General features: G+C 55.4%; 36 protein-coding genes and 1 tRNA gene. 15 read left to right on the top strand and 22 right to left on the bottom strand.

The window, feature by feature from the left end:
- Positions 1–176: 176 nt before the first annotated feature.
- A complete protein-coding gene (gene preA / locus LIO98_RS09655) occupies positions 177–1400 on the top strand; it encodes an NAD-dependent dihydropyrimidine dehydrogenase subunit PreA (protein ID WP_291956181.1) in 1224 nt (407 codons plus the stop codon).
- A gap of 546 nt (positions 1401–1946) precedes the next feature.
- Here the strand turns inward: preA and LIO98_RS09650 are convergent.
- The 7 genes from LIO98_RS09650 to LIO98_RS09620 all read right to left on the bottom strand — a co-directional run bounded on the left by LIO98_RS09650 (position 1947) and on the right by LIO98_RS09620 (position 7041).
- Entirely contained in the window at positions 1947–2291 is a 345-nt protein-coding gene (locus LIO98_RS09650) for a hypothetical protein (protein ID WP_291956179.1), read from the bottom strand.
- Positions 2292–2564: 273 nt separating this feature from the next.
- Positions 2565–3179, bottom strand: coding sequence for a hypothetical protein (locus tag LIO98_RS09645; protein WP_291956177.1), 615 nt, complete (start codon positions 3177–3179; stop codon positions 2565–2567).
- Positions 3180–3292: 113 nt separating this feature from the next.
- Positions 3293–3580 carry a hypothetical protein gene (locus LIO98_RS09640; protein ID WP_291956175.1) on the bottom strand — a complete coding sequence of 96 codons (288 nt, stop codon included), beginning with the start codon at positions 3578–3580 and terminating at the stop codon, positions 3293–3295.
- A gap of 6 nt (positions 3581–3586) precedes the next feature.
- Positions 3587–3787, bottom strand: coding sequence for a hypothetical protein (locus tag LIO98_RS09635; protein ID WP_291956173.1), 201 nt, complete (start codon positions 3785–3787; stop codon positions 3587–3589).
- Positions 3788–4362: 575 nt separating this feature from the next.
- Positions 4363–5166, bottom strand: coding sequence for an NAD(P)-binding domain-containing protein (locus tag LIO98_RS09630; protein ID WP_291956171.1), 804 nt, complete (start codon positions 5164–5166; stop codon positions 4363–4365).
- Positions 5167–5294: 128 nt separating this feature from the next.
- Positions 5295–6488: an ornithine--oxo-acid transaminase gene (rocD, locus tag LIO98_RS09625; protein WP_291956169.1), complete on the bottom strand. Its 1194-nt coding sequence runs from the start codon at positions 6486–6488 to the stop codon at positions 5295–5297.
- A 247-nt stretch (positions 6489–6735) separates the two neighbouring features.
- Entirely contained in the window at positions 6736–7041 is a 306-nt protein-coding gene (locus LIO98_RS09620) for a hypothetical protein (protein ID WP_291956166.1), read from the bottom strand.
- Positions 7042–7196: 155 nt separating this feature from the next.
- Between LIO98_RS09620 and LIO98_RS09615 the strand changes: the two genes are divergently transcribed.
- Positions 7197–8687, top strand: coding sequence for a GntR family transcriptional regulator (locus LIO98_RS09615; protein ID WP_291956164.1), 1491 nt, complete (start codon positions 7197–7199; stop codon positions 8685–8687).
- A 21-nt stretch (positions 8688–8708) separates the two neighbouring features.
- Here the strand turns inward: LIO98_RS09615 and LIO98_RS09610 are convergent, their stop codons facing one another.
- On the bottom strand, positions 8709–9992 hold the full coding sequence (locus LIO98_RS09610; protein WP_291956163.1) for an ATP-binding protein: 1284 nt from the start codon (positions 9990–9992) through the stop codon (positions 8709–8711).
- 2 nt (positions 9993–9994) lie between these two features.
- Entirely contained in the window at positions 9995–11887 is a 1893-nt protein-coding gene (gene typA / locus LIO98_RS09605; protein ID WP_291956161.1) for a translational GTPase TypA, read from the bottom strand.
- Positions 11888–12235: 348 nt separating this feature from the next.
- Here typA and tdh point away from each other — a divergent pair, with 348 nt between their 5' ends.
- A complete protein-coding gene (gene tdh / locus LIO98_RS09600) occupies positions 12236–13267 on the top strand; it encodes an L-threonine 3-dehydrogenase (RefSeq protein ID WP_363304231.1) in 1032 nt (343 codons plus the stop codon).
- Between the two features lie 69 nt (positions 13268–13336).
- Positions 13337–14524, top strand: a complete 1188-nt coding sequence (locus LIO98_RS09595; RefSeq protein WP_291956157.1) for a glycine C-acetyltransferase — start codon at positions 13337–13339, stop codon at positions 14522–14524.
- Positions 14525–14601: 77 nt separating this feature from the next.
- Here LIO98_RS09595 and LIO98_RS09590 read toward each other — a convergent pair whose 3' ends face one another.
- The 5 genes from LIO98_RS09590 to LIO98_RS09570 form a co-directional block, all read right to left on the bottom strand.
- Positions 14602–16062: a potassium/proton antiporter gene (locus LIO98_RS09590; RefSeq protein ID WP_291956154.1), complete on the bottom strand. Its 1461-nt coding sequence runs from the start codon at positions 16060–16062 to the stop codon at positions 14602–14604.
- A 201-nt stretch (positions 16063–16263) separates the two neighbouring features.
- Entirely contained in the window at positions 16264–17403 is a 1140-nt protein-coding gene (locus LIO98_RS09585; protein WP_291956152.1) for an ABC transporter substrate-binding protein, read from the bottom strand.
- A 344-nt stretch (positions 17404–17747) separates the two neighbouring features.
- Positions 17748–19115, bottom strand: coding sequence for an MATE family efflux transporter (locus LIO98_RS09580; protein ID WP_291956149.1), 1368 nt, complete (start codon positions 19113–19115; stop codon positions 17748–17750).
- A 512-nt stretch (positions 19116–19627) separates the two neighbouring features.
- Positions 19628–19714, bottom strand: a tRNA-Leu gene (locus tag LIO98_RS09575).
- A gap of 159 nt (positions 19715–19873) precedes the next feature.
- On the bottom strand, positions 19874–20599 hold the full coding sequence (locus tag LIO98_RS09570; protein WP_291956146.1) for a phosphoadenosine phosphosulfate reductase family protein: 726 nt from the start codon (positions 20597–20599) through the stop codon (positions 19874–19876).
- Between the two features lie 307 nt (positions 20600–20906).
- Here LIO98_RS09570 and LIO98_RS09565 point away from each other — a divergent pair, with 307 nt between their 5' ends.
- A complete protein-coding gene (locus tag LIO98_RS09565) occupies positions 20907–21443 on the top strand; it encodes a DUF2703 domain-containing protein (RefSeq protein ID WP_291956143.1) in 537 nt (178 codons plus the stop codon).
- Positions 21444–21447: 4 nt separating this feature from the next.
- A complete protein-coding gene (locus tag LIO98_RS09560; RefSeq protein WP_291956140.1) occupies positions 21448–21954 on the top strand; it encodes a cob(I)yrinic acid a,c-diamide adenosyltransferase in 507 nt (168 codons plus the stop codon).
- Positions 21955–22056: 102 nt separating this feature from the next.
- Here the strand turns inward: LIO98_RS09560 and LIO98_RS09555 are convergent, their stop codons facing one another.
- The 3 genes from LIO98_RS09555 to LIO98_RS09545 form a co-directional block, all read right to left on the bottom strand.
- Positions 22057–23373, bottom strand: a complete 1317-nt coding sequence (locus LIO98_RS09555) for a replication-associated recombination protein A (RefSeq protein WP_291956137.1) — start codon at positions 23371–23373, stop codon at positions 22057–22059.
- A 2-nt stretch (positions 23374–23375) separates the two neighbouring features.
- A complete protein-coding gene (locus tag LIO98_RS09550) occupies positions 23376–24308 on the bottom strand; it encodes an HAD family phosphatase (protein ID WP_291956133.1) in 933 nt (310 codons plus the stop codon).
- Positions 24309–24915: 607 nt separating this feature from the next.
- Positions 24916–25467 carry an ATP-binding protein gene (locus LIO98_RS09545; protein WP_291956131.1) on the bottom strand — a complete coding sequence of 184 codons (552 nt, stop codon included), beginning with the start codon at positions 25465–25467 and terminating at the stop codon, positions 24916–24918.
- Positions 25468–25591: 124 nt separating this feature from the next.
- Between LIO98_RS09545 and glgP the strand changes: the two genes are divergently transcribed.
- From glgP to glgC, 3 genes are all read left to right on the top strand, one after another.
- Positions 25592–28849 carry an alpha-glucan family phosphorylase gene (gene glgP / locus LIO98_RS15435; RefSeq protein WP_363304227.1) on the top strand — a complete coding sequence of 1086 codons (3258 nt, stop codon included), beginning with the start codon at positions 25592–25594 and terminating at the stop codon, positions 28847–28849.
- A 1-nt stretch (position 28850) separates the two neighbouring features.
- Positions 28851–30332 carry a glycogen/starch synthase gene (locus LIO98_RS09530; RefSeq protein ID WP_291956127.1) on the top strand — a complete coding sequence of 494 codons (1482 nt, stop codon included), beginning with the start codon at positions 28851–28853 and terminating at the stop codon, positions 30330–30332.
- Positions 30333–30436: 104 nt separating this feature from the next.
- Complete coding sequence (glgC, locus tag LIO98_RS09525) at positions 30437–31738, top strand: glucose-1-phosphate adenylyltransferase (RefSeq protein ID WP_291956124.1); 1302 nt, start codon at positions 30437–30439, stop codon at positions 31736–31738.
- Between the two features lie 85 nt (positions 31739–31823).
- Here the strand turns inward: glgC and LIO98_RS09520 are convergent, their stop codons facing one another.
- Entirely contained in the window at positions 31824–32492 is a 669-nt protein-coding gene (locus tag LIO98_RS09520; protein ID WP_291956121.1) for a CDGSH iron-sulfur domain-containing protein, read from the bottom strand.
- A gap of 186 nt (positions 32493–32678) precedes the next feature.
- Complete coding sequence (locus tag LIO98_RS09515; protein WP_291956118.1) at positions 32679–32954, bottom strand: hypothetical protein; 276 nt, start codon at positions 32952–32954, stop codon at positions 32679–32681.
- Between the two features lie 162 nt (positions 32955–33116).
- On the opposite strand from LIO98_RS09515, the gene LIO98_RS09510 reads away from it, so the two are divergent.
- From LIO98_RS09510 to LIO98_RS09485, 6 genes are all read left to right on the top strand, one after another.
- Entirely contained in the window at positions 33117–33575 is a 459-nt protein-coding gene (locus tag LIO98_RS09510) for an Rrf2 family transcriptional regulator (protein ID WP_291956114.1), read from the top strand.
- A 20-nt stretch (positions 33576–33595) separates the two neighbouring features.
- Complete coding sequence (gene nifS, locus LIO98_RS09505; protein ID WP_291956111.1) at positions 33596–34774, top strand: cysteine desulfurase NifS; 1179 nt, start codon at positions 33596–33598, stop codon at positions 34772–34774.
- A gap of 21 nt (positions 34775–34795) precedes the next feature.
- Positions 34796–35290 carry an iron-sulfur cluster assembly scaffold protein gene (locus tag LIO98_RS09500; protein WP_291956108.1) on the top strand — a complete coding sequence of 165 codons (495 nt, stop codon included), beginning with the start codon at positions 34796–34798 and terminating at the stop codon, positions 35288–35290.
- Positions 35280–35720 carry an MOSC domain-containing protein gene (locus LIO98_RS09495; RefSeq protein ID WP_206153312.1) on the top strand — a complete coding sequence of 147 codons (441 nt, stop codon included), beginning with the start codon at positions 35280–35282 and terminating at the stop codon, positions 35718–35720. The genes LIO98_RS09500 and LIO98_RS09495 overlap by 11 nt, the downstream gene beginning before the upstream one ends.
- A gap of 54 nt (positions 35721–35774) precedes the next feature.
- Positions 35775–37820 carry a heavy metal translocating P-type ATPase gene (locus LIO98_RS09490; RefSeq protein ID WP_291956099.1) on the top strand — a complete coding sequence of 682 codons (2046 nt, stop codon included), beginning with the start codon at positions 35775–35777 and terminating at the stop codon, positions 37818–37820.
- Between the two features lie 102 nt (positions 37821–37922).
- Positions 37923–38351, top strand: a complete 429-nt coding sequence (locus tag LIO98_RS09485) for a TOBE domain-containing protein (protein ID WP_291956096.1) — start codon at positions 37923–37925, stop codon at positions 38349–38351.
- 106 nt (positions 38352–38457) lie between these two features.
- On the opposite strand, the gene LIO98_RS09480 is transcribed toward LIO98_RS09485, so the two are convergent.
- The 3 genes from LIO98_RS09480 to LIO98_RS09470 all read right to left on the bottom strand — a co-directional run.
- Positions 38458–40062 (bottom strand): diguanylate cyclase, encoded by a 1605-nt coding sequence (locus tag LIO98_RS09480; RefSeq protein ID WP_291956093.1) that lies wholly within the window; start codon positions 40060–40062, stop codon positions 38458–38460.
- 68 nt (positions 40063–40130) lie between these two features.
- Positions 40131–42299, bottom strand: a complete 2169-nt coding sequence (locus LIO98_RS09475; protein ID WP_291956090.1) for an EAL domain-containing protein — start codon at positions 42297–42299, stop codon at positions 40131–40133.
- 87 nt (positions 42300–42386) lie between these two features.
- Positions 42387–42572: hypothetical protein (locus LIO98_RS09470; protein ID WP_291956087.1), on the bottom strand; the 186-nt coding region annotated here is incomplete at its 5' end.

Here is a 42572-nt window from a genome sequence, read left to right as displayed (position 1 = left end):
TACGAAGATGAGACGCCTTGCCTATGGCGTCTCATCTTTGTTGTCGAATATTCTTTAACCGCAGGAGGCCCATTTTAACCTCACGATTTCCGCAGCCGACGCTATAATACTACGCATGTGTTATATTTTATCTGCCGTAAACAGATGGACCAATATGCAATATGGAGGACTGATCTATGAGAGAAAATCTTCGCACAAACTTCCTCGGCATCGAAATGCCCAATCCCTTTATGCTGGCCTCTGCGCCTCCCGCGCGCGACCGTGAGATGATAGACCGCGCGTTTCAGGCAGGCTGGGGAGGCGCGGTGATCAAGACGCTAACCCAATACACCGGCACGGAGGGGGACGAGATCAGAGACGTCTCTCCGCGTATCTTCCCCGTCCGCGGTATGGGCGGCGAGTTCAAAAACGCGGTATTCGGATATATGAACATTGAATTAACCTCGCAGAAGACGAACGAAGAATCCTGCGAAGACATCTCCTTTTTAAAAAAACGCTGGCCTGACCGTGCTGTCATCGCGAGCATCCTTTACGGGCACGCGCCAATAAAAGAAAAATGGCAGCGAGCGGCGGCCGACTGCGAACTTGCGGGAGCGGACGCCATCGAGCTGAACTTCTCCTGCCCCCACGGATGCAGCGAGATCGGCAGCGGCGTGAGCATCGGCGGCAACCCGGCGAAGATCAAAGAGATACTCGGCTGGGTGAAAGAGGCGACAAAGCTGCCGCTCATCACAAAGCTCACAGTACTTTCGGACATCGTCTACGCCGCGGCGCTCTCGGAGGAGTATGGCGCGGATGCGGTCTGCGCTATAAACACCGTCAGCTCAATGCCAGGAATAGACCTTGAGAATTTCCGCCCGCGCCTGAACGTCGGCGGCGTAGGCACCGCAGGCGGACTCTCGGGACACATGATAAAGCTGATCGCGCTGCGCTCGGTGCTGGAGATCGCGCGCGTCGTGAAGATACCGATATCCGGCAGCGGCGGGATCTACGACTGGCATGACGCCGCCGAGTTCATCCTCGCGGGAGCCTCGACGCTGCAGATTTGTTCGGCGGTCATGGAACACGGCTACGACATCATCGGCGGTCTGTGCAGCGGACTATCCGCCTACATGGAACGCATGGGATTTGAAGATATCGAGGCCTTTCGCGGCAAAGCCCTCGGCAGTATCGTCCACCATGCCGACATCGACAGGGGACGCCTCTTCAAGCCCAGTCTCAACCTCATGAAGTGCAGCTGCTGCGGCCGGTGCGCCGTCAGCTGCCGCGACGCGGGCTATCAGGCGATCTCGCTCTCACGCGGCGGCATATCTATAGATATGGACAAATGCACGGGCTGCGGCCTCTGCTACGGACTCTGCCCCAACGAGGCGTTGACGCCTGTCGGAGTCCGCGTTTAAGCGCCGCCGATTGGTGGAGGTCAAGTGAGCCGCGGCAGTAAACGCCGCGCTCACTTATTTTTGACGGTATTCAGCAGTTTTTTGACATTGTCATATAATCTGTCAAGGTCGTCAAAGACGGTCAGGACGCCGTAAAGATCGTAACACCGCCGGCAAACGCGCCAAACTTTAAGAAATCCGCGCTGACGCGGCTTATCTCCAACGCTTTCGCCCGCCCGCCTCAGCGCGGAACGACAAGGCTCTTCATATTCCTTCGCAGCCTCATTATCCGGCGAATGATGGAAAAGAACGCCGATACTATCAGCGGTTCGAGAAACTTTAATATCAAAAGTAACGCAAGCGGAACACGGTAGTCCGCGGTTTTAATCCACCCCTCCAGCCAACAGCAGGACCGCGGCGATATAAAGCAGCGCCACAGCCGCAAACAGGCAAAGAACGATCTTTACCGCCCCTCAGTTTTGCACAACGGGCAGTTTAGAGGCCAGCGCCAACGATATGATAAGCAACAAGGCTGCCGTCCAGAGCAGCATCAATTATCCCTTCGCGTTATTCAAACCAGGACCGCGCCGCCTTGAAGCTGATTATGGCCCAGCTTTTTTTGCCGCCGTATTTCCACAGCCTGGCCAGGGCATCGAATCCGTGCTTCGGCGCTCCCCACTCGTCTTCGGCGCAGCAGACCTCGCCAGTCATTCTCAGGCTGCCGGAGTCCTCCAGATAGACCTCCTTTACCCGCGCATGATATACGGCCTCGCCGTCCGCGCCGTCAAAGTGATAGAGCTTTCCGTCGTAGCCATAGGACAGCCCGTTAGCGGAGACGGCCTTGTGCTCTTTGAATTTAAGACCGAAATACCTTTCAACACTCTCCGCGACATATCTTCCATCGACGGTCATCCCTCCGAATAGGCAGCCCTCTCTCTTGCAGGGAACGATACGGCTACGGTAATTGTTTCCGTAGTTATGTCAGATGCCAAAGCTGATAAGCTCCGCGCGGCTCAGCTTCGCCGTCTCAAAATCCATCATGCCCAGCGCCGTAAAATTGGAAAGAAATACGTCCATCTGTTTTAGCTCCTCCGGCTTGACATCCAGCCTCGTCTGGGCGGCTATTGCCGGAGCCGATATAACTAGAATGAGGATAAGCAGAGCTGCCGCCGCAAAGCGTCGCCGTCACTCAGAGTCATCTCCGCCCTCACCCATGTCTTCGTACCAGGATTTCGCCACCTTAAAGCTCAGGATAGCCCAGGTATCTTTTCCATTATATTTCCATGGTTTAACCAACGCGGTGAAGCCATACCGCTCTTCACTCTGTCCGTCCGGATAGTAGACCTCTCCGGCCATCCGGAGCCTTCCCGAGGCGTCACGGCACACCGTCTTCACGCGCGCGTGGACCGCCGCATCGCCGTCGGCGCCGTGAAGATAGTAGAACCTGCCGTCGTAGTAATAGGAATGATAACCGTCGTCAACAGCGCCGTGTTCCTTAAAATCAAGGGCGAAATATCTTTTGATGCTCTCGGAGACGTATTTACCTTCGATAAGCAGATCGCCGTACTCTCTATCTCTATCTTTGGCCGGCTGGATACGGGTGTGGTAATTATTTATATAATTATGCCAAATCCCGAAATGGATGAGATCGGCGCGTTTCAGCTTCGCCGTCTCAAAATCCATCATGCCCAGTTCGGTGAAATTACTCAAAAAGGTGCTCATGCTTTTTAGTTCGGCGGGCTTGATATTAAGCTTCGTCTCGGCGGCAAACGACGGGAAGGTCATGACAAGAACCGCCAATACGGCTGAGAGAGACGCCACGAACGCTTTTATGTTTTTCCCAATCTCATTCACCTCATATCCTACGGACCGGCGGCGTCCGCGCAAAAGCAGGCCGCCGCATGAGTCTTTATCTATTTCTTCTGCCTCGCGTATCTGCCGTTCGGGTCAACGCCCAGCTCCGCTCCGCTTCCATCTTTGAAGCCTTCCGCAGCCTTCAGTTCGATCTCATTCCCCTCAAGAGTCAGGGTGAAGAGTTTCTCTTCTCCGCCTCTGTCGGCGACCGCCATCGTCCTGCCCATAAGCCTGCCAAGACACTCGCCCAATTCCGCGGCGGAATGAGGGCTCTTATCAGGCCTCACCGTCAGCGATATGGCATAGACTTTCTTCTCATCGTCTTGCTGAATGGCAAGCGACGCCACTAAACCTTAGCCTTTCAGCCGGTAGAGCCCCTGCGCGCCCGCGGGGTTTTTCATCAGCCACTGCCACAGCAGCACGCGTTCGATATTTCCGAAACAGCCGTAGTAGGCGGTGGCGTATGCTTCGGCCTCGGCGGCGCCGTTCTTTATCATCTCCGCGTGCCGCGCCGGCATGGCGGCGAGCGGCGTCGTAAAGGCAACTATCAGCACTACGGGGCAGAAGGAGAGCCAATCTTTTTACGGATATCATCTCCATTTTCCTGCCATCTATAACAAACAGAATTTAACGTCGGGTGCTGACCTGTAAATAAAACCCCATTTTTTCCAGCTTGAACTTGCCCTTAGATTCTTTTATCTTCCGCAAAGAGGCCGCAAATACCATCCCAGGCTTTTGCTGGCGGCTCACCGAAACAAGTATACCACAGCACATGCGCCGGCTGCGGCAATCTCTCCCTAATATACTCACGGACTGCGGTCGTCTTGCCAAAGCCGGAGGGGGCCTCTACCATAATCAGCGGCGAGAAAAGGATAGCGGATAAACTCGCCAGAAGGCGCTCAGGGAAAAAGTAGCTGTCTCCGTACCTGTAGCTGGCTGTCCTTTTTTATCTTCCGGCATATGATTTCTCCACGTTAAAAATATTACTGTATTTTATCTGTTTTTGAAGATAGGACGGCATGAGTAAATAACTCATCCACCGTCTCCGGCACCCAATTCTTTTCTTTATATATCGCACTGTCAGCGCTGAAAATCGGCCGGCCCGCCTTCTGGACAGCGATGCCCCGCCTTAGTCCCTGCTTTTACCCATTGAATTATAGCGTACATAGAGCGCGTCTAGGGTCTTCGACCAGGGGGAGTAGGCGTCGCCCTCGCGGAGCAGCCGCAGGCCGAGTTCGTTTACGCCGCCGGGGGTCGAGTTGTCGACCAGGAAGGCTTCTATATCCTCCCCGCAGTCGGTGCGCATGAAAGAGGAGAGCGCCTCGTTCATATAACCGGCATAGTCGAGCGCCGTGCGGAACGAAAGTCCCCTTGCAATACCCCACTTTACATATTCGGCGATCAGCGCGTAATAGGGGACCATCATGCCCGTCACAGGCCCCAGCACCTCCAGCTCGCTCTCCGCCTGTACTTCGACGATAGCGCCGAGCGTCGCCAGCAGCTCGCGGCAGACCGGGTCTTTGCCGTAAAAGAGCACCGGCCCCATCCGTCTCGCGGCAAAGGGCAGCGGGATCGCGCGCACCGCGCTCATCGCGGGAGCGTAGAGATCAAGGGAATCCGCCAGCTTCACGCCTCCGGTGATATGGACGACACGGTGTTCTGGCTTGAATTTAATAGCTTCTGCCACAGCTTTATGCTGCTGCGGAAGCACCGCAATAAATACGACATCCGAGAAGTCGGCTACCTCCTGATTGGAGCCGGATATCGTTATCCTGTCAGGAAAAAGCGCCTTAAGCGTCTCGGCCTTATCCCTGTTTTTATGCACCGAGAGAACGATCTTCCCCGTAAATTCCGGCGCGGAGCAAAGCCCACGCACGATAAAAGAGGTTATGCCGCCGGTGCCGATAAATCCAAGTGTCAAAGCTGCCGTCATAAAAATCCACCGTCCGTTGATTAAAATTGGTAACTAATTGTAGCACCCGCGGCGGACAAAACAAAGGACCTCCATAAAGGAGGTCCTTTGCCGACATTTTATACAGGATATATAGTCGCTTACTGTCGCTATTTCGCGAATGCCTTTTTGATGCCCTCTACGGCCTTGTCGATCTGCTCGTAGGTGATGACGATCGGCGGCGCGAAGCGGATCGTGCGCTCGTGGGTCTCCTTCGCCAGTACGCCGTTGGCGATGAGCTTCTTCACATAGGCGGCCGCGGGGACGGAGAATTCAACGCCGATGAGGAGGCCGGAGCCGCGGACGTCGATGATCTCGGGGTTGTCTATCTCGCGGAGCTTCTGCATGAAGTAGTTGCCCTTCTCTTCGGCCTGCTTTGAATAATCGTCTCTTACGAGTATCTCCATCGCCTTTATTGAAACCGCGCAGGCTAAGGGGTTGCCACCGAAGGTCGAGCCGTGGGTCCCGGGGGTGAATACGCCAAGGACGTCCCTGTTGGCCGCGACCGCCGATATCGGCATTACGCCGCCGCCAAGAGCCTTGCCGAGGATGAAGATGTCGGGCTCGACATCCTCAAAGTTGCAGGCAAACATTCTTCCGGTGCGCGCGAAGCCCGTCTGAACCTCGTCGGCGATAAAGAGGATATTGTGCTTCGTGCAGATATCGCGCACTTCCTTAAGGTAACCCTTGGGAGGCGTGATGATCCCCGCCTCTCCCTGTATAGGCTCCGCCATGAAAGCAACTGTGTTGGGCGTGATCGCCTCTTCCAGGGCCTTGGCGTCGCCGTATTTGATTATCTTGAAGCCTTCGCAGTATGGTCCGTAGTTGATACGCGCGTCTGGGTCGGTGGAGAAACTTACGATGGCGATCGTGCGTCCGTGGAAGTTGTTCTCGCAGACGATAATCTCCTGCTTGCCGTTTTCGACGCCCTTGACCTCTGCCCCCCAGCGGCGGACGGTCTTAAGAGCCGTCTCAACGGCCTCAGCGCCGGTATTCATGGGGAGGATCATCTCTTTACCCGTCAGTTCGCAGAGTTTTTCATAGAAATCACAGAGAACGGCGTTGTGGAAGGCGCGTGAGGTAAGCGTCACCTTGTCGAGCTGATCTTTTGCGGCGGCCACGATCTCGGGATGACGGTGCCCGAAATTAAGGGCCGAGTAGGCCGAGAGCATATCAAAATACTCGCGTCCCTCGGGGTCGCGTACGATTACGCCCTCTCCCTCAACGATGACGACGTCTTTGGGGTGATAGTTGTGCGCGCCGAGTTTGTTTGTCTTGTCGATAATCTGCTGTGTGCTGAGCATTTCTTTTCCTCCTCATGATTATTGAACCGCTAGGGTTTATTTGTTTATTTTTAATCTTGATGAGATAAGTTTAACATCTTTTCTGAACTTTGAAAAGAGGCAAACTTCTACTTTTACTCAGATATATCAGCGTTATCAACTATTATTTTTAAAATAATCAGTAATAACCGAAACTAAAAATATAAACTTTGACCCAGTCTATAGTTCATATTTTATTATGCTTACGAATAGCACGCCAACGGCGCTTTCAGGTACGTATCCGGCAGATATGCAGCGTGCTTTCTTTAGTCCGGAAATCAGCGATGCTCTCTATCTCATAAAAATTATTGTTATAGGCAAGATACCACACGGGGTTAAAAAAAGAAAAGAACTTTCGTACCATCAGCGAGCGTCCCTTCTTCTTAAGAGCCTCCGCTCCAAGCTCATTTACAGAAAGCACGTCGCCGTTGCCGTTGATAACAATGAGGGGCTGCTTTGAAGCTGCCGCAAGTTTTTTTACTGACTCAAGGATATCTGAATGATTGTTTGTTTTTATTTTCAACGTATTTATCATGATTCGATATTCCCCCATTACTACTATTTTTTTTCCAGTAATTTTGCTAATCCATTTTTTCAAACACAATACTTAATTTACAAATACAGCTATTATATTATCATACATATCTATTTTTTATCAAGTATAGCTATTTATAATTTTTCAAAACTGTTATGGTAAACTATGTATACGACGAAAGAAGGGGCGATATGAGCGACACCCAAGGACTGTATAGGCTAATTTACAGATTTTACCGCGCGCAGATCGAAAGCGGTCAATATCAAAAGGGAGAACCGCTGCCCTCGGCACTGGAGATAGCGGAGACATTCGACGTTTCTTTTAGTACGGCAAGGAAAGCGCTGCAGTCCTTGAAAAGTGAAGGTTATATAGAGCTCTCGCCCGGCAGGACGGCCACCGTCTGCTGGGACGGGCAATGCGGCGCCAATAAATGCGAACTTTATGACCGTATTAGCGGCGTCATCGATATGTATGATGGGATGAGTTATTTTCTCCCCCCCATTCTGGCGCGCGGCGCGCGCTATGTTGACTCAGAAGGGTTAGAGAAGCTGGACCTCATCATCGCGGAGATCGCAAATAACAATTCGGGGGGTATCTTCGAATTTACCGTCTTTTTCATCAAACAGCTCGGCAATCCCGTGCTGCTGCACCTTTTTTGTGAGCTAGACAATTTTGTCTTTGCCGCGTTTTCGGGAGGCGACCGGCACTTTCATATTATGAACCGCGAGCATCCGTGGACGGAACACCTGCCGTTAAAGCTCTTTTACGATATTGCCGCGGCGGTAGACTCGGCGGACCGGGAGAGGTGCGCCGCACTGTTCCAAAAACTTGCCGCGTCATACGGGGATGATATGAACGCATATCTCAATTCCGTCGGACGGGAAAACGCGACCGGCAAGATACCGTTTCGCTGGCAGGTCTATGTGGAGCAGGAGCAGTATCTCTATTCGGCCGCCGTCGATCTGCTTTACAGGATCAATACGGGAAAGTTCCCCGGCCGCTGGCTGCCGCCGATACCCGATCTTGCGGCATCTCTTGGCGTATCCGAGATAACGGTGCGACGGACGATCAAGCTTTTGAACGGCATCGGCGTTACAGAGACGATAAATAGAAAGGGCACGAGGATATACGGGGTAGAAAGGGCGCGCCATACCGTAAAGGTCGACGTCGGCATGTTTAAGAACCGGTTTATCTTCGGCCTCCAGCTCCTGCATATCCTGGCGCTCACAATAGAAAATGTCTCCTATGAGGCCTTTCTCTTCTTCTCAGAGGAGGATATAAACGGGATCTCAGAGGCCATCGAGGAGGACGCCAAACGCGGCAGGGAGTTTCTGACCTTGGGCGTGACGATCAACATTATCTGCAAAACTTCAAAGAATACCGTGATAAGGGAAATTTATTCTCAGATCGCCGGACGGCTGGTATGGCTCTATCCACTGAGGCTGATTGAGTTTAAGGATCTTGATATTTATGATTTTCCGCAAAGCTCCGCGAGTATGCAGAAAAGCCTGCGCGAGGGACGGCGGCGGGATTTTTCACGCCATCTCTCGGAGGTCATGACCGCTACCTTCTTCGCGGCGCAGTCGGCGCTGCTTCAGCTTGGAATAACAGAGGCAGCCGAACTGCGGCTGCCCCCCAACGACTGATATAGAACAACTTCAAAAAATCTATTTTTGCCCCGCGAGAAATTCCACGTACTGGCGCGCGCTCCGGCCAGAGAAGCCTCCGTGTTTCAGCTCCCAGCGGATCGCGCCCAGCTCTAATTCTTCGTCGTTCACCTTCACGCCGTATTCCCCGGCGAGGCTGCGGACGATGTGCAGATATTCCTTCTGTTCAGGTGAAAAATAGCGTATAAGCAGACCAAAGCGGTCGACGAGGGACATCTTTTCCTGCATCGTCTCCGACTCGTGCATATCGTCGTCTTTGTCAAGGCGGTCGCCCCAGGTCTCTTTCATCAGGTGGCGGCGGTTTGAGGTGGCGTAGATAAGGACGTTATCCGGACGCTTTTCGATGCCGCCTTCGATAAAGGCTTTGAGGAATTTATATTCGACCTCAAACTGCTCAAAAGAGAGGTCGTCCATGAAGAGGATGAATTTATAGTTGCGCTGTTTGATCTCCTCAAGGACCGTCTCAAGGTCGTTTATCTGGTGTTTGTAGACCTCGATCATGCGCAGGCCGCGCGGCGCGTACTCGTTGAGCAGCGCCTTTATCGTCGAGGATTTGCCTGTCCCTCCCTCTCCGTAGAGCAGCACATTGTTCGCAGGGCGGCCATCGAGGAAGGCCAGGGTGTTGTCAACAACGGCCTTTTTCTGCTCATCATAGCCGATAAGGTCGGATAGCCTGATATCTTCCAGCGGTATCGCGGGAACGATTTCCCGCGCGTGCGCATCCCAGCGGAAGCCGCCGTAAAGGCCGAATTTGCCGACGCCATGCTCGCGGTAGAAGGACACGGCCGCCTCATAGAGCCCGGCGGGCGAGTCCGCCGCCGCCATCGCCGCGGCGAGTTCGCCGATGACGGCTCCCGCGGCGCGCCCAAAGGAGACGGGCCCCGCCGGCAAAGGCACGAAACCGTCAAGCAGGCCGACAGCGCCGAGACGAAGCTCATCCTCAAGCGCCCTCAGGTCATAGCGCAGATAGCCAAATAGAGTCTCAAAATCACGCATCGCAAATTCACGCATCGTGCCGCAGAGCGGCCCGTGGCGTTCATGCGCGAGCGAGAATGGATTTTCGTTTTCCGCAACTAGCATCGCAAGCCACGTCTGCCAGAGGTTCCCGGCGATACCGGCTCTCTCCGCCGCGGCGGCCATCTTCGCGGCACAGTCGCAGTACCACGAGGCGCTCTCCGCAAGAGAGGAATCGTCTATCTGTCCGGCGCTCTTTATGAGCCCCGAGATGCAGGCGAAGACCTCGTCGCGTTCAAAATCACGGTAGGGGATCAGCTCCCGTATCATCTTTAATCCTCGTCTGAATCGCTTATTCCGGCCTGCATACGGGCCTTCTTGCGCTGGTCCGCGTCGAGGATGGTCTTGCGGATACGCACGGAGAGCGGCGTCACCTCGACCAGTTCGTCGTCGCTGATCCACTCCAGCGCGGAATCCACCGTCATAGTGCGCGGCACGTCGAGCACCGTCATCATCTCTTTTGTCGCGGAACGGTGGTTCGTCTGCTGTTTGCGCTTGCTGGGATTACAGGGGATGTCCTTGCCGCGAGAGCTCTCGCCTACCACCTGCCCGTTGTATATCGCGTCTCCAGGCTTAATAAAGAGGGTACCGCGTTCCTGGAGGTTGTCCAAGGCGTAGCTCGTTGCGGTTCCGCTGTCCATGCTGACGAGCGAGCCACGCGAACGCGCGTTTATCTCTCCGACCCATTCGCCGTAACCGACAAAACGCGAAGCGAGGATGCCGAGGCCGCGCGTATCGGTGAGAAATTCTCCGCGGTAGCCGATGAGGCCGCGCGTCGGTATTCTGAATTCAAGACGGAGCACTCCCGTGCCGCCGTTTTCCATATTTTTAAGTTCGCCCTTGCGCTGCGCGAGCTTCTGGATGACAACACCCTGATATTCCTCGGGGACGTCGATGATGACCTCCTCCATCGGTTCGAGGGTGCGCCCCTTTTCGTCATGCTGCACGATTACCTCGGGGCGCGAGACGCAGACCTCCGATCCCTCGCGGCGGATCTCTTCTATGAGTATCCCCAGATGCAGCTCGCCGCGGCCTGAGACCTTAACGCCGTCTGGACGGCCAAGGTCCTCCATGCGCAGCGCGGGGTCCGTCTTGGTCTCGCGCTCGATACGCGCTTTGAGCTGACGGAGTGTGATGGCGTTGCCGTCCTGTCCCGCGAAGGGGCTGGTATTTACGATAAAGAACATGGATACCGTCGGCTCCTCGATATCGAGCGGCGGAATGACCTGGTCTCCGATCTCCGGGGCGCTCATAGTGTCGCCGAGATCGATATTTGCCGGGCCCGTGAACCAGACGATGTCTCCGGCGCCTACCGCCTCCACCTCGGCGCGGTCGAGTCCGTTTGTGACATAAAGGTGCGTGCAGGTCGAGGTATCGGTGGAGACGACCTCCCAGTTGGTCTGGTCGTAATCGGTCCAGCGAGTGTGGGTACGCAGTATCCGGTCTCCCTTGCGCAGGGTCCCCTGCAGTATCCTGCCGCAGCCGATACGGCCGAGGTATTCGCTCCACGATAGGGTGCAGACCTGCATAAGGAAGGGCTTGTCCATCTCCGCCTTGGGCGCGGGGACTCTCTCAATGATTGTCTTGAAAAGGTCCTGCATACCGGCCTTGGAATTATCCTCGTGTTTGTTAAGATCGTCGACGAACCAGCCCTGGAGTCCGGAGCCGTAGAGCACCGCGAAATCGCACTGCTCCTCAGTGGCGCCCAGCTCTATAAAGAGGTCGAATGTCTTGTCGAGCGCCGCGTCGGGCTCGGCGTTGGGACGGTCCACCTTGTTGACGATCACGATCGGCTTGAGTCCGAGTTTCAGCGCGCGCATAAGGACATAGCGCGTCTGCGGCATTGGTCCCTCGTTCGCGTCAACGAGCAGCAGAACGGAATCGACCATTGAGAGAACTCTTTCCACCTCTCCCGAAAAGTCAGCGTGCCCGGGGGTATCGACGATATTTATCTTATAGCCTTCCCATTCGACGGTGCAGTGCTTGGCCTTGATCGTGATGCCGCGCTCGCGCTCAAGATTTCCGGCGTCCATCACGCGCTCCTCCATCACCTGGTTGTCGCGGAAGAGGTGCGCCGCTTTGAAGATGCCGTCTATGAGCGTTGTCTTGCCATGGTCGATGTGAGCGATGATAGCGATATTTCTTATCTTTGAAGAGTCCTGCATTTTATAATGTTCCTCTCGGTTTAGTATGCTTCCTGAAAACTTTACGCCATTGAATTTTTTCAACCGGCGATTATTCTAGCCAACGTAAAATAATAACACTTACATGGCAAATTTGTCCAGCACCGATTGACCGCAGGGCAACGGTATGAACACGGGCAGCGCGGCCCTCAATAACTAATCTGTTACAATAAATCCATAATAGAATCGCTCTGTCTATTTGAAATTTTCAGGCGCTTAGAGTATATTAGTAACTATTCAATAACTACGCTCAGCCAAATGGCTTTAATAATACCGTTTCACCAGTAAACAGCGAAAAAGCTTGAAGGAGTGACAGATATGAAAGGGAAAATGCTTGCTCTCGTCAAAGAAAAACCGGGTGTCGGCCTATGGATGCGCGAGGTTGACATTCCCCAGCCCGGTCCCAACGACGTTTTGATAAAAATAAAGAAGACGTCGATCTGCGGAACGGATCTCCACATCTATAATTGGGATGAGTGGTCGCAAAAGACCATCAAGACCCCCATGACCATCGGCCACGAATATGTTGGAGAGATCGTCGAGCTCGGCAGCCATGTGCGCGGCTGGAAGGTCGGCGAGCGCGTCTCTGGCGAGGGGCACATCGTCTGCGGCGAGTGCCGCAATTGTCTCGCCGGACGCCGCCACTACTGCCCACATACGATCGGCGTCGGCGTGAACCGTGACGGCGCCTTCGCGCAGTACCTTTCGATACCAACGACGAATGTCTGGCGCTGCGCCCCCGATATCTCCGACGATATCATCTCCTGCTTCGACCCGCTCGGCAACGCCACCCATACGGCGCTGCAGTACGATCTCATCGGTGAGGACGTCCTCATCACGGGCGCGGGCCCCATCGGCATGATGGCCGTCGCGATCTGCCGCCACGTCGGCGCGCGAAACGTCGTCGTCAGCGACCTCAACGATTACCGCCTCGATCTCGCGAAAAAGCTCGGCGCCACGCGCACCGTGCGCGCCGATAAGGAGAATCTCCGCGACGTGATGCACGAGCTCGGCATGAAGGAGGGCTTCGACGTCGGGCTGGAGATGTCCGGCAGTCCGCAGGCCTTCTCCGGCATGGTAGACGTGATGCACAACAGCGGCAAAATCGCGCTGCTCGGGCTTGTGAAGCCCGGTACGGTCATCGACTGGGACAAGGTCATCTTCAACGGCCTGACGATAAAGGGCATCTACGGACGTGAGATGTACGAGACCTGGTACAAGATGACGACGATGCTGCAGAGCGGTCTTGACATCAGTGAAGTAATCACCCACCGCTTCGACGTGCGGGACTTTGAAAAGGGCTTCGCGGCGATGAACTCCGGACAGTCCGGAAAGGTCGTCCTCGACTGGCAGAACCTCTAGCGGCGGAATACAATAAATAAAATTTGACCGGTAATTTTTAACATCAACGAAAGGCGGCATATACAAAACATGAAAACTGCGATCGGCAAAATTGCGGCTGAGATAGAGAAGATAAAGGCCGACGGCCTCTATAAGAACGAGCGTATCATCACGACGCCGCAGCGCGACGTGATAGACACCACCGCCAAGGGCGGCGTCGTCAACATGTGCGCGAACAACTACCTCGGGCTCGCGGACAACGCGCGTGTCATCGAGGCGGCCAAGACCGCCTATGACCGCTGGGGCTATGGCCTCGCCTCCGTGCGTTTTATCTGCGGCACACAGCAGATACACAAGGATCTTGAAGCGGCGGTCAGCCGTTTCTTAGGCATGGAAGACACTATACTCTATTCCTCCTGCTTCGACGCCAACGGAGGCGTCTTTGAGCCTCTGCTATCAGATAAGGACGCGATAATCAGCGACGAACTGAACCACGCAAGCATCATCGACGGCGTGCGCCTCTGCAAGGCGAAGAAATTCCGCTACAAAAACAACGACATGACTTCGCTGCGCGAGCAGCTCGAGGCGGCAAAAGCGGCAGGCGCGGACATCAAGCTCATCGTCACGGACGGCGTCTTCTCAATGGACGGATACATCGCGAACCTTAAGGGCATCTGCGACCTGGCCGACGAATATGACGCCCTGGTGATGGTAGACGACAGCCACGCCGTCGGCTTCATGGGCGAGCGCGGACGCGGCACGCACGAATACTGCGGCGTCATGGGGCGCGTCGACATCATCACCGGCACCCTCGGCAAGGCTCTCGGCGGCGCTTCCGGCGGCTATGTGAGCGCGAAGGCCGAGATAGTGGAGATGCTGCGCCAGCGCAGCCGCCCCTACCTCTTCTCCAACACGGTCGCGCCCGCGATATGCGGCGCTTCGCTCGAGGTTATCAGAATGCTGGAAGAGTCGACTGAGTACCGCGACCGCGTACACGCCAACACGAAATATTTCCGCGAAAAGATGGCGGAGCTCGGTTTCGACATCCTTCCGGGAACACATCCCATCGTACCGATCATGCTCTACGACGCGAAGGTCGCCTCGGAGTTCGCCTCGCGCCTGCTTGAGAAGGGCATATATGTGACCGGCTTCTTCTACCCCGTAGTCCCGCAGGGCAAGGCGAGGGTGCGCACGCAGGTCTCCGCGGCCCACACGACAGAGGACCTCGACCGGGCGATCGCCGCCTTTACCGAGGTAAAAAAAGAGATGGGGCTATAGTTCCTCCGCCATAAAAAGACAAGAGCGGGGCCGGCCTGAATTTGACAGGCCGGCCCCGTTATCTCTTTGTATATCCGTTACGCGAAGCCGAGGCGTTCCTTCAGCGCCAGCAGGACATCCGTATCATCCGCCGTCACCATCAGCATATCTCCCTCTCTGACCTGCGTCTTGCCAGTCGGCGTGACCGAGCCGCTGCCGCGCCTGATAAGCATGATGCGGACGCTCTCGGGGAATTTCAGATCTTGCACCTCCATCCCCGCGGCCGGCGATCCCTTTGTCACGCTCAGCTCATACAGTCCGCCCTGAAGTTCCTCCTCATAGTCGGTAAAGCTGCGCGAGACGAGCGTCTTATCCTCATGATCGAGCTGGTCGAGCAGCGAGGCCACCGGTGCAAGCAGCGAGCCCTGAACTATGACCGAGGTCAGCGAAATGAAAAAAACCATGTTGAATATGACATCCCCGTTTGGAAGCGCGTGGGTGAGCGCATAAGAGGCAAAGACGATCGACGAGGCTCCACGCAGGCCGACCCATGAGACGAGGAGCTGCGCTCTCTTCGAGTATTTGAATGGCAGCAGCGTGAGAAAGACCGCCGCGGGACGAATGATGAACATCAGCATCGCGGAGATCGTAAGCGCAGGAAGCCATACCGAAGGCAGCTGCGAGGGAAAGACCAGCAGCCCCAGCGTTACAAAGACCAGTATCTGCATCAGCCAGGAAAAGCCGTCGAAGAAACGCACCAGCGACGACTTATGGACCAGCTTCATATTTCCCATCACCATACCGGCAATGTAGATTCCCAGGAATCCGTTGCCGTGCATCACCTGCACCGCCGAATAGATGAGGGCAGCCAACGTCGCCGCTACCACGGGATAGAGGCCGTCGCTGTTGAGCTTTATGCGGTTCGTCACCCAGGCTCCGGCATAACCGAAGGCGAAGCCAAGCACCCCGCCGATGACAAACTGCATCACGAACAGTGTGACAAAGCTGAAAAAGCTGCTGCCCGGCGACGTCATGAGGCCGATGATCGCTATCGTCAGCATATAGGCGGTGGGGTCGTTGCTGCTGCTCTCAAGCTCGAGAAGCGGCGCGAGCGGCGCTTTGAGGTTCAGGTTGTTCGAGCGCAGAATGGAAAAGACGGAGGCGGCGTCGGTACAGGAGACGACCGCGCCGAGCAGAAGCCCCTGGAGCCACGTCAGCCCCACGAGAAGATGGGCCGCGACGGCGACAAGCACGGCGGTGATAATAACGCCGACCGTCGAGAGCAGCACCCCGGGCACCAGCACCTCTTTGGCGGATTTCCAGCTTGTTGCCATACCGCCGGCAAAAAGGATATAGCATATCGCAAAGTTTCCGATGGTGCTTGCGACGGCGGCATTGTCAAAATAGATGCCGCCGATACCGTCCGACCCCATTATCATCCCCGCGAGGATGAAGAATACGAGCACCGGAATACCGGCTTTTGTGAGAAAACGGCTGAATGCTATACAAAAAAGCAATATAAGTGAGACAAAAAGAATAAGGGCGTTGATATTATCCATAAAGAGGACCTCCCTCAGGCATTAAACTGGTCAATGTACCCATAATAACAGAAAACAATTGCAGGAACCACTAAGGAGAGGGCGATCCGCGGCGGTATTTCTACCTAATTATGATCCGCCACAGGCAAGACAGGGCGGAGTACGGAGGTCCGAAGACCTCCCGCACTTCGCCCTGTCATACAAGACTTATTTTTTAAGTCTTTAGTCGTTCGGCCTGATCTTCTTGTAGAATACGGCCTTGCCGTTCTTCGCTTCGAGGATGAATCCGTCCTTATCCTTTGGATTATGGAACTCGTCCATCGTGAGCTTTGTGTGCATCAGCTGGAGATCCTTCGTCTTTTCGAGAGCGTCGCGCACCTTGACGGGATCGGTGCTGTTCGCGCGCTTGATCGCGTCCGCGAGCCAGTAGACCGAGTCGTAGGCCATGACCGCGTTCATGAATTCCTGACACTCCGTCCCCGCCTGCCTCTTATACTTCGCGAAGAAATCCTTCAGCGCGGGATCTTCTTTAGCGACGTGGCTCACCCAGAAGGTGTTCCTCATCGCCTCTTTGCCGGTGATCTCCCACATAAAGTCGCCATAGCCGTCGCCGCCGATGATGGGGACGTCGATGCCCATCTCACGCGCCTGCTTGACGGAGAGAGGGGTGCACTTGCCCATTGTCGGCAGAACGAGCACATCCGGGTTCGACAGCTTGATCTTCGTCAGCTGGGCGCGGAAGTCGACGTCTTCACCGCGGTGGCCTTCGTCGGCAACGATCGTGCCGCCGGCGGCCTTAAAGCTCTTTGTGAAGAACTCGCAGAGACCGTGGGAATAGTCGCTCGATACATCGTAGAGTATCGCGGCCTTCTTCGCCTTAAGATCCTGCGCGGCAAATACGGCGAGAATTTTTCCCTGATAGGGATCAAGGAAACAAATACGGAAGTTATAGGGCTTTACCTTGCCTCTTTCATCAACCGTTACGTTCGGGTTTGTCGGGAGGGTCCCGATGTGTGGGACCTTGCCCTGATTGAATACAGGGGAGGCCGCGATGCAGAGGCCGGAGCCGCTGGGACCTATGACCGCGACGACCTTGTCCTGCTGGACAAGACGGCGGGCCGCGTTCACCATATCTTCGTTGCGTGTGCGGCAGTCATACATTACGATCTCAAGCTTCTTTCCGAGAACTCCGCCCTTTGCGTTGATCTCGCTGACTGCCATCTTGACGGCCTCGACTTCGGCGACGCCGTAGGCGGCGAAGTCTCCGGTGACCGTAGCTATTTCACCAATTCTGATCGTGTCGGCGGCGAATGCGGGGAGAGCCAGTAGCATAATTGCCAATACTGCGAATAGTTTGCGCATGCAAAAACCTCCTCATAAATTTTCCGTCTTTGATAGATCGGGGGGGGTGCAAGGAGATTTTACCATAATATACACATTTATAATAGACAAAAGCGCAAAAAAACTCTTTGTGCGTAATTTTGTTTCCTAAATTAAGCGTATAACACCAATTACTTTGGGAGAGTACTAAAAAATAGATACTTTAATTCTAATAGTAAATTAGCATCCTGTAATATCGCTATCATTATAAAATATTAAAATAAAATAATAAAGACGGCGTAAAAACTTCCGCCGCTTACATTAGAGCGGCCTTCGCCGCGCGTTTTTTATTCCCAGGCAGATATTCAGAGTAAGCAGCGGTTTAACTAAAGCTTTCGCACCAGCAGACGCTTTGTCATGATCCAGCGGAAGCAGAAGACATGGGCGCCTAGAGTTACTATCCATGAAACCGGGTACGAAAGGTAGACCGTGGTTACGGTGTGGAATGTCTCCACATTAAAGAGAGTCGCGATCCAGACCAGACGCAGGCCGCAAACACCAAGCAGCGTAACTACCGTCGGCAGCACCGAATAGCCGATGCCGCGCAGCGTTCCAACCATACCGTCCATCATGCCGCAGAGCGCGTAAGTGCTGCACAGTATCCATAACCTCTGCATACCCGCGTTTATTACCGCGTCGCTCGAAGAATATATGCCAAGCAGCGTCCGGCCAAAGATGACAACAAGCGCGCTAAGAAGCCCGCCGACTACGACGATACAGAGCTGCCCCCGTAGGAGTACCTTATAGATACGCTTTATACGCCCAGCGCCGAAATTCTGACTCGTAAATGAGATGATCGCCTGATAAAAGGCGTTCATCGCGAAATAGACAAAGAGTTCGATATTAGCCGCGGCAGAGTTTCCGGCCATTACCACCGCGCCAAAAGAGTTGATCGAGGACTGAATGACTACGTTGGAGAGGGAAAAAAGAATTCCCTGAACCCCAGCCGGCAGGCCGATCTTTAAAATCTGCACCAGCTTTTCCCTGTCTATCCTCATCTGCGAGGGAACAAGCCGGATACCCCCGCCCTCGCGGCACAGACAGCGGACGACGAGCAGCGCCGATACGCACTGGGAGATGACCGTAGCGATCGCCACTCCTGCGACGTCGAGCTTTAGGTTAATGACGAAAAAAAGATTCAGCACCACGTTGATGACGCCGGCGACGACGAGGAAATAGAGCGGACGCCGCGTGTCGCCAACAGCCCGCAGGATCGCGCTGCCGAAATTATAGACCATCATCGCGGTCATGCCGAGGAAATAGATGACCAGGTAAAGAGTGGCAAGGCCGAGCACCTCTTCCGGGGTCTGCATCCATATAAGTATCCGGCGCGCGCCGACAATGCCGACCACTGACAGCAGAATGCCGCTGGCGATCCCGAGCACTATCGATGTATGGACCGTCTTCGCAAGATCATCCTCCGCCTTCGCCCCGTAATAGCGCGCCGCAAGAACATTCGTGCCAATCGAAAGACCGATGAAAAGATTAGTCAGCAGTCCGATAAGAGAGCTATTAGAGCCGACCGCTGCCAGCGAGTTATCGCCCGCGTAACGCCCAACGACGATAATATCCGCCGCGTTGAAGAGCAGCTGCAATATGCTGGAGCACATCAGCGGAATCGCGAAGAGAAGCATCTTCGGCAAAATAGCGCCGCTGCACATATCTATCTCGTATTTTTTATTATTTACTAACATCTATCTCAAACCCACCATCCAATACCAGTAATAGGTATCTATATAATTTTCTAAAAACGTCCTTGTACGCAGTTAAGACATTTTAACATAACACCGCAGAAATGAAGTGGATTTTTGAAAAGAAACAGAGCAAAGGCCAGATATAGTAAACAACTATGCGTATACGGTATGTATCATCGATATATTATGAATAAAAGGCTGTCAGCCAGCCAATCCGTACTGCAGTGTCCCATAATAATTTTTGTTTTAGTTTAGGTTGGATTCTCCCTGTCCGCATACGTTATTATTATAACCGTCCGTACTATTTATTATCGTATTGCGGCATAATGTGATAAACGATCGGATTCTAATCACGGCTCGTGTGCATGGAGACGTGCCTGTGACACAAACTACCTTTATTTATCATACATTACTTCGAGGTGATTACAAAAACAGAGCAACAAAAAACCCTGTCCACAACAGGGTTTTTTGTTTTATTTTCATGTGCTTATTTTGACTTCTTTTTGTAGATTTGGTGCCGGAGGGGGGGGTCGAACCCCCACGAGGTTTACCCTCGGCGGATTTTGAGTCCGCTGCGTCTGCCATTCCGCCACTCCGGCTTTGCGCTTTGCATGGTATCATCAAAAAGATAAATAACCACGAGCCTCAGCTTAGGCACGAAAAATATGGTAGCATCTACGACCGGATTTTGCAAGGCGCTTCGACCGCGGCACAAGGGCAGCGTGATAGATTAGCGCCGCCGTTGAGAAAGATGATAATTACATAAATTTAGATTTAGGCGGCGAGGTCCACCAGTTCCAGACCTCTTCCCCCGTCTTCCATCTGGTTTCCCTGCCTTTTGCGCGTCTCACCAGAAGCATTTTTTCAAAGGCACAGATATAAAGGTCTTTGTACTTCGGCCATCGGAAGGAATCGCGAAGCTGCTTCTTCCACCCCCCCATAGGGCAGCATATACAGCCAAGCCTTTTAAATCCTTCATTATAGAGAGGGCAATAGGAGACGGAATTGCCGGTTATGTATTTCCAGACATCATCAGTGGTCCAATCAAAAATCAGGTGAATATATTTTTTTGAGGGGTTCTTGCTGTCGGTTTCAAACCGCTGTCTTTTGGAGCGTCTGGCGCTTTCCGCCAGCCGGACACCTGTGATGACCGTCCTTCCAAGGCCGCCGCGCTCTTTAAGGTAGCGGCAGCAGTAGCGCGCGATCCTAGTCGGCGGCATTCCCACTTTAACTATCAGACCCCACATCGATATTTCCGGCCTGTCCCAGATTATCTCCTGCTGTGCCGCGATAAAATAGACCAGTTCTGGTGGGTCTACGGTGGTGACATTGTAATGGGCGTCATATTTCACACCGCTTCTGCGTACAAGGTCAAGAATCACCGTGCTGTCTTTTCCGCCGCTGTAGGCCACATAATACCCCTCCGGCGGCTCATTGTTCCGGAGAATTTCTAACGCCGCTTCTGTTTTTTCGTCTAATGTCATACTCTCTCACCATATTTCTGCCAACCTTTCAACAATAAAGATGCCATTTGCGGCATCATACCTTTCACTCTTACGCTATTTGTGAAGAACCTCCCAATCTCTTCTATTCACGATAGAATAGGCGAAAGACGAAATCTACGGTACATAAAAAGGCTGAACCTTTACCGCGTCTTTCCATTTATCAGTGAGACATTGCAAAGACCGTATGTAATACGTATAGGTGACATAACGGCTGTAAAGATATTTGCTCCGCAGCAGGCGGTAATATAATATAATAGACAAAAATATGTACCTAGGAGGCCTTGATGTGAAGACCATCACTCTGGCACACTATACAATGAAAGATATTGAACCAGCTCCGTGGGTCGAAACATGGGAAAATCTGATGAAATTTGGTTCGCGCATGGCGCCGAAGCTGATACCGCTCGGATTCAAATTAAAGCTGCGCAAGGTGATTTTGGACGAACTTACGCAGGATAACCTCATGACGGCAAATATGGTGACGATCGAATGCGAGGAGGCCGGCACGCCAGAGACTCCTATCGAAAATCTGTTGATGCTCGAACTCGACTTCACCTCATGCAGCGAGTGTAAAACACCCGGGGGACAGGAGTTTCCCTGCCGCACCTTCACCAGCTTCAGCGGCGATATATGCCAGGCCCTGTCAGAGGAGTTTTTTATGGAGGCGACGCTGCGCGTAGCCTTTAAATCACAGCACGAATGCGGCTGCCACTGCGGAGACTGCGACTCCTGCGCAAGCGGCTGCGGTGACGAGGAGGCCGGCGTCCGCACAGACAGCTGCGGCGAGGAAGGCCATCATCACGACCACGAAGGTAAGGATTAGAGACATGGCTCATTTTAATGTTATTACAAAGGGCGGAGACAAAGGGACGACCTCGCTGGCAAACGGCGAACGCATCGCGAAGGACGACCGCGTAGTAGAACTCTACGGCACGATCGACGAGTGCCAGGCGGCGCTGGGAATGGCACGCGCCTTCTGCGAAGAGGAAAATACAGCGCGTGACATCTACTTCATCGAGGATTATCTCTTCGGGGCGATGGCCTATTACGCGAAGTGCGACTACCCCGCGCCCGATCCGGCGATCATGGAGAACATGGCGGCCCGCGTCACGGAATCCCTGCCGGAGGGCGGCATGACCTTCGTGCATCCCGGCGACACCCGCTGCGGCTCCGCGCTGCACTTGGCCCGCACGATAGCGCGCCGCGCCGAACGCGTCGCGACGCCGCTATTCCGCGAAGGAAAGCTGGAAGAGAAGGGGTATCAGTTCCTCAACCGCCTCTCCGACGTCATCTATCTGCTGTCGCTGAAGGCCGACGCCGACGCGAAAAAATAACACCGCCAAAGAGGCCGCATAAGAACCGCGCCCGCATCCTCAGGAGATACGGGCGTTTTTTCGTCGTTTATGAGCGGCCTGAGTGCCGCTGTATGTATACCTCTATTTATCCTGCTTTTCATCCGTCTCCGTAGAGAACCTCTTCCAGAGGCGCTTGAGGCGATCTTCTATCCTCGCCTCCGCTCCGAGCTTGCCGGGGAAATAGAAGCGGCGCACTTCGGGCATGTAGGCCTGCGGCACCCAATGATTGGGGCTGTCATGGGGGTAGACATATCCCTCGCCGTCGTTTCGCAGGTGGCTCGGGACCTCCATTATTTTCCCCTCGCGGACATTCTGCTGCGCCGCTTTGATCGCGAGATAGGCGCTGTTGCTCTTCGGCGCGGCGGCAAGATAAATGACCGCTTCGCCGAGGATCAGGTTCGCCTCTGGCATACCGACGCGGTCAACGGCGGCGGCGGCGTTCTGCGCGACGACAAGCGCCATCGGGTCGGCGAGGCCGACGTCTTCCGCGGCGAATATGCAGAGGCGGCGCGTAATGAAGCGGATGTCGTCGCCGCCCTCAAGCATACGCGCGAGCCAGTAGAGCGCGGCGTCGGGGTCCGAACCGCGCATGCTCTTTATCAGCGCCGATATCACCGCGTAGTGGTCGTTTGAATTTCTGTCGTAACGCTGCGTGGCGGCTCCGGTGCTCTGCGCGACGATTTCGTCTGTGAGCAGCGAGCCGCCGCCCATCGCCGCCGCCGTTACGGAGGCTTCGAGCCGTGTCAGCGCCTGACGCGCGTCGCCGCCGGCCAGCGCGGCGATCCGTTCTATCGTCTCCGCCTCGGCGCGCACGCCAAGACGGCCCAGCCCGCGTTCTCCGTCGTTCAGGGCCCGCGTCAGCAGTTCGCAGATATCTTCGTCTTTCAGCGGTTCAAGAGTGTAGACGACCATGCGCGAGAGCAGGGTCTTGTTGATCTCAAACCAGGGATTTTCCGTCGTCGTCCCAATAAGGATGAGGTCCCCCGTCTCGACGGACGGCAGCAGAACGTTCTGCTGCTTGCTGTTGAAATGGTATATCTCATCGACAAAGGCGATCGCGGAACGTCCCGATATTTTTTTCTCTCCGCGCGCGCGTTCCACAAGCTCGCGCAGGGTCTCGACCTTCGCGCTGACGGCGTTTATCTCAAGCAGCACGCGTCCTGTCGTGCGCGCGATGAGCCGAACCAGCGTAGTCTTTCCGACTCCGGGAGGACCGTAGAGGATACAGCTTGGGGCTTTGCCTCCGTCGAGCATGCTGCGCAGCGCCTTCCCCGGAGCCAGGATATGCCGCTGTCCCACATATTCGTCAAGGAGACGCGGCCTCATGCGCTCCGCGAGAGGCACCTCGAAGCTGATATTCTCTCCGCCGCCGGCCTCAAAAAGGCTTGTTTCCGCCATCGTTATATCTTTTTACGTTCTATGAAACGCATTATATCGAGCGAATTTTTCGGCGCGTTAAGCGGCGCCTCGCATTCCGTGACGACCCTTGCGAGAGGATAGCGCGGCGTGAGGAAATCGCTTATCACCTCGGCCCATTTGCGTCCCATCGCCGAGGTGTCAAATGAGGGGTTCTTCTTCCAGTCCTCGGGAGTAAATACTTTCTCCGGATCGACATAGAAACATCCCACTCCGAGCGAGGCGGCGCGGGTAAGCCAGCAGTCCGTTGTCGGCGAGGGATCGGCGGGAACGGCGAAGGTAAAGGAGGCGGCGTTAGACAGCCAGCGCTCGCCCTTCTTGGCGTATATCTCACGGTATTCCCACGGCACGATCTGCTCACGGGAGTTCAGCGCTTCGACAAAGTCGGTCATAAGCGGATAGATCACGTCGGCCCAGCCGCTCCATGCCGGTTCGTCTCTCTGCACCAGCACGGCGCGCATCCCCGCGCGCCGCGCTCCCTGGAGGTCGTAGAGAAAATCCCCCACGTAAACACAGTCACGCGGCTCCACGCCGATAGCGGCAGCCGCCGCGAGCAGAGCATGCGGGTCAGGCTTTACCCATTCCATATTGTCACGCCCCCAGGTCTGCGGCGGGAGTTCGAGGCCGATAACCTCCGCCCCGCGCCTGATCACCTCCATGCAGTTACGCGAAAGGATGCAGTAGGGTATATTCTTTTTATTCAGCCACTTGATCAGTTCAAAGGCCCCCGGAACCGGCTCGGCATTCTCCGCACCGGCCATTTCAAGTTCCACCAGCTCTTTGAGCATCGCCGCACGCATATCAGGCGCGAGCGTCCAAGAGTCCTCAAGCAGCATCGCCCGCCGGCCGCCGTAGTATTTTTCACGGATGCCGGAAAAGTCCAGTTTAGTCTCGGCGATGACGCCATCCCAGTCCAATAAAAATCCGGAAGCCCCCGCAGGGCTCCAAAAGGGTGCCTTTATGCACATGTTATCCTCCCGAAATTCATCACTATAAATTCACAAGCAACTCAACCATTATATTCTCTGCAAAAGGGCAGAGTCAGACACAGTTATATTATAACCCAATTAACGGCAATTTTTTAATTTTTGCATACAAGTAAAATGCTTTTATCTTTTTGGCGGAAACCACAGCGCGGCTCGTCTGCCTGACGATGCCGCCGCCCGAGCGGACGAACATACATGAGGCTGCCCCGCTTCTGCATATTTTCAACATCTGTAAAAGACAAAAAAGACCCCGCGTGGCCGTGTATGGGAGGTCTTGACCCGATCCTAAACAAGGACATAGGAGCGTATCCGCTTAACCTGGTCGATACTTACGTATCTCCGCCGCCTTCGGAAGACGATCCAAACGGGTTTATTTGTTGGCTCAAGACTCAACCCATATCACACGCACCCAGCAGGGTAAATGGTATGGCTAATGTTTATTAATTTAGATTATAGCCCCGAAATAGAAAAAAACAAGTGGTACGGCGAAAAATTGTAACAAATACGCATGGATCCCGCAGAATTCACCGGTTTTGTCTCAGTCTCTCAGCGCCTCGAGCTCTTCACGGATGTTGTCTCGCAGCCAGAGTCCGACGTCCGGTGAGGCCAGCATTCCGCGGTCACCGTCAAGCGCTTCGACTATTTCGTCGGTGTCGAGCAGGAATTCGCGCCCGTTGATGATATGGCGGTATCGCCAGTGAACGTTTGGCGAGCCCATGACCAGAGTCATAATTGTCGCCGGCATATCTCCCAGCGGCGGACGGTCGACGCTTCCGTACTGGAATGTCGCGGTGATGGTAGTTCCCACGCCCACCGCAGAATCGATCACCAGCCCGCCGCCGCAGAGCTCCGCCGACTGCCGCAGAAAGGGCAGCCCCATGCCGACGCGGCGCGTCGTCCTCGTGGTCGTGAAGGGGTCGGTCACTTTCGCGACAAACTCCGGACTCATGCCGCGTCCGTTGTCCTTGACCGAAAAGAGGAGCAGATCTTCCCTCTCATCCTCTTTTATCGTGATTTCCACCTCGTCAGCGCCGGCCATCGTGCTGTTCTCGGAGATATCCAATACGTGCGCGGAGAGATCTTCAAGCATGCTTTTTCCTCCTTTTTACAATCGCTTATCTATTTTTATTCGATTATGACTAATAATCGCTCTTGATAGTATAATCATATCATGCTATACCTTGATGACGATCATATTTTTTGAGGAGGATCACATGATAAATATTGCAATCCACGGACATTTCTACCAGCCTCCGCGTGAAGACCCTTGGACGGGGACTGTCCTCCACGATCCAACCGCCGCCCCGGCGCACGATTGGAACGAACGTGTATGCTCCGAATGTTACCTGCCAAACAGCTGTGCCAGGATACTCGGTATGGACGGGCGCATCAAAACGGAGATCAACAATTACGCAAGGCTGAGTTTCAATTTCGGCCCCACGCTCCACAGATGGATAGAAAACCATTCGCCGTCGCTCAATAAGACGCTGATAGAATCACAGTCGAGAGCGATCGCCCAGGCCTATAACCATATAATCATGCCGTTAGCCTCGGAACGGGATAAACTTACGCAGACCGTATGGGGCATGGAGGACTTCAAATACCGCTTCGGACGCGCGCCCAAGGGCATGTGGCTGCCGGAGACGGCCGTCGACATCCCCACGCTTGAGACGCTCGCCGCGTGCGGCGTCGAGTTTACGATCCTCGCCCCGCACCAGTGCAGGGCGGTGATCATCGATTCAAGCCCCGTCCTCACCTCCAGAGGGGCGAACCTTGACGTAACGCGTCCCTACCGCTGCGAGCTTCCCTCGGGACGTTCGATAACGATAATCTTCTACCATGCAGGACTGGCGCAGGGCATCGCCTTCGGCGGGCTCCTCGATAACGGCGACCTGTTTAAAGAGGCCACGGTGCGCGCCGCGGCGGAGGGGGAGGATCGCATCCTTGTGACCGCGACCGACGGCGAAAGCTACGGACATCATCACAAGTTCGGCGAGATGGCCCTCGCGCGGATGTTTGAGCAGATGGAGCTGGACGAGAGGATAAATCTGCCATCTATCGAAGAGTTCCTTGAAAAACACCCGCCCACGGCAAGCTGCCTGATCGAGGAAAATACCTCCTGGTCCTGCGCCCACGGCATCGAACGCTGGCGCAGCAACTGCGGCTGCCATACGGGCGGAGAGCCCGGCTGGAACCAGGAATGGCGCGGACCGCTGCGGGAGGCCTTTGACAATCTCTCCGCCGCCGTCGACGAGCTCTTCGAGGAAAAGATATCGCCCTACGGCGATCCCTGGCAGCTGCGCAACGAAGCTGTCGAACTATACGAATGCGGGCTCACGCTCAGCGAGGAAGAGGCCGACGCGCGCAGGAGGGCCTTTACGACCGAAAGGTTCGGCGATATCTCGGAGGAGATATCCGGCAGGATCACAGACCTGATCGAGATGGAGCGTATGCGGATGTTCACATACACTTCGTGCGCCTGGTTCTTCAACGACGTCTCCGGCGTCGAGACGAAGCAGATCATCTCCTACGCCCTCCGCGCGGCACAGCTTGCGGAAGCGGCCTCCGGCAGAGCATTCATCAAACCGCTGCTCGAAGATCTAAAAAAAGCGCGCGGCAATACTAAGGAACGTCCAAACGCCGCCGCGGTGGCGGTACGCGATATCATGCCGCGTATGCAAAAACATCTTGACATGGAAGCAGCCAGTGAAAAAAATACAGACGGATTGGAGAAGATGAACGGAATGAACTATGGAACAAATCTTGCAAGTTCACTGCTCGCGACGCTCGAGCACGACCCAGCCTTTAGAAATACCGCCTATTTCTCAATGGAGATCGCGCTTATGCCCGAGATACCGACCTATTCTGGCGGCCTCGGCGTACTCGCGGGGGATATTTTAAAGAGCTCCGCCGACCTCGGGGTGCCGATGGTGGCGATGACGCTGCTCTATAAAAAGGGCTACTTCGCGCAGAAGATCAATAAAGAGGGACGGCAGACGGAGTATCCCGTGGACTGGAATCCGCGTGACTTTATGACGCAGCTGCCAAACCGCGTGACGATCACGATGAACGGACACCCAGTGACCATCGGAGCATGGTGTTATATGCTTGTCGGCCAGACGGAGCACCCGCTGCCGATTTATTTCATCGACACAGACCTGCCCGAAAATTCTCCCGAGGACAGGCAGCTCACCGCCGAGCTATACGGCGGTGACAACAAGTACCGCCTCTGTCAGGAGCTTATCCTCGGCATCGGCGGCCTGCGCCTGCTGCGCGACATGGGTTACCGCAACATCTCGACCTTCCACCTCAACGAGGGACACGCGGGTTTCCTCACGCTCGAGCTGCTGCGTGAACAGGGCTACGGCGATATCGAAAAGGTCAAGAATCAGGTTATCTTCACGACGCATACGCCGGTGGCGGCGGGACACGACTTCTTCTCCTACGACCTCATCGACGAGGTGATGGACGGCGACGTCGCTCAGATACTGCGCCAGCACGTCGGCGGCAACGGCCTTTCAATGACCGATCTGGCGCTGAAGCTCTCCCGCTACGTCAACGGCGTCTCGCATAAACACGCGCTTGTAAGCCGCGCGATGTTCGGCGACGAATCGATAGACTGGATCACGAACGGCGTCCACTCGACGACCTGGACCTCGCCGAGCTTCACAAAACTTTATGACACATATATCCCCGGATGGCGCAATGATCCCTCGCGGCTGATGCAGGCGCTGCACATCCCAGACGAAGAGCTGTGGAACGCCCACCAGGCGGCGAAGATGAAGCTGCTCGCCTTCGTTCTCGAAGAGACGGGACAGCAGCTGGAACCCGACGTGCTGACGATCGGCTTTGCGCGCCGCGCCGCGACCTACAAGCGGGCGGACCTCGTCTTCTCCGACATCAGGCGGCTCGTGGAGATCGGCAAAGGCAAAGTGCAGTTCATCTTCTCCGGCAAGGCGCATCCCCACGACGAACCGGGGAAGGACATCCTCCAGAAGATAAACAACATCGCGCGGGAGCTCGGCGCGGAGCTTCCCGTAGTCTTCATCGAAAACTACAACATGGGCCCAGCTAAGTTCATCACCTCGGGCGTGGACATCTGGCTCAACACGCCGATACGTCCGCGCGAGGCCTCCGGCACAAGCGGCATGAAGTGCGTCCACAACGGCGTCATGAACTTTTCCGTTCTTGACGGCTGGTGGATAGAGGGCTGCATAGAGGGCAAGACCGGCTGGGCGATCGGGCCGGAACCTAATGAAAACGGAATGGTGGAGTATAACGAGGCTGAGGACGCCGTCGATCTCTATAATAAACTTGAAGAGAAGATCATTCCCGCCTATTACACCGACCGTAAGAGGTGGATAAGCATGATGAAATTCGCAATCGCAGTGAACGCAAGCTACTTCAATACACACAGGGTGGTGCACGAGTATTGTGAAAAGGCTTATGGTACCGTATTCCGCGGACATTAAAATGGAAAGGGAAAACGAGTTTGTACTAAAGATACTGCACGTGTCGCCGGAATGCGCTCCCCTCGCTAAAAAGGGGGGCCTCGGAGACGTGGCCGGTTCGCTGCCAAAGGCGCTGCGCAAAAACGGCATCGACGCGCGCGTGCTGATGCCGGGCTGGCCCGGCGTGCTCGACAGGGCGCGGGAGCTCTCCGCGCTTCCAAGCCGCCCGCTGGGCACGGTCTCCGTCGCGCTCAACTGGCGCTCGCTCTCCGCGAAGCTCTGGCGCGCCAGCATCGACGGGCTGCCGATATATATCCTCGAAAACGACGAGCTCTTCGACAACGAAAATATCTATCCCGAGGAGATGCGCGCCGCGACCGCCGAGCCGATGATATTTCTCTCCTACGCGGCCTTCGAACTCTCCCGCGCCGCGCGCTGGAAGCCGCAGATCATCCATGCGCACGACTGGCCGACGGCGATCATCCCCAGCGCCCTGCGCTGGCACCGCCACTACGCCTCCATGGCCGGAGACTTCGACACCGTCTATACGATACACAACATGGCGCATCAGGGTCTCTTCCAGCAGGAGTGCCTCAACGGCTGGGGCTTTATTCCGGACTCCTTCTCCGCGCTTGACCCCATCTCGCTTGAATTCTACGGCCTAGTCAACCTTATGAAGGGCGCGATAAATACCTCTGAGGCCATTACAACGGTGAGCCCCAGCTATTCGTGGGATATCCAGACGCATGACGGCGGCTTCGGCCTTGACGGCGTTATGTCCACAAACAAGGGCAAGCTGCGCGGCATCCTGAACGGCATCGACTATGACGTTTGGAACCCGCACAAGGACCCGCTGCTGCCGGCCCACTACGATATAAGCCGCCGCGACGGCAAGAAGGTCTGCCGCCGCGCGCTGATGGAGAGCTTCGGCTGGGACGACGACGGACGGCCTCTGATAATCTTCGTCGGACGCCTCACCGAGCAGAAGGGCGTCGACATCATGCTCGAGGCATTGGAACGCTTCATGCCCGATAAGATATACGCCCTCATCATCGGCTCCGGCAATGAGTTTTACAACAGGAAGCTCGCGGACTTCGAGACAGCTCACTCCGCATCGGTACGCACGGTGACGGCCTTCAGCGAGGAGAGGGCGCATCTAGCCTACGCCGCGGGAGACATCCTGCTGATGCCCTCCCTATTTGAGCCCTGCGGCCTTTCACAGCTCATCGCCTTCGCCTACGGCACAGTTCCGGTGGCGCGCGCCACCGGCGGCCTCGCCGACACCGTCATCGACGCTGACAGTTCGCCTGACGGCACCGGTTTTCTCTTTGCCGACTACAGCATCTCCGAGCTGGAAGCGGCGCTCAACCGCGCCCTCACGGCAAAAGAGGAGCCCGAACGATGGAACAGAATCGTAAGAAACGCGATGAAGGAGGACTTCTCCTGGAACGCGTCGGCGAAGGAATATGCGGCGCTGTACAGGGATGTCATCACCGCCGATTAATAGACGTTTATATTTAAATGGACTATAATAACGTCTAATAAGATAGGCGCTGGCAATAAGAACTAGTTTCATAGTCGTAATCCTTTGAAAAGGAGGTCATCTTTATGATTCACGGAAAATATGGGCGCGTACTGGGAATGGTCCTTGCAGGAGGAAAGGGCGAGCGCCTGATGCCTTTGACAAGGTATCGGGCTAAGCCGGCCGTTCCCTTCGCCGCAAAATACCGCATCATAGATTTCGCCCTCTCTAATATGGTAAACAGCGGGCTCTTTTCAATCTACTGCCTCATTCAGTTCAAGAGCCAGTCGCTCCATGAGCATATCGGCAAGGGCTGGCAGTTCGGGAGCGCGCTGCGCGGCCGTGACTTCTTCGTCAATGTCGTCCCCGCGCAGATGTGGGACGGCGAACGCTGGTATGAAGGCACGGCGGACGCGATCTTTCAGAATATGCACCTTGTGACGCTATTTGACGCTGACTGCATCTGCATCTTCGCCGCGGACCACATCTACAAGATGGATGTTGAGCAGATGCTGGCGTATCACATGGACAACAACGCTGACATCACCGTGGCGGCCTACGTCGTCCCCTCCTCGGAGGCGAGCCAGTTCGGCTGCATAGCGACAGACACGGAGGGACGCATCATAGATTTCGTGGAGAAGCCCGCCGTTCCCCCCGAGATTCCCGGACGCCCCGGCTACAGCTTCGTCTCCATGGGCAACTACATCTTTGAGCGCGAGATCCTCGAAGAATCGGTCCTCTCAGACAACGAGCGCAAGGACAGCACCCACGACTTCGGGCGCGACATCCTGCCGATGCTCTTCAAGGGCTACAAGCTCATGGCCTACGACTTTTCGACCAACAAACTGCCCGGCGACGACCGCCCCTATTGGAAGGACGTGGGAAGCATCAAGGCCTACTGGGAGGCGCACATGGACCTGCTGCGCCACCCCTCGGCGCTCTCGCTCTACAACCAGCAGTGGCCCATCAGAACCGTATCCTATTCGGATCCGCCGGGATTCACCTACCCCGCCAACGACCACTCCTGCTCGGTGGACGGATGCCTCCGTGCAGAGGCGAGCCGCGTGCTTGGCGCGTATGTGCGCAAGAGCGTGCTCTCGCGCAACTGCGTGATAAACTCCGGCTCCGTAATCGAAGAGACGATCATCGGGCAGAACGTCCATATCGGTGAAAACTGCCGTCTGCGCCGCGTGATCGTCGACGCGTATAACGTAATACCGGACGGCACCTCAATAGGCTTCGACCCAGAGGCTGACGCCGAACGTTATCATGTGGACCCCTCGTCGGGACTCGTCGTCGTCGGCATGCCGAAGATACAGCTGCGCAAAAAACTCCAGATCCCCGGCTCCTACGAAAACATGTTCGCTACCGACGGCTCCGGCTTCTAAGAACTACTAAAAGATACAGAAAAGCCCGCTCTCATTGAGCGGGCTTTTCTATTTTTATGCGCTCAGGCCCTCTCTATCAAGGCTCTTAATCCTCGTCGGATTCAGGGTCGGTCATATGCGAGGCGTCACAGAAGGGTTTGTTGCGCGACTGCCCGCAGCGGCAGAGCGTCACCCTGTTTCTCACCTCGTACCGCGTGCCGTCGGAACCGATGATAGGAATGCCGCCCCTCACCCATATGGGGCCGCGTTTGCCCTTCGGGTGGTCATCTATAAGCGATATCTCCTGCGGAAGCTCCGCCTCGGCCTTCTCACCGTCTATCACGACCGTAAGCCGCCCCGCGGGACAGTTACAGGCCTCTTCAACGGCGAGATCCGCGTTTTTCCGGTCCTCTATTAGCCCCCACACCTGTCCGTTGGGGTCGCAGAAACGCGCGAAGGCGCAGAGCTCCCTCTTATCCATCAGCGTCATCCCGTCGCCCTCATATATCTCGCAGGACTCGTCGTAGGGGATATTTTCCGCCGTCTCCGTACCGTCGAAATGTATCTTTGCGTGCGTGCCGTCACAGAAGGGCCTGTTTTTTGAATGGCCGCAGCGGCAGAGATGGTAGCTCTCCTGCGGCGGATATTCCCTTGTCTTCATCCAGGCCACGGACTCTCCGCGCTCGTTGGGAACGATCCTCATCTCATTGAGGGGCACGCCGCCCGTCACCTCGTAGGGACCGTCCTTCAATATGGTAATTTTTTTCTCTCCCATTACTCTATACCCTCTTCCCTTTGGATATAATGACTGTATTTGCCGATAATCCTAGCACCGATAAAATATTGCGCTCCGGCTCTTTGCCTACCGCAAAAACGGCCATTTCGCCTAATCGTGGAACAGGCCGCGATAACGGATAAAAAAGGAGCGGCGGCCCCGTCACCGCCTCCGCAGTTCTCCCTTCTAATCCTCGTCGGCAGTCTTATAGACCTCGCCGATGACCTCCGCCGCCTCCGGCGTCACTATCAGCTTACGGCTGATATTCTCAAGGATCGTCCTGCCGCCAGCAAGATACCAGCGGTTGAGCAGCTCCGCATGCCCGCCGGAGACAAGCTCTTCCAGCCTCTCCGGCCAGTCGGAACGTTTTTCCTCGTTAAGCGTATCTATCCTCACAAAACCGCGTTCGATAACCACCGCGGCGACTTCCTTTCCATTGTTCCTTATCGTGACAAGTTTCATCGAAACAGCCCCTTCAAAAGTTTTCGTCTATATTATACGGCATCGGGAGATACCCGGCGGCAGGGCAAAGAGAAAAAATTACCCGAGAATCGCCCTCTCCGCTCTTGACAAATATATCAGGGCATTGTAATCTACACCAAGTTGGTAGAGAAGGTGAGGATTATGGCGATCACACAAAAATGTCAATACGCACTGAGAGCGATATATGAACTTGCGCGCCGTCAGACAGACGGCCCCTGCAAGATCGGCGCCGTCGCCGAGGCGCAGAATATTCCCGTTCGCTTTCTTGAAAATATTCTGAGCAGTCTGAAAAGCGCCGGTGTAGTAGACTCCGCGCGCGGCAAGGATGGCGGATATTTTCTTGCGAAGCCTGCCGATGCGATAACGGTCGGCGAGGTGATACGCTTCATTCAGGGTCCTCTCGGCCCTGTGGAGTGCGGGACGCGCATGGACGACGACTGTTCGCTATACGAGGACTGCGTCTTCCGGCCGCTCTGGGACAAAGCGCGCGAGGCACTTGAGGCCGTCTACGACGGCACCACCTTTCAGGACCTCGTCAATCAGTCGGATAACAGCTGCCACCGGCCGGACTGCTGGTGCGGCAAGAAGAATAAAAATTAAATTCTATGAGGTGAACTGGCATGGCACCACGTGAAGTATATCTTGACAACTCGGCAACGACAAAAGTAGATCCAAGGGTAACGGAGGCGATGCTTCCCTATTTCTCCGAGAAGTACGGCAACCCCAACAGCCTCCATAAGTTCGGGCGCGAGGCGCGCACGGCTATAGACAACGCGCGCGCGCAGGTGGCGTCGCTGATAAACGCAAAGCCCACAGACATCATCTTCACAGGCGCCGGCAGCGAGGCCGACAACCTGGCTATCAAGGGGGCGGCCTGGGCGCTGAAAGAGAAGGGCAAGGGCAGCCATATAATCACGAGCTCCATCGAACACCACGCCATCCTCGACACCGTCAAATGGCTTGGTAAGATGGGCTTTGAATATACGATCCTCCCCGTCGACGGCAAGGGATTTGTCTCTCCCGCCGACCTTGAGGCGGCGATCCGTCCCGATACGATACTGGCGACGATCATGTTCGCCAACAACGAGATCGGTACGATCCAGCCCGTTAAGGAGCTCGGCGAGGTCTGCCGCAGGCACGGCGTAATGTTCCATGTCGACGGCGTGCAGGCGGCGGGACATATCAAGATCGACGTAGAGCAGCTGCCAATAGACATGATGACGATGGCGGCGCACAAAATGTACGGCCCGAAGGGGCTCGGCGCGCTCTATGTCCGCAGGGGCGTCAAGCTGATCCCGACACTCCACGGCGGCGGTCAGGAGTTTGGACTCCGCTCCGGAACGGAAAACGTTCCCGGGATCGTCGGCTTCGGCGTGGCGGTGGAGATCGCGAAGGAGCGTCTGGAGCGCGGCGATGACAAGAAGCTCGCGCAGCTGCGCGACTATTTCATCAACGGCGTCCTTTCAAGGATACCGGAGTCGCATCTCACGGGAGCTACAGGAGACGCCCGCCTGCCCTTCCACACGAGCTTTACGGTCAAATACATCGAGGGAGAGGGCATGCTGCTTCTGCTCGACGCGGCGGGCATCGCCGCCTCCAGCGGCTCAGCCTGCACCTCCGGCAGTCTTGAAGCGAGCTACGTGCTGCTCGCCACCGGGCTCGACCACACTACGGCGCACGGTTCGGTGCGTCTCACGATGAGCCACGACACGACAAAAGAAGATATCGACTACGTGCTTGAGAAGTTCCCCGAGATAGTGGAAAAGCTCCGCGCGATGTCGCCGTTTTATAAAAAGTAACCAGGATGAGGAGATGATGTCATGTACAACCAGAAAGTAGTAGATTATTTCATGAATCCGCGCAACGCGGGCAAGCTCGACGACGCGAACGCGATCGGCGAGGTCGGAAACCCCACCTGCGGAGACGTAATGAAAATTTACCTCAAGATTAACCCCGAGACCGAGGTGATCGAGGACATTAGATTTGAAACCTTCGGCTGCGCGGCGGCAATCGCCACCAGCTCGATGGTGACGGAGCTCGCGAAAGGCAAGACGATTGCCGAAGCTCTCAAGATAAACAACAAGGACGTCGCCGACGCCCTGGGCGGACTGCCCCCCGTGAAGCTCCACTGCTCGCTGCTCGCGCAGGAGGGCATCCAGGCGGCGGTGGCCGACTACTATATGCGCAAAGACGGGAAGCTGCCCGAAGGACTGGCCTTCCCCGGCAACTGCACGGCGTGCGGCGGTGCCTGCGGCGGCCATGAGGAAGAGGAAGAGGAGCGCTTCGTAAGCGAGGACCACCGTGTTGCAGAATAAAAAGGGTAAGATAATCGCCGTCTGCAGCGCCCCTAAAAAGGGCATGATAAAGCATGAGATCGGCGAGGGCACGCTCATCGAGGGCATCGGCCTCGAGGGCGACGCCCACGCGGGATTTATGCACCGCCAGGTAAGCCTCATCTCGATGGAAGACATCCGCACGATGATGGCCAAACTGCCGAACCTAGTACCGGGCAGCTTCGCCGAGAACCTCACTACCGAGGGCTTCGACCTCGGCCAGCTCAAGATCGGCGACAGGCTCAAGGTCGGCGAGACGCTGCTCGAGGTCTCGCAGATCGGCAAAGAGTGCCATTCGCACTGCGAGGTCTTTAAGCAGACGGGCGAGTGCATAATGCCGAAGAAGGGCATCTTTACCAAGGTGATAAAGGGCGGAAAGGTCAGAAGCGGGGACACGATAGAGTTCGCATAAAATTCAAAAGGGCCGCTTTCGGGCGGCCCTTTCTTACGGGAGATAAAAGAAAACATGAGCCACGACCATCATCACGAAGACGAACATGAATGCCGGGTGCATGGCTGCTGCGATCCCGAATGCAGGGGCCGCGACGATCATCATGCGCACCACCACGTACACGGACATGACAGCGGCTGCGGCTGCGCCTCGTGCCATGCGCTCGACAATATATTCAGCGAAAACGAAGAGGACGAGAGGGAACAGCAGGCCGAGTTCCGCCGTGAGATAACCTTTCTCGCGGTCGCGGGCGTCATCTTTTTAGCCGCGCTGCTGCTTGAGGAGCTCGCGCCGCAGATCGCGCCAGCCTGGCTCTTCAATGCCCTCTTCATCATCCTCTACCTCGCGACTGGCGTTCCCGTCTTAAAGACGGCCCTCAAAGCGCTCTTCAAAGGCGATATCTTCAACGAGTTCACGCTGATGGGCGGCGCGACGCTGGCCGCGATCGCCATCGGCGAGATGTCGGAGGCGGTCGGAGTCATGCTCTTCTACCGCCTTGGCGAGGCATTTCAGGAACGCGCCTCCGCCAACTCCCGCCGCTCGATAAAGGCGCTGCTCGCGCAGAAACCGATGACGGCGCGGCTGGTGGTCGGCGATAAGATCGTTGAAAAGGACCCGAAGGAGATCGTGAAGGGAGACATCGTGCAGGTGCTTCCCGGAGAGATAATCCCCATCGACGGCCATGTGGTAAACGGCGTCTCGCAGATCGACGCCTCGGCGATCACCGGCGAATCCATGCCCGCCGCCGTGTCAAGTGGCAGCGAGGTACACGGAGGCACGCTCTCGCTCGACGGGCTGCTGTTAATCGAGGCGGCGGGGCCCTTTGAGGATTCGACCATCGCGCGGATGCTTGAAATGGTGCAGAACGCCGTCGAACGCAAGTCTCCGACGGAGCGCTTCATCACCAGATTCTCCAAGTGGTACACCCCCGCCGTGTTCTTCCTCGCCGCCGCGGTGATGACCCTGCCTCCGCTGGCGGGTTACGGCAGCTGGCACGAATGGATATACCGCGGGCTGGTCCTGCTCGTCATCTCCTGCCCCTGCGCGCTCGTCATCTCGATACCGCTCGGCTACTTCGGCGGCATCGGCGCGGCCTCCAAGAACGGCATCCTCGTGAAAGGGGCGAACGTATTCGACGCCGTGGGCAATGTCGATATCGCGGTATTCGACAAGACCGGCACCCTCACATACGGACGGTTCAGGCTGGCCAAGACTCTGCCAGCCCCGGGGGTAAGCGAACGCGAGCTGCTCGACACCGCGGCGCTGGCGGAAAACGGATCCACCCATCCGGTGGCGAAATCGATCATGGCCGCCGCCGGCGAACGCCCCGTTCCCGCTGGCGCCTCGATAACACAGATACCGGGCAAGGGAATGATCTGCCGTCTCGGCGGCGACACAGTCGCCTCGGGCAACGCCGCGCTGATGGCGGATTTCGGCGTGACGGCGCCGGAGATAGGCGAACATGGCACCATCGTTCATGTCATGAAAAACAGCAGATACATGGGCTCGATGGTCGTCGCCGACGAGATACGCCCCGAATCGGCGGAGACAGTCGCCGAACTGCGCCGCCTCGGCATCAAAGGCGTCTACATGCTGACGGGAGACCGCAACGATACGGCGACGGCGGTCGCGAGAGAGCTGAAGCTTGACGGTTACAAGGCGGAGCTGCTGCCGGGCGACAAGGTCGACGCGCTGAAAGACATCTGTCACGGCGACACAAAAAAGACGATATATGTCGGTGACGGCGTTAACGACGGCCCCGTGCTCGTCACCTCCGAAACGGGGATCGCCATGGGCGGCTTCGGCTCGCAGGTCGCCGTCGAGGTGGCCGACGCCGTGATACTCGACGACTCCCCCGCCAAAGTGGCGGATCTGCTGCGCATCGCGAAAAAGACGCGCGCCATCGTCTGGGAAAACGTCGTGATGGCTCTCGGCGTGAAGGGTATATTCCTTATCTTCGGCGTCGCGGGGCTAGCAGGCCTATGGGAGGCGGTATTCGCCGACGTCGGCGTCGCGCTGCTCGCGATCCTCAACTCGACGAGGGCCACGAGGATAAAATAGACGGCGCAAAAAAGGAATTTTTATGCGCTTAAACTTGACAACGCAGATAAACCGGGCAATAATAGATAATATAGTATCGATATAAAAAAGGAGAGATTTTTCATGAATCTTAGTGCACGCAATCAGCTAAAAGCTACTGTTGCCGCTGTTAAAAAGGGAGCCGTCAACGACGAAGTATCGCTTCGCCTCGCGGACGGCACGATGCTCACCTCAATCATCACCGAGACCAGCTGCGAGAACCTCGGCCTCAAAGAGGGCGCCGAAGCCTATGCGGTGATCAAAGCCTCAAACGTGATGATCGGCGAAGGCGAGGGCGGGCTGAAGCTCTCGGCACGCAACCAGCTCAAAGGCAAAATCACCGCCGTGACAGAGGGAGCGGTAAACTGCGAGATCCTCGTGACCCTCGCCGGCGGCGAAAAGATCGCCTCCATCATCACCAAGGCCAGCACCGAACGCCTCTGCCTCAAAGAGGGCAAAGAGGTCTGCGCGATAATCAAAGCCTCCGACATCATGGTTGGGGTGAAGGCGTAACCTTACGCAAAAGCCGCACCAGCTATTCGGGTACAAAATTTTTCCACACAAAAAGCCGCGCCTCACAGCGCGGCTTTTTCGCATATCCTAAAACAGAGACCGGCAGTCATCCCGGCATGGAGGAGCACTTAAGCGGAAAGACACAGTAGCCGGCGCGGCCGCCGCGCTTCACCTCATATAGGGCGATGTCGCTCTGCCGCAGCAGCGTATCTATATCGACCGAGGGGTCCTCCGTCCTCGCGATGCCGATGCTTCCGGAGAGGATATTGAAGAGCGGGTGGTGGCTGAATGCCTCGTTCATATTCCGCAGCAGCGATCCGGCGCGTTTTTCCACCGCGGCGATCTCGCAGTCTCCGATCAAAGAAATGATAAATTCATCGCCGCCAAGCCGCGCGATAAAGGCGTCAGGGAAACAGGAACGCAGGATATCGGCGGTGGCGACGAGCGCTTCATCGCCTGCCTGATGGCCGTGCGTGTCGTTGACCTTCTTAAAGTTATCGAGGTCTATGTATATGAAACAAATGGGCCTACGCCCGCGGTTCTTATTCACATATTCGTAAAAATAGCGCCGGTTGTACAGTCCGGTAAGAAAATCCGTGTTTGAATCGTGGAGCACCTGGGCCTCAAGCATACGCTCCGTCGTCACGTCACGGTAGATATAGAGCTCCCCAACCTGATTTTCAAAGATATCCCGTATCTCTTCCCGCAGGATCTCCAATATCATTTTATCGCCGTTGATATCTATGGCAGCCTCCGCGACGCCATCATCAGTTATCCGCATATTGCCGCCAAGCGTATCATGCTTCCAGACGGCGTAATTACGCCCCAGTATCTGCCCTTCCTCAAGTCCGAAATAACGCAGGAACCTTTCATTAGCGCTCGCAATAGTGCCGTCGCTGTCCTTTATCAAAATGCCGAAGGGCATGCTGCCAAGCACGATCTCAAGCTCGGTCAGCATATTTTTCAGGTCGGTAACGTCATGCGCGATGCCCACAGTCCCGACCACCTGATGATCTTCGTCGAAGATCGGGGATTTATAGGTCTTGAACTGCCGCAGGCCATGTTTGCTCTTTACCTTTTCGTCGAAGGCGCGGGTCTTTTTCTCACGCAGCACTATCTCTTCGGTTTCAAGACAGACATATTCGCCCTGCTCATATTCCTCCTGCTTCAAATCCCATATATAGTAATGCCCTCTGCCCTGAACGTCGTTCTTTGTCTTGCCCACGGCGCTGCAAAAGGCGTTGTTTACCTTCAGGTGCGCGCCGCGTACGTCTTTGAACCAGATAAGATCCGGAACGCTGTCCATCGCCACGTCAAGGCAGTTCGAGACAAACCATTTATCCTTTTTTAGTTTGATACGTTCCAACAGACGGCGAAAATGGAAGCCGGTCAGCCCCGGCGTAAACGGCCTCTGCCAGATGTCGTCAAAATCCGCCGCCCATTCCGGCAGACCTTCGCGGAGATCGGCGCAGAATACAAGTTCAGCGCCTTTTTTACATATTCCGCGCAGTTCGCGGCACGGTCGTTCCACCGGCAGATCGAATACCGCAACGTCGCATTCCGCAAGGCTCTCCACCGTTATATGGTCGAAGATCCTGATCTCATGTTCAAACCTCTCAAGAGGCGCGACAGCCTGCAGCTCGCTCTCAAGAGCGGCGTCGCCGCCGTATATATGGATTTTTAAACAGTAATGATACATTGCCAACCACATTGCAACCACATCTTTCACATGCTTGAATTTTGCCGGACACGGCGCGGATATCTGCTGCGCCGCCTGATTTATTTCGGCTCTATCCACAGCTTAGGGTCAAATGGAACTCTCTCAACGATACCGATCGCCTTCACCGTTTTACCGTTCCGGTCCTGTATCGCGGTAAGCGACACACGGTTCCAGGCAAACTTTCCGTCGCCCAATATGGCGCGTATCACGCAAGAGGCCTTTTTCTCCCCACGATAGATGGCCTCGTATATTCCTCTGAATCTGTCGATATATTCCTCGCACACCGTACCCTGCTCGATAAATCCCTCGGGAGCGTTAGTGACGGTGGCGTCGAGCCCGAAAGTCTTTCGCGTATATTCCGAATATGTGGCGACCCTCGTCCGGACATCCAGCTCAAATATCGCGATGTTGGTAGCCTCCATAGCCAGCCTGAAACGCTGTTCGCTGATCCTCAGCGTCTCTATCGCCTCCATCTGCTCCGTAACATCGGCGAGCGCCGCGTAATATATCTCATCCTCGCCCTTTTTAGCGAGATGGAAGAGGCGCATCTGTATCCAAAAATCGGTAACCCCCACGAATGGACGCACCGTAACCTCAACGCTGCCTTCATCGGAGGCCCCCTGAATCTGCTTCAATGATTTCACCAGCAGCGGGCGGTCCCGTTCCGCAACGGTAGGCATAATGTCCTGCGCCATATCATTCGTGACTCCCGCGCGGCGCAGCAGCTTGAAATATTCCTCGTTGCCGCGCAGCAGATAGAGCTTTTCTCCGTCAAAGGAATAGATGGCGATCGCTCCCAAGATGTTGCCCATGAGCCTGTCGCTCATCATATCGCGGTTAAATAGCTCGTGAAAATCAAGATATTGGTTCTGTACGGGAATCAGCTTACCGCCGTTCTGGTAGTCCATCTTCTCGGGAGCGTTGATCAAATTCAAGAACTGCTCCGCCGTCATCGGCCTGTAATAGTAATATCCCTGCGCGTAGACACAGCCGATCGTGAGAAGAAAATCTACCTGATCTTTCGTCTCCACACCCTCGGCGATCATCGGCAGATTCAGCCACTTCGCCATACGCACGACAGATTTGAGAATATCGCGGCTCTTCTGGCTGTCGCGGCGCAGGAAGCCCATATCTATCTTAAGCACGTTGACATCGATATCTTTAAGCATGTTGAGCGACGAATAACCGCTGCCAAAGTCGTCCATAAGTATGGTGAACCGGTTGTTCATAAGCTTCATTATGGTGTTGATGATCTCCTGCGGCCGGTCCGCGTAGGCGCTCTCCGTGATCTCGAGTTCCAGCAGCTCTGGGCTGATGTCATAGCGGCGGAGTATCGTCATGAGCGTGTCACATACATCCATACCGAAAAAGTCAGTGCGCGAGATGTTGACCGATACGGGCAGCGGTTTACCGCCAGCGTCAATGAGACGGCGAAGCCAGGCTGCCGCCTCTTCCCACACATAGCTGTCCAGCCGTTTGATAAAACCGTTCTTTTCGAATATCGGGATGAAAGAGGCCGGCGAAATGACGCCCTTTTCGGGATGGACCCAGCGCACAAGCGCCTCCGCGCCGATTATCTTTCCCATCGTCATATTGCATTTAGGCTGAAAATATATCGTAAATTCCTTTTTTTCGAGCGCCGACTCCATGCTGCTGAGAATCTCCTGCTCTTCGAGCAGCATCGAACGGATATCGCTGTTATACACGGCGATATGACGCATATAGTTGTGCTTCACAGAGTCAAGAGCCATGACGGCCCAGTCGCAGAGCTTCTCCACCGGCGTATCGTTATCGGCGCGGCAGACGCCGATGGACGGCATGACCGACATCTCTACCGGACAGCTTTTGAATATACTGAGAATATCACTCTCCAGTATACCTTCCGCCTCATGCGATATCAGGAGGGCGAATACGTCGCTCGCGATGCGTGCGATAATACCGCCTCTACAGCCGAATTTGCGCTCAAGCCCGCGCGCGACGTGGCAAAGCAGCGAGTCGCCGCGCTCCATGCCGTAGATGTCGTTGACGAGTTTGAACCGCTCTATATCAATGCAGACTACGTCGAACGGACTGCCGTGAGGCATGGATATGAGTTCCGCGCATTTTTTGCAAAACGCGGCTTTATTGAAAATGCCCGTGAGCTGGTCATACTCCTGATAGTACCGGAGCTGCCTGCGCAGCGTTTCAATTTCGCCTGTTAAAGATGAACTTTCTTGTTCCTCCGCCATTTTATCTCACCGTCTATATCATATGCCTTATTTGGATTTCTGACATTCTATCATATTTTTCACAATAGTATATATATAAAAACTCTTTTAGGTTTTGTCAACATAAAAAGACCAAGATAGTGCGGAAGAATAAGAGTACTGCCTTGTATCTCTTAGCGTCATTTCATCCGGAGCCGCAGCGGCGGCAGTGCCTTTGTTTATAAAAATATCGCCGTTGTGGCCATCGCACCGGCGGATTTTCAGCGGCGTATCCTTTTTATCTATACCTTCACA

It is taken from the genome of Cloacibacillus sp., from assembly GCF_020860125.1.
In the GTDB taxonomy this organism is placed as follows: domain Bacteria; phylum Synergistota; class Synergistia; order Synergistales; family Synergistaceae; genus Cloacibacillus.
This window is presented reverse-complemented; position numbering and strand designations above follow the sequence as displayed.

Coding starts and splice junctions, on each gene's coding strand:
- preA (WP_291956181.1), top strand. CDS start 177: ATGAGAGAAAATCTTCGCACAAACTTCCTCGGCATCGAAATGCCCAAT.
- LIO98_RS09650 (WP_291956179.1), bottom strand. CDS start 2,291: ATGACCGTCGATGGAAGATATGTCGCGGAGAGTGTTGAAAGGTATTTC.
- LIO98_RS09630 (WP_291956171.1), bottom strand. CDS start 5,166: ATGACGGCAGCTTTGACACTTGGATTTATCGGCACCGGCGGCATAACC.
- rocD (WP_291956169.1), bottom strand. CDS start 6,488: ATGCTCAGCACACAGCAGATTATCGACAAGACAAACAAACTCGGCGCG.
- LIO98_RS09620 (WP_291956166.1), bottom strand. CDS start 7,041: ATGATAAATACGTTGAAAATAAAAACAAACAATCATTCAGATATCCTT.
- LIO98_RS09615 (WP_291956164.1), top strand. CDS start 7,197: ATGGTAAACTATGTATACGACGAAAGAAGGGGCGATATGAGCGACACC.
- LIO98_RS09610 (WP_291956163.1), bottom strand. CDS start 9,992: ATGATACGGGAGCTGATCCCCTACCGTGATTTTGAACGCGACGAGGTC.
- typA (WP_291956161.1), bottom strand. CDS start 11,887: ATGCAGGACTCTTCAAAGATAAGAAATATCGCTATCATCGCTCACATC.
- tdh (WP_363304231.1), top strand. CDS start 12,236: ATGCTTGCTCTCGTCAAAGAAAAACCGGGTGTCGGCCTATGGATGCGC.
- LIO98_RS09595 (WP_291956157.1), top strand. CDS start 13,337: ATGAAAACTGCGATCGGCAAAATTGCGGCTGAGATAGAGAAGATAAAG.
- LIO98_RS09590 (WP_291956154.1), bottom strand. CDS start 16,062: ATGGATAATATCAACGCCCTTATTCTTTTTGTCTCACTTATATTGCTT.
- LIO98_RS09585 (WP_291956152.1), bottom strand. CDS start 17,403: ATGCGCAAACTATTCGCAGTATTGGCAATTATGCTACTGGCTCTCCCC.
- LIO98_RS09580 (WP_291956149.1), bottom strand. CDS start 19,115: ATGTTAGTAAATAATAAAAAATACGAGATAGATATGTGCAGCGGCGCT.
- LIO98_RS09570 (WP_291956146.1), bottom strand. CDS start 20,599: ATGACATTAGACGAAAAAACAGAAGCGGCGTTAGAAATTCTCCGGAAC.
- LIO98_RS09560 (WP_291956140.1), top strand. CDS start 21,448: ATGGCTCATTTTAATGTTATTACAAAGGGCGGAGACAAAGGGACGACC.
- LIO98_RS09555 (WP_291956137.1), bottom strand. CDS start 23,373: ATGGCGGAAACAAGCCTTTTTGAGGCCGGCGGCGGAGAGAATATCAGC.
- LIO98_RS09545 (WP_291956131.1), bottom strand. CDS start 25,467: ATGCTTGAAGATCTCTCCGCGCACGTATTGGATATCTCCGAGAACAGC.
- glgP (WP_363304227.1), top strand. CDS start 25,592: ATGATAAATATTGCAATCCACGGACATTTCTACCAGCCTCCGCGTGAA.
- LIO98_RS09530 (WP_291956127.1), top strand. CDS start 28,851: ATGGAAAGGGAAAACGAGTTTGTACTAAAGATACTGCACGTGTCGCCG.
- glgC (WP_291956124.1), top strand. CDS start 30,437: ATGATTCACGGAAAATATGGGCGCGTACTGGGAATGGTCCTTGCAGGA.
- LIO98_RS09520 (WP_291956121.1), bottom strand. CDS start 32,492: ATGGGAGAGAAAAAAATTACCATATTGAAGGACGGTCCCTACGAGGTG.
- LIO98_RS09515 (WP_291956118.1), bottom strand. CDS start 32,954: ATGAAACTTGTCACGATAAGGAACAATGGAAAGGAAGTCGCCGCGGTG.
- LIO98_RS09510 (WP_291956114.1), top strand. CDS start 33,117: ATGGCGATCACACAAAAATGTCAATACGCACTGAGAGCGATATATGAA.
- nifS (WP_291956111.1), top strand. CDS start 33,596: ATGGCACCACGTGAAGTATATCTTGACAACTCGGCAACGACAAAAGTA.
- LIO98_RS09500 (WP_291956108.1), top strand. CDS start 34,796: ATGTACAACCAGAAAGTAGTAGATTATTTCATGAATCCGCGCAACGCG.
- LIO98_RS09490 (WP_291956099.1), top strand. CDS start 35,775: ATGAGCCACGACCATCATCACGAAGACGAACATGAATGCCGGGTGCAT.
- LIO98_RS09485 (WP_291956096.1), top strand. CDS start 37,923: ATGAATCTTAGTGCACGCAATCAGCTAAAAGCTACTGTTGCCGCTGTT.
- LIO98_RS09480 (WP_291956093.1), bottom strand. CDS start 40,062: ATGTGGTTGGCAATGTATCATTACTGTTTAAAAATCCATATATACGGC.
- LIO98_RS09475 (WP_291956090.1), bottom strand. CDS start 42,299: ATGGCGGAGGAACAAGAAAGTTCATCTTTAACAGGCGAAATTGAAACG.